Genomic DNA, 57,671 nt, shown 5'->3' on the forward strand with positions numbered 1-57,671 from the left:
GCCGAATATCGGTACCATTGATGCGAATCGTTCCTTCAGGTGGTTCATATGTACGCAGCAACAGCTTAACGAGGGTGCTTTTACCTGAGCCGGTCTTGCCTACAATACCCACCGTTCGCCCGGCACGAATATGGAGTTGAATATGTTTGAGAGCAGGGGATGAACTGCCAGGATAGGAGAAGGTTAGATTCTCCATGGTGATATCTTGTACGGTATGGAGCGCTGTGGCTTCGGGAAGTTCACGCACATCCGCTACTTCGCTGAGCAGGTCATTCACCCGCTCCAAGGATGCGCCTGAGCGCTGAACGGTATTGATGACATTACCGATCTGTTGAAGCGGTCCCATGATAATGCGCAAATATAAGGTTAGGGCGACAAAACTCCCGAGTGTAATGGAATTCTGCATGGTCATCATACCTCCGACAAGCAGAGAAACAACCAGTGAGATGGCTCCCAGCAGCGGGAGCAAGGCTTGAAACAAGGAAGACAGACGAACAAGCCGAAGCTGTTTGCTCTTAATTGCATCGACGGTAGTTCCAAAACGTGCACGAGCACTGTCTTCGATGGCAAACGTCTTGGTTACGCGAATGCCGCCCAGCTGTTCTTCTGCAGATTCCGTCATGGTTGCAAGGGCTTCCTGTACTTCACGAGAGCGCTTGCGAATCCGCGGACCGAAAAATACGACCAAAAATGGAATCGCCAGCAAAGGTACAACGCTGATTAGAATGAGTGTCAACGGAATCCCGCTAAGCAGCATCATCACAATGCAGGACAACAGCAGGAAGGTGGCATTGGTCATGAGTGTCACGCCATTGGATATTGCTTCACGTACGGAAGTAACATCGTTCATGACATAACTGAGCAGTTTTCCGTTCCCTTGTTTGGAGAAATAATGTTCGCTAAGTTCGGAAAACTTACTGAATATACGCTCACGCGTCATGAATTCGAAGCGTCGACCAAGCTTCATAATCATGAACTGTCCGGTACCGAACAGTAGATTATAGCCGATGGCAATAGCTAGAAGGGACAGGCTGTACCTTACGATTGTCTGCATCTGGAGTGTGTTCTGCATCAATTGATCCGTGAAACTGCCGAGTATGCGGGGCAGGGATGCTTGCCCGACATTGGAGGCAATAATCAGAAGAACAGCAAACAGATAGATAGGCCAGTTCGATACGACATAACCGCGAAGTAATCCTTTCTTGGACATAAGCATTGTTCTCCTTTTGTTATAGGTGAAGTCAGTTCAGCGGGTGGAGTCAAGAAAAGGGCCGACACCTGTTATTAGCGCGTCGTGCCCTCTTACTGTATGCGATCCGGTTCGCTGTTTATCCGTCATCCGATGGATTTCTCTATTCTTATTTTTGCGCTAATCCGATGGGATGTCAACGAAGTCAGTTAGCAGCAGGCAGGTGGATCGGATTAGTGACTGCGGAGAAAAGTTCTATGCAGTGTTCCCGTGTTGTATTCACCAGATGTCGAAATTACTGAAACATTTTCTATAGGTACCCCGTCTGTAGGAATGAAGAGGTAAAAAATAGGCTTTACTAATCATATGGAGGTGCCAGGAAATGAAACATAAAAAAGGATTGGCTGCAACGCTTGCACTCTGCGTTTCTTTGACAGCAGGAGGTGCATCCGTATTTGCTTTCTCAGATGTGAAAGATGAGGGTCAGAAGTCGATTGTGGATTCATTGAAAACAAAAGGTGTTATTAACGGAGTAACAGCGGATCTGTTCCGTCCAGATCTTGCATTGTCCGAGCCACAGGGTGTTCAACTGATTGTGAATGCATTTGGTCTGAAAAATGCATACGCGGCGTCTGCCGCTCAGAATAAAATTAGTCCGGACACATGGTATGCGGATGCTGTACAGGCCGCTACCCAAAATGGATTGTCTATTCCGGTAGAAGTAAACCCGCAGGGCAAAATGACACGCGAGCAATTTGTTATTTTGCTTCATGAAGGTATTAACACAACCGGGAATTATCCAGTCATCATGAAGTATAATCTTGTTAAGGACGAAAATAAAATCGGTAAGGACGCCATATCTGCGGTCCAGAACTTGCTGAACATGAACATCATTGAACTGGATAAGGACGGTAATTTCCGTCCAGATCAGTCGCTTACCCGTATGGAGGCTGCAAGCATGATCTTCAATGCACTCGAATTCGTGGATAAACACGGCAATGGCGGCTCAGCAGAGCCGGCTCCAACCAATCCAGGTGAAGGCCAACAAGCGATCGTACCTGAAGTGACTACAACGAAGATTGATGACAAAACAACCAAAGTTAAACTCAGTGCTGAAATGCCACACCCTGGTTATGGATTGAAGATTGATGATGTGAAACTGGAGAAGGATGGACGCGCGATCGTGCTCTATTCCATTATTCAACCTGACCCGGACATGATGTATCCGATGGTTATCACGAATGTGACTGCAGAAACGGATATCCCAACAGGATATACGGCAGAAGCTCAACCTTCAGGCAAGTAAATTCACTGCAAACCCTATAAACTATCCTGGATAAACGAATTGTATCCTGGAAACCACTCTCCATACGTATATGGAGAGTGGTTTTTTTATTTGACTTCAAACGTAAAAAAGTTCTTATATGTTCACTTATATTACATTTAAAGAAAAATAATATTACATTTAAATCAATTGAATGGATAACTGCTTGGGTTATAAGGCCAATTCATGTTATGAAATCGGTGATTTTTAAATAGTATTTTCCCAAATATCTATGGGTCTAAGCGTGCAAACCTTGTGCAAAATCTACACATATGACTTCGGAAACTCAATGTTTATAAGCATTTTTATATCCTGCACGCAAAGATAAAAACAACATATATACGAAAGAGACAGGAGAAATATAGAATAAAAGCAAGCAATGACGGGCTTGTAAAATGCGATAGATGTATGATAGGTAATATTACATAATTTCGCATCGGTAACATCTGTAAACCTCCACATTCTGCATGATGCTTGTAAACATGAACACGGTATCTGATCGTATATGTGGGTTTTGACTTTAATGCCTGTTTTCTAACCTCATTTAAGATCTGACATCTTTCCAGGTTCATGTGACGGAATCCTAAATGACACTTAAGGAGGGAAACCGGTCAAATTCTACATGTTTTACTTCCCCAAAATGACAATGACAAGCTGGCAACATAAGTGTAAACCCCTGTTGTAACAGTATATTCGGTGATTTTATATGGAAAGGTTGAAATGGCATATTTACGGATGGGGAAATGAACCATAAACTCGGTATGTAAGCGTTACCAAAAAAGGAGGAAACAACTGATGCAACCAGATGGGAAGTCCACCTTGTCGCAAAACCTATCGGTATACACCAATCCGAGCAGTAAGAAAAATAAATTAGGGAGAAGGATGATTCGAAACTGGGAGTTGTATCTGTTTATCGCGCCAGCCTTTCTATACTTTCTGATATTCCATTATGGTCCGATGTACGGCATACAAATTGCATTCAAAAATTTTATTCCAACGCTTGGTGTCACGGGAAGCCCATGGGTCGGATTCGATCATTTCATCCGTTTCTTCAATTCTTATTATTTCTGGGATTTGCTATGGAATACACTTAGCATCAGCTTATATGAGTTGGCTATAGGTTTTCCACTGCCGATCATTCTGGCGTTAGCGTTCAATGAAGTGAAGGATTCCTTCTTCAAGCGTACTGTGCAGACCGTCACGTATGCACCGCATTTTATTTCGGTCGTTGTGATGTCGGGCATGATCATTACCTTTTTGTCTCCCTCATCAGGCATGATTGTCAATTTGGTGGAAGCCCTTGGATTTCAGGCACCTCAATTCCTGACGGACCCTGCGTGGTTCAAAACAGTGTACGTACTGTCCGGAGTCTGGCAAAGCGCAGGCTGGGGCACGATCATTTACCTTGCTGCCCTATCTGGCGTAGACCCGCAACTGCATGAAGCGGCTGTGGTGGATGGTGCGAGCCGGTTTAAACGGATTTTACATATTAACATACCAGCCATCATTCCTACGATCACCATCTTGTTAATTCTAAATATGGGCAGTATTTTGGGCGTCGGATTCGAGAAAATCCTGCTGCTGCAAAATCCGCTGAACATGGGCTCGTCCGATGTCATCTCCACCTTCGTCTATCGGTCGGGTCTGGTGGATGCACAGTACAGTTTCTCCACGGCGGTGGGATTGTTCAACTCCGTAGTTAATGCGATTCTGCTTATTACCGTGAATCAGATCGCACGTCGTACCAGTGAAAACAGCCTGTGGTAAAAGGAGGGAATACACATGTCATCCGCAGTGAAAGAAAGCAGAAGCGATAAGGTGTTCTTAGTGTGCAATTACATCTATCTGACAGTGGCGCTCGTGATTGTGTTGTATCCGCTACTATACATCATCAGTGCCTCAATTAGTGATCCCAAATACGTAAGCTCCGGGGAGATGTGGTTACTTCCGAAAGGAATTACATTTGAGGGCTATGCCCGAGTGTTTGAGAACACCAACATCTGGATCGGGTACAAAAATACAATCATCTACACTGTCGTAGGTACCATCGTCAACCTGATTGTCACGTTACCAGCAGCCTATGCGCTCAGCCGCTCGGATTTTGTGGGGCGCGGATTCTTCATGGCGATGTTTATGGTAACGATGTTCTTCGGCGGAGGGCTTGTCCCAAGTTACCTGCTGGTCAAGGATCTTGGTATGGTGAACAGCATGTGGGCACTTATTCTGCCTGGAGCTGCATCCATCTGGAATATTATCGTATGTCGTACGTTCTTCCAATCGACGATTCCCAAGGAGCTGCAGGAAGCGGCGCATATTGATGGGTGTACCAACACCCGGTTGTTCATCAAGATTGTGCTTCCGCTCTCCATGCCAATCATTGCAGTGATGGCACTCTTTTATGGAGTCGGACACTGGAACAGCTATTTCAGCGCCATGATCTATCTAAATGATTCTTCCAAGTATCCGTTGCAGCTCTTTCTGCGGCAGATTCTCGTGCTTCAGGAAATGGCAGCTCAAGGGGGAGGAGCCATTGATACCTCTTCAGCAACGGCGATGAATACCAAAGCGGAGATTGCTGCACTGGTTAAATATGCTGTCATTATTGTTGCGACCCTTCCTGTCATTGCAGTGTATCCATTCCTTCAGCGTTACTTTGTCCAGGGTGTTATGATCGGTTCCGTTAAGGGCTGATCTTAATCCATATACCACATTAAACAAGGGGAGTTGTTGTCATGAAAAAGCTTCGCAAGGCTTCATCCATTACACTCTGTCTCACCTTATTCGCAACATTGCTTGCAGCTTGTGGTTCAACCAATGAAGACGGAAGCACGACCTCCACAATTGAGGGAGTCAAAAAAGAAGGCTTTCCCATTGTAGACAAAACGTTAACCTTGAAGGTCATGTCCCAGGATGCCGGCGTAGCCGACTGGAGCACGATGCCTGTGCTGCAAGAAATGGAGAAACTGTCGGGCATCAAGCTGGAATACCAGCTTTCACCGATCGACAGCTTTGAAACGAAAAAAAATCTGGTATTTGCGAGCGGAGACTTGCCGGATATGTTCTATGCTGCGGACCTCAAGCCAGCCGAGCAGGTGACATATGGCAGCCAGGGCATCCTGATCCCGTTGGAGAAATACATTGACGAAGGTTACGCCCCGAATATCAAAAAGATTCTCGATGAGAACCCGGATGTCCGCAAATCATTTACAACACCTGATGGACATATGTATGCCCTCCCATTCATTGATAAAGCCGCCGTGTGGTATAGAGGCCCAATGTGGTACAACGGGGAATTCCTAAAGGCGCTTAACGTAGAAGAGCCCAAGACCACGGAAGAATTGTATACGTATCTCAAGCGTGTCAAAGAAGAAGATCCGAATGGCAATGGCCAGCAAGATGAAATTCCGCTGACTTCTGTAAAACTGGATGATCTTCGCATGTTTTTCTTCGGCTTCTGGGGAATGTACAACGAAGGCATCTATTCCGATAAGGATGGAAAAGTTCACTACCCTTATCAAGAAGAAGGTTACAAAGGGTATCTGACATTCATGAATCGCTTGTGGAAGGAAGACCTGCTGGATCATGAGACCTTCTCTCAGACAGGCGATCAGAAAAAAGCCAAAGGTGTAAGCAACAGACTTGCACTGTTCAACGATTACCATCCATATTTCACACTTGGCGGCGAACCTAGCACGGATCATCCGCTAATGACACCGGTGAAGAGCGAAGTGGCAGACTCTCCGGTATACGGCAAACACCCGGGTATGTCAGCTCGCGGTACCTTTGCGATTACGAGCAGCAACCCGTCGCCTGAGGCGACGATGCGATGGATCGATTACTTGTACAGCTATGAAGGTGCGACTCTGTTCAATCAAGGTCCGGAAGGTGTGTTATGGCAATTCAAAGACAAGGAAAATCACGTAAAAGAGTGGCTGCCCGTTCCTGGGGGTGGGGATCGTGAGGAATACCGCGGTAAAATCACGCCGAACTTTGGTATCTTGACACCGGGGATTAATGATCCCGAAGTAGCGAAGGGTCTTCGCACCGAATTTGATGAGTGGATTGACCAGCAGAATCAAGAGAAGTTGGTACCTATTGGTAAAGCACCATTTCCTAACGTTTATCTGACAAATGAAGAGCAAAGCGAAGCCACCGCTCTATTGTCTGACCTGGATACGTACGTCAAGCAGATGGAAGCAAAGTTTGTGACGGGTCAGGAACCCCTTGAGAACTGGGATAAGTACATTGCACAGATGAAGAAAATGGGCAGTGACCGTATCATTGAACTGTATCAGGGAGCATACGACCGCTGGAATTCCGGACAATAAAAAAAGTCTGTCGATCCAACATATTTCCCAGGGAGGGAGGAAGATAACCGCAAGCTTCAGTGATTTTCATATTTTTCGTATATCACAATGCTCGGGGGAGGTGTGAACAGATATGCAAAAATGGTTTGAAGAAGCCAAGCTGGGGATATTCATCCACTACGGCATCTATGCGGTAGACGGGGTTGCGGAGTCTTGGTCCTTCTATAACGGCAGGATGTCCTACGATGAATATATGAAGCAACTGAATGGGTTTACGGCTTCGGCATTCAACGCAGAGAAGTGGGCGGACCTGATTGAGAAGTCTGGAGCCCGGTATGCGGTACTGACAACGAAGCATCATGATGGCGTTGCATTATGGGATACGCAATATAGTGATCTGAATGTCGTCAAACAGACACCGGCGAATAGGGACATCGTGAAGGAGTATGCGGAAGCGATCCGTGAGAAAGGGATTCATCTGGGGATGTATTACTCGCTCATTGATTGGTCACACCCGGATTATCCTAGCGTGTATGAAGGGGAAAAGGTGCCGGACGATCTCAGCGATGTCAACCCGTATTCAAGTCCGGTGGACGGCGTTCAGGATCAGGAAAAGTGGCAGAAGTTCCTGCAATTCAATAACCATCAACTGGGAGAGATTTTAACGAATTACGGAAAGGTGGATCTGCTATGGTTTGATGGGGATTGGGAACGGAGTGCACAGCAGTGGAATCTGCCGGAGTTCAAGCATTACCTGCACTCCTTCAACCCGGAAATCATCATCAACTCCCGCCTTCAAGGGTATGGGGATTACAAAACGCCTGAGCAGGGCATTCCGATTACAAGACCGGAGGGACCTTGGGAATTCTGCACCACGATCAACACATCCTGGGGATATGTACCAACTGATTATAAATATAAATCTCTGAATCAGATCATTCGGATGTTCTGTGATTGCATTTCGATGGGCGGTAATATGTTGCTGGATATTGGTCCGCGTGAAGATGGCACCATCGATCAGAGGCAGGAGGATATTCTGCTTGGGCTGGGAGCTTGGATCCGAACCCATGAGGAGGCTGTCTTCGGAACGGGTGAAGGCATTATGTCCCGCTATTATCTGGGGGGCAGCACGGTATCCGGGGACCGAAAGACGTTGTATCTGTTTGTGTATGATGATCCAAAAGAGAATGTGTGCATCAAAGGTCTCTGCAATCCGATCCAAAAGATTACCGTATTGCATTCAGGCAAAGAGCTTCATCATGAGATCCATGGGGGCGTGCCTTGGTTCAATATCCCGGGAACAACGTGGATTAAGATGACCCCGGAGGACACACATGAACAGGTGACCGTTCTTAAGCTTGAATTCGATGAGGAGCTGGAAATGTACGGCGGCGCTGGAGCCGTTGTCACCCATAACTAACCATTACGGGGAGGGCGTGTGCCGATAGATGCATGCCCTCCCTTACGAATTGGAGAGAGTGACATGAACCGAAGTGGAGTGCCAGAGCCCAGGATTGAGTATGCTCCCAAACATTATATATGCAAGCGTGCGCAAGAACCGTTGGTGTTAGACGGCCGTGTGGATAAGGCATTTTGGGAGGCGGCCCCTTGGACGGATGATTTCGTTGATATCGAAGGTGATCTTCGTCCAAAGCCAGAGAAACAGACTCGGGTAAAGATGCTGTGGGATGACGACTATTTCTACTTTGCTGCCGAGCTGATGGAAGATCAGATATGGGCTACCTTGACTGAGCGTGATTCCGTTATTTTCTATGATAATGACTTCGAGATTTTTATCGATCCTGACGGGGATTCCCATCAATATTATGAGTTCGAGATCAATGCGCTCAATACGGTATGGGATCTGTTATTGGTGAAGCCTTATCGGGATGGTGGGCCACCGGTTAACGGTTGGGATATCAGCGGTCTCAAGACGGCCGTATATATCGATGGAGAACTGAACAATCCTGGGGCGGATAACCGGAAATGGAGTGTGGAAGTCGCGATTCCCTGGACCAGTCTAAAGGAATGTGCCGAAGGAAACCGTCCACCTGCACCAGGTGAATTCTGGCGTGTCAACTTCTCACGTGTGGAGTGGCAGACCGAGGTACAGGGCGGTGAGTACCGCAAGGTGCTGAACCCGGATACGGGCAACCCTTATCCGGAGGACAACTGGGTGTGGTCACCTATGGGCATTATTAACATGCACTACCCGGAGTTATGGGGGTATGTTGTATTCTCGAATGACGGAACGGATGAGTCGTTTGCGTTGCCGGAAGACGAACGAATCAAATGGGAGCTTCGCAAGCTCTATTACCGTGAACGCAATTATTATGAAACCCATGGCGAATTTACCCAAGATATGAAGTTGCTTATGGGTGAGGATTCGTGGAGTTGTGAGCCTGTAATTGAAACGACGCGCAGCCTGTTTCAGATTACTGCGCCTTCTTCGAACGGCACGGCCTTGATCTGTATTCGGGAAGACGGAAAGCTGTGGAAGGAGTGAGAACATAATGACCAGTCAAACCTTGATATTTTCCCTTGATGCACAGTCTTTGGCGAGGATCGAGGAGAAGTTCCAAGAGAAGGTGCAGTTTGCAGAGGCCCGCCAATCGGAGTTGTTTGATATTTTTCAGCAGGAGCTAACGCAAGAAGAGGCATGGGCATTGAAATATATCTATGCCTATATGCCGGTAAACGACATGGCTGATTATAACGGGGACTTGTTCTTGAGCCATGTGCGCCACGCTTTGGACACCCGTAAACGTGTGCCTTGGGGAGATCGCGTTCCGGATCATCTGTTCCTTCATTTTGTGCTGCCTTATCGGATAAATACGGAAAATATTGAAGATTTCCGCGGTTTGATCTATGACGAATTAGCCGAGCGGACAGCGAAGTTATCCATGGCAGATGCCATTCTGGAGACCAATTACTGGTGTCATGAGAAAGCGACCTATATTGGCAGTGATCTGCGTACGATATCACCGCTGACGATGATCCGAAATGCTCGTGGTCGCTGCGGCGAAGAATCCACGCTGGCGGTGGCTGCTCTTCGCAGCATCGGCATCCCTGCCCGTCAGGTGTACACACCGCGCTGGGCTCACTGTGACAGTAATCATGCCTGGGTGGAAGCCTGGGCAGATGGCCAATGGTATTACATCGGGGCTTGCGAGCCGGAAGCCCGCCTGAACCAAGGGTGGTTCAGCCCGCCAGCCCGCAGGGCCATGCTGATTAATACGAGGATCTATGCCGACTATCCCGGACCGGAGGATATAACGCTCTCCGATAAGGGATTTACGGAAATTAATTTGCTTGAGAACTATGCACCGACGCGCACCATTCGTGTGAAAGTGAACAATGAGCAGGGAGAACCCGTATCCGGTGCCAGCGTTCGCTTTGAGTTGTACAATGCAGCTGAATTCTATCCGATTGCCGAAGTGAGGACGGACGCACAAGGGGAAGCGACCTTAAAGACAGGCTATGGTGATCTGTTCATTCGTGCGGTCAGCGGCGGCAAGTGGAGTGAGATTCTATGCAATGCTCAGGGGAACGACCATGTAGAGCTTGTGCTGGATTCGTCAGAGCAGCCGGCAGGGAGCGTGGACTTTGATATGGTTCCTCCTCCAGAAGGGGATGGAGAGAACACGGTTGCGTTATCGGAAGAGCAGATTCAGATTCATAATCGTCGTCTGGAGGAAGGAGCACAGACCCGAAGCGAGTATGAGGATACTTTCTTGAGGCAAGAGGAGGCCGTCTCACTGGCTCATTCGGTTGGACTACCCCAGGTGCGGGTGTGGGATATTCTCCAGAAGGCACGAGGCAACAGTCGTGAAATTGCAGCTTTCATAGAGGAATGCTCCAATGTATACGGTGAGTGGCCGCTTCGTCTGCTGGAGTCGATGAATGAAAAAGATTTAATTGATACCTCTCGCCAGACGCTGCACGATCATCTGATTGGTGCGCTCTCGCAGCAAGGATCATGGGCGGAAGATACGTTTGTGAGATACATCCTCTGTCCGCGGATCTCCTATGAGATGCTGGTCCCTTATCGAAGTGTATTCCAGAATGCATTTTCGGCAGATGAGACAGCAGCGTTCAGGGAGAATCCCTCGACACTTGTCCGAATGCTGGAACAGCAATATGAATACTATGACGATCTTCCTAATCTAAAAGGCAAAGGGAATCCGATTGGAACGTTTAGTCTAATGAAGGGAGACGCTCAGTCGCTGGATATACTGTTTGTGGCGGTATGTCGCAGTTTGGGTATTCCGGCCCGATTACATCCGAGCGCTCAGAAACCACAGTATCTATGCGATAGAGGATGGGAGGATGTGGTGTTTAGTCTCACCTTACCTCCAACTCAGGGAAGTACAACCTGGGGAAAGCTCCAACTTTGTAGAGATCCAAAGTCTACGCAGGATACCCCTGCAGCATCTTATTTTGAGAACTTCTCGTTTGCCCGTCTGGAAGATGGTATCTATAAGACACTGATATATCCTTATGGCAGTACGGATGTCTATAGCGAGCCATATGAGGTTGAACCGGGCGCTTATCGCTTAACGACAGGCATTCGTCTAAAAGATGGAACGGTAAACGTACGCTTCGTGTACTTTACCGTGAATGCCGGAGATACAACTGAGGTTGTGTTAACTTATCGCGAGATTGAGGTTGATATTCCTGTACTGGGTAAACTTGCACCAGGAAGTATACTGACCCATCTGAATGGTTCAGAGGTGGAGCTGGAGGAACTTCTGGGATCGGAGGGCGCCATCGCGGCCTGGATTGAACCGGAGCGGGAACCGACGAAACATCTGATCCGTGAACTGTGCGAGCTGGCAGAACCGCTGGATAAGCTGGGCATACCCATCGTGCTTGTGACCGGAATCATGGAATGGAACGCTTCCTTTGACCCTGTTGGTTATCCAAAGCTCCCTGTACGCACGGTTTTTGTACGAGATTCCAGTTATGCTTCCTTGTCCGGTTTCATTTCGAAGTCTGCTGCTTACGAAGCGGGCTATCCACATCTGTTCGTGCTGGATACTCAGTATCAGATTCGCTATTCGGCTTCCGGGTACAAGATCGGTACAGGGAAGGAAGCCCTGCAGGTTGCTGCTGCGATAACACAATCATTGAAGGGGACGGAGTGAAGAGGGTGACGAATTATATTGCTGCAGGTTATGCCGTGGATTCTGTTCTTCCTGACATGACACACGAGGATCTATTGAAGTTAACACATCTGAACGTAGCCTTCGGACATGTTAAGAATGATATGATCACCACCGAGCATTTAAAAAATGGCCATGTGATCCGGAACATGAAGCGGGATCATCCGAATCTTACGGTACTGTTGTCTGTAGGCGGATGGAGTGCGGGCGGTTTTTCCGAAGCCGCCTCAACCCAGTCAGGAAGGGAAAGCATGGCAGCATCGGCGGTTAGGGTGCTGGAGGAATATCCTTTTGACGGGATCGATCTGGATTGGGAGTATCCTTGTTATGGTGAAGCCGGTATTGCATCCAGCCCTGATGATAAACGGAATTTTACCTTACTTCTCAAGACGATGCGGGAGGCACTGAGTGCCAAGGGAGAAGCGGATGGCCGTCATTATCTGCTCACCATTGCGGCAGGGGCTGATCAATACTACGTTGATGGCACAGAGATGGCCGAGGTGCAGCAGTACCTGGATTACGTGCAGTTGATGACCTATGATATGCGCGGCGGTTTTCAGGTTCTGACCGGACACCATACGAATCTGTACACGCCAACAGGAGATCTGTTTCGAATTAGTACGGATGCTTCCGTGGCCCTGTTTGTTCGCGCTGGTGTCCCGAAGGAGAAGATTGTGATCGGAGCTGCGTTCTATTCCCGGATCTGGAATGAGGTTCCTGATCGAAACCACGGGCTTCATCAAATGGCTGGCAGCACAGGCGGCTACGGCCCATCCTTTGCCGAACTGGAAGCGAAGTACATCAACAAGAATGGTTATACCCGTTATTGGGATGAGGAAGCCTGTGCACCGTTTCTGTTCAATGGGTCCAGTCTCATATCGTATGATGATGAAGAATCGATCCAATGCAAATGTGATTACGTAAAGGATCAAGGTCTGGCCGGCATCATGTTCTGGGAGTACGGCTGTGATCCGACCCACCGTTTGCTGGGTGCACTGCATCAAGGACTTCATTATTTTCCGGCTGGAAAATAGGATAAGTAAGTCTGAGCAGGCGGATCAGATTATGTATATGGACTAAAAACATACGAAGGGGCCGTTCCATAAGTCAAGAGCATGACTTATGGAACGGCCCCTTGTTTGCATTATTTTGGTCTAATGAATCACGCACTGCGTCACAGAGGTGATATCTCCATTTATCCAATACACTCCTCGTCATCATCATCTGGGGAATCGGCAGAGCCGTTGGGACGGTGCATTTTACGGTATTGCCCTGGGGTATAACCTGTTTCTTTCTTGAATTTGCGGATGAAGTTTGGTGTGTCCAGATAACCGACGCGGGTGATGATATCCTTTAACGGATCGGTTGTATGCAGCAGTAGCCGAATGACCTCATCCACCCGTTTTTGCCAGATATATTGGGTGAAATTCATGCCGATCTTTTCTTTGAAAGAACGACTGAAATAGGATGAAGAGATTGTAAATTTTGATGAGATCGTACCCAGACTGAGGTCATAATCCGAGTAATTGGCATCAATATAAGCAACGATTTCATCCATCAGGGAGCTTTCTTCCGTCTCACTCTTCGCCTCGACATGAGCGCAGATTTCAGCGGCAAGGCCTGTCAGCTTCTTCTCCAGATCCTCCAATGAGTCATAGGACGTGATCCTTGGAAGTTGATCAACCACATGATGGATTCCAAGCTCCGAGGCGGTTTTGAGCATAGTATTCAGGATATCAAAGCAGATGCAACGCAGTAGCGGTACAGATGGCATTTCAGTTTTCAAATTGTTCAACGCGGTCGAAACCATCTGAACCGCCACATCATAGCTGCCCTGTTTTAAGCTCTGGACCAGCTTCAATAACACATCCTTAGGGACCCAGAAGGAAGAATTCTGCACAGCGGAACCGGAAAGGTTGTTAAAGTATGTACTGCTTCCCTGTCCGTGCAGCATCGATGCTTCCAGAGCGGTCGATGCCTCGATGTAGGACTGATTCAGTTGTTTCGGATAAGTGTATCGATTGCCTATCCCGATTGCGGGCGCGACCCCGGTGTGTTCTGCTACCATCCATTGCAGTTTTTCAACAATAGGCTCCATACGGGCATTGAGACTAGCTTCATGCCCAATTTCGGCATCGAATCCCACGATAAGGGCCAATTGGTCTGCCTGTGGCAACTCCACACCGTAAGCATATGCAGACAACTCCGGCAGCTCCACATCGTTCATCAGCTGCATGACCGTAGGCTGCTCGGGGTCATCCCCAATACGCAAAGCATGCATCTCCCAGCCCATGGTCATGACAAAATAATGGGATCGGTTGAAGTGTATGCCAAGCTTATCCGTAAATTCAGCAGGGAAATCTCCGGTGTGACCGTGCTTCAACAACATGAGTAAAATATGATTGCGCGCATAGGGCTCTTGAAGATCTACGCGCTGACTATAATCATGCAGTGTTTTCTTGATCCATTCCAGCTCGTTGGTGGTTGCAGAAGTATCAGGAGCATTTTTCAACCGAATGAACTCCATTAAGTCTGAAATGGGATGGTATTGTCTTCGGGCCAACATGATGGCAAGGATCGTGCCCATCGTCACCACAAACGAGAATACAAGGATAATAAAGGTGCGAATATGGACAATTCGGCTGAAAAACTGGTTGCTTGGCATAGCGGTGACATAGGTCCAACCCGCATCCGATTTAACGGATACAACCGAATGGGGTTCTTGATTTAAGGAGATGCTGTGCGTACCGGGTTCAAGTGAAAACAGAGCGCTGACTTCCTGTTCGGATATGATTTCTCCTTTGTAATTGGCTGCCAGTACTTGCCCGTAATTATCGAAAATATAAGTCATCCCGTGATAATCACTCAGGATGGAATCAATTAAGCCTGTCAGATTGGACTCGTGAATCAGGTACATGACGGTTCCGTGGGCGGGCATATTGTTAGGTGCAATCGGTACAAGGTAGGCCAGCATGGAATTGGGGATTCGGGTTCCTTGGACGACCTGCTCGGCTGGTCGTATCGTGGGGAACGGGACGTTATTCAAATCCCGGATCATGTCCGTTTGGTTCCAGGTATTAAATTTGTAGCGGGCCGTGAATACATCCAGATTCTCCGAGCCTTGAGAAGAGTAGATGTTATCATCTCCGCGGAAAAACAGGAATAACTCATCGATAATGGAACTGGTGGCTTTGTATTTGACCAATGCGTTAATGGATTCCCGGCTATAGTAGGGATGGTGGGTCCAATACCGCGTTAACTGCTCATCATAGGCGATGCGAAAGGCGATGTCCTGTAATTCCTTCATGCGATCATCAATGACCGTTTTGGCTTGAGTGAGCTGATTAACATTGGTCTGTTCAATCTCTGAACGGAGCGTGTCCACAGCATTGTGATAAATAATGATGGTTAGGATAACAAGAGGAATAAGGAAGATGGAGATATAGGATAGTGTGTACTTAAGCAGAAGCTTGGACTTGAAGTGATTCCATTTCATATCTGCAACCTCCCGTTTTCTTTCGTGCTGCAGCGATAGCGCTCTCATATGGGCAGTGAAGGTATTGCCAAAATGGGAGCTGCTGGGGTGTTCCTTCTAAAAATACTAGGAGAACTTCTCTAATAAAGCAATGGTTCTTTTATATATTTCAGAGCAATCCTCGAGAAAAATATACAGATAGCAAAATCCCCTCAAAGTTTACTCATTTCCTTATGCTACCACATAAGGCTTTGGTAAGAGTATCTACTTTAAGGGGATAACTTTAGCTGATCATATATTATATTTTCTATTACTGAATATAGGAGTTAAAACGATTATTCATCCAGCGGTTCATAGTCAAACCAATCGAAACTTGCAGGTGTACACTCCTCTGATGGAGCATAAGCGTACATGGCTATCATTACACCTGTGAAACCACTCGCCACTTCGGTAGATAACAGATGTGTTTCTCCTAAACCCACTTCAATGGCATCGGATGAACCCTGCTGATAGAGAAACGTAAAGTGATTACGGTCAGCCTTGATTTGTAATACAACTGGCCCTTTGTCACTATCAAGCACCTGTTCGGTTCGCATAGAGCCGACGGTTCGCCGCAATACGATTTTCTTCTGACCGTCAATCCGAGTTACAGCCAAATCATAATGGTATTTATGATTCATAAATACAGTTAATCCGGCTTCCTCACCGTTCATACGCGGCTCATAATATAGCTCGGTCGCCATATTACATAAGAAATGGCTCAATCGACGCCCAATAAAGGCTGGATTTCTACCCTCATCAAGTGAAACCGAATGACCACGCAAGATGAGCCGTCCTGGATTTTCTGTGAGAGTCCAACTACCCGGAGCCGGGTTACGCAAGAAAATCCAGTTCAAGCCTAATGATGCTTCGTCAAAATCATCCCGGATAGGCTCATCCGACCAAAGGTGCTCAGTTAGCAAAGGCCCCGTCATCTCCTGCTCGATATGTCCGTCAACACCGATCATCGGCCAACCGTTATCCGTCCACGTGACGGGTGCCAGGAACGTTTCGCGTCCCAGATGGTGCCGCATGGGGTAACCCGCTGGACGAATGCCAAGAAATACAGCCCACCAGCTTCCATCCTGGATCTGGACAAGGTCTGCATGACCGGTTGCGTGGATGCTGGATTTCATGCTCCGATTGGAGAGAATCGGATTACGAGGACATGGATCATATGGTCCGTATGGCCCTGTGCTTCGAGCAATGGTCTCCATATGGCCATACTCGGTTCCGCCTTCAGCGATCATCAGATAGTAGAGGCCGTTTATTTTATACATGTGGGGAGCTTCGGGGGCTGCTCCTCCGGTTCCGGTCCAGATTAGTCGGCTATCTGACAGTCTCGTTCCGGTCTTAAGGTCTATTTCGCACTGATAGATGCCCTCGCCTTCATCACCGTTGCAAGCAGTTTGAAAATACACTCGTCCATCTTCATCGAAGAGAAAAGAGGGATCGATGCCCCCCTGATCAACAAAAATCGGAGCAGACCATGGTCCTTCGGGTTGGGTACTACGTACATAAAAATTTCCGCCGCCGCTGACATTGGTTGTTGTCATATAGAACCAGCCATCATGGTACCGCAGTGTTGGGGCAAAAATGCCGCCAGAGCTGCCTGCGTTTGCTAAAGGGAGCTGCTCCGTTGTTGTGAGGACATGGCCGATCTGTCGCCAGTTCACAAGGTCTTTGCTATGGAAGATGGGCACGCCAGGGAAATATTCAAAGGTGCTGGTTACCAGATAATAGTCTTCATCTACACGGCAGATACTTGGATCCGGATAAAACCCCGGAATTACAGGATTGGTATATTTCATCATGTTATGCTCCTATTCATGTCGAAAGTGTAATATGGACCTGGGCGTTTGAGCTGTATCCTTGCTACAAGGGGAATTATATCGTCTTCAATCATTTCCAACCTTGATTTTTCGGTCCTCGAATAGCATGATATAGACATTCAACCCAACATGGCTTGCGGAGGGGAATGCTTTTGAGTAATGCATATTTGAGATGGTTTACTTCGGATCAGCAGTTTCCATTTTTCATTCAGTATGGTGGACACGACCAAGACATGGAGCTTCATAATCATGTGGATTTTACGGAACTTGTCATTGTTCTGAGTGGTCATGCAACCCATGTGGTGAACACCGAGGAGTTTTTTATCAAAAAGGGGAACGTATTTGTAATTAATGGCGACACCCATCACGCTTATAAAGACCCTTATGATTTTAGGATCTGTAATATTATGTTCAGTCCCGAGATGCTTGCTTCGGCCGGGCCCGATCTGAGAAAATCAAACGGCTTCCAGGCGCTATTTGTTTTGGAACCGTTTTATCGTAATATTCATTCATTTCCGAGTAAACTTTCGTTATCCATTTCCAGTCTGGAGTATGTGGAATCACTGATATCGTTCATGATTGAGGAGTATCAGAGTAAACAGCAAGGGTATCAGACCATGTTGATCTCACGTCTTACGGAGATGGTTGTTTATTTGTCGAGACAATATGATACGCAGGAGAAAGGGATCGAAGGTAATAATCTCATGCATCTGGCCAATGCCATTTCATTTATTGAAGATCATTATCTTGAGCCGCTGTCGTTGGAGGATATTGCGGGGAAGTCGAATATCTCCATAAGGCATCTGAATCGGATTTTCCGATCCTATTATCAGATGACCCCGATCTCTTATCTGCAGAAGTTACGTCTGGAGAAGGCATGCCATTTGTTGAAAAACGGGAATATGTCCATTACGGAAATTTCGTATGAATGTGGATTTAACGACAGTAATTATTTCACCCGCCAGTTCAAGAAGACCTTTGGTAAGTCTCCCAAAACATACAGGCAGAATCATTAACACCCGAATGAATATGATGTGTGAGCGGGGAGAGGTGAACAGAGAGTCTGGGCCGAGATTCGCCAACGTATAAATGCAAAAAAACAAGCAGGACCATCCTACGAGGAGGTCCTGCTTTCGTATTTTCAAGGCATCTTAATAGTCCAATAGCCGTCCATTGTCATGCCATTGACCGTACATTTTATTTTCCTTCGTGTTGGTTATGAATTTATCCAATCTGCTCTGGAATAAGGCGGGCTGCTGTTTAACACTTTGAATCGTATCGATTCGAACGTTTCGATACAGGGCAGGGAATGCCGCGAAATTCGCATAAACCTGCGGGTTCTCTTTCAACCTTTGTTCGATCACACCATCCATAATGAAAGCATTTGGGTCCATAACAGGTAGTACCTGTCTACCCTCGTCATGCATGAGGCCTAACTTTTCAAGACGGCGGACACGTTCCTTGTTCAATTCAGTCCATGAGCTGCGTTTGCTTCTAGGCGACAATCTCTGTGCTAATTGAGTATCGGATAGTTTCTTTTTGACTCCATCGATCCAGCCAAAGCACAACGCTTCCTCAACCACGTCCAAATACAGCAGAGTATCCGGAGTGGGTTTCAAGCTAACCATGACCCAGCAAGATTTCTGGACTTTTCCATGCTCCTGCAACCAACTTCTCAATTCTTCCCTCGATGTCACGGGGATACAATGTACATTTTCCATCGCATCGTTGTCTATACTTGAGCCGGTTCTTGATACCAGAAGAGAGAATAGTCGTTCATGACGGAAGCATGCCCCAATTGACGGAGCATGGTAGACACATTACCTCGGTGGTAGGTCCCGTGATTTACCAGATGAAATACCATTTCCGATAAGCGGGTTTCGCGGACGCCGGCAAATGGATTATCGAGCAGTACGGTGTGTTCCAGATTGGTTTGGCCTTGGAGCCATTCGCTATATTGTGCCGACAGATCGGCAAACATTTGCATGTACTCATCTATTGAACCATGAATTTCACCATTGAGAGGCATGCATGCCTGGAGTGCCTCGGGCATACCGGTGCCCGTTAACACCAGATACCACATCTTATCCACTGCATAGATATGGCTGAGAGCATGGGCGATGGTTGGAAATGAACTGTTCACTTCCTGACTTAGTACAGAAGAGGGGAGTTCTTTAATTCTGTTCAGGATGGTTTGATTAGCCCATGCGTTGTAGTTATACATTTGTTCCGGATGATTCATGAATGATCGTCTCCTTTAATTTGGCGAGGAATGTGGTTACTTACTAAAATGATTATAAAAAAAGAAGTATGACAACAGCGTGTCATACTTCTTCATAGAGTTTAAGTGCGTCTCGAAGCTGTTCTTTCAGAATACCTCGTAATTCAATCGGTTCAAGCACCTCAGCGCCACTTCCCAAACTAAGCAGAAACGACCATAACCACTTGGCTTGTAACGGTTGATGAACCGAGATGCGCATCGTCATACTGCCATCCTCGTGAAATTGCTTATCTGCCTGTTGAAAATGATCCATGGCTTCTGCTAGCGCTTCCGGGTTCACCCGAAATACCACATCACTTACTTGATCTTGCCAGGATGGATCGGACACAACCTCCGCCTGAGGAAGTTCAAGATGTGGTTGAAAGTGTTCCGATGTCAGGGCCACATTCATCATCCGGGACAGTCGGAACTCGCGATAATCCTGCCGTGTCTGGCAAAATCCATATACATACCAATTACGGTATTTGAACTGGAGTCTTACCGGCTCCAGATGGCGAGGGGTGTGTTCATTTTTCGTATTGATGTAGTCAAAACGTACAACCTGATGCTTCGTAATCCCTGTACGCAGATGAGGAAGGGCATCAGGCTCCGTTCGGCGAGTCTCCAGATCCACAGATAGACTTGAGGTCTGATGCTCCGGTCCAATCGTTTGCAGACGTTCAATTGTGCCCTGTGCACGTGCATCCTCAAAGACCGTGGAGAGACTGCTAAAAACCGTAATCAGAGAATCCACATCATATGAACCAAGCAAGCTTTTATCCATTTTATATCCGTCCATCATGCCGTAGCCGCCCTTGAGTCCCTGATGGGAAATGACGGGGAAGCCGGCTGCACAGATTACATCAATATCCCGATAGATCGTTCTCGGGGACACCTGAAACTCTTCTGCCAAGGTGGAAGCAGACAACACTTCGTGGTTCAGCAGTTTGTATATGATTGAGATTAATCGCTCCAATTTCAAGAAATATCCCCGCCCGTTATTCCATTTTGTCATTACAGGCCTATATTATATCACGACATGATGAACACAATGGATGAATACAAAGGGTTCGTAAAAGTCATATCATCCAGTGGGTTTATTCCAGTTCGGTTGAATAAGTTCTTAGCCGAGATGAAAAAAAGAGTGCTGGATAGCACCCTTTTCGAAGACAGATTGTTGTTGTTGTATGGAACAGTTATTTTAGAAGTTTGGTTGAGCTATTATTCCAACGTTTAGAGTAGAGTGGGCTCTACTCTTCCTGCACGTTATAGAGAACCCGAGCGAGCAGATTCTGTCCGTAGTTACCAAAGTTTTTACCAAAGATCGTTAAGCCCCGTTTGTTCAAAGGTCCGTCCGTAACCGCAATGCGGAAGTGAATATCGCTCTTGTAATCCAACCCAATCTGGTCCAGCGTTACGTCCGAGATGCGGCATCCGTCGATATAGCTGCCCTCTTGCGTAATCCGGATCAGCTTCAGCATGCCGTACTGATTCAAGTGGGGAGGCCACCATTCCGGGTTAAAGGTACCGCGTGTATTGCCGAAATCGCCTGGACTCGTCCAGCAGCCAATCTCAATACCATTGATGTAGAAATAGATATCCGAAGGGTAATTGTCGCAAAAACCAGGTGCCTCCGACCCCAGCTCCATGGATAGCTGAATTTCGCTAAACAACTGATTGGGCTTGAGGTAGTTAGGGATACGATACTCCAAGTAACCTTCAGCCAGCCAGATCATCTCCGCATCAATCCGCAGTGGATCAGCAAAGTAACGCGGATCATCGAACTCTCCAACAATGCTGTCCCGGGTAGCAAGGCCGCATGTAGGTGCAGCTTGATAATCGCTGTAGTGGCCTACCTGAATTTCAACCTCGTATCGATTATTTATTTCCTGTGAACGCAGATCAACCATCAATTTTTCCTCATTGAGATAACATATCTTCTGAATGCCATGTTTGCCCACGGCGGTATTGATCTCGATCAATCCGCTCTCCTCAAGCTTTTTGATATGCATTGTGATAGCGCCATTGCTCAGCCCCAGTTTGGTTGCGAGATCATTGAGATTAAGACTTTGGTTCTTGGCCAGTAGCTCGATGATCTGAATCCGGATTTCTGAACTGAGCGCTTTGAAGATATTCACACCCGACATCAGATCTTTAATATAAATCATAGGTGGATTCCTTTCCCCGTTCTGAACAAAGTCTCTTTTCAATGCAGACATTTGCACATTTATATGTTTTATTTCAGATAATTATAAATCATTCCCTCATGGAAGGGAAGGGCAGAGAAATAGAAGCCAAAACCCTTCTGTATAGCGCAAATATGAAAATGTAATCCACTTTTTGTTCACTATTACGGTTAAAATAAGTGTTAATCAGTTCATGTATATTTGAAATATACCATTGAAATGTAATGTAACCGCTTTTATAATCCTATTATACCTAAATTGATTCAATACATCATGAACCAAATTAACCATTTGAAAGGTGGAGTTAGGTTTGGATAAGTTGAAGACGGTACAAAAGTTCAAAAGGAATCGTTGGGCATTACCCGCATTGCTTGTCTTAGTGTTGCTGCTTGCAGGTCAATCACGGGCTTTTGCAGCATTTTGGAATCTGACCGGAGATATCGCTGTTCATGATCCATCGATTATCAAAGAGGGCAGCTCCTGGTACACCTTCTCAACGGGGCCAGGCATTCAGGTATTGAAATCGGATAATGGATCGTCCTGGTATCGGGTTCCGCAAATCTTCCTGAGTAAGCCATCCTGGTGGGCTTCTGCGGTTCCGGGGCAGAGTGGATTGGATGTATGGGCACCGGACGTAGAGCAGTATAACGGAAAAGTGTGGCTCTATTATTCAATCTCCACCTTTGGTTCTAATCGGTCTGCGATTGGTCTCGCGTCCGCGAACAGTATCGGTGCAGGGCAATGGAAGGACGAAGGGATGGTGCTTCAGACAACGACCGCCAATAATTATAATGCGATTGATCCGAATCTGGTCATTGATGCTTCAGGCAATCCATGGCTGGCATTCGGTTCTTTCTGGAGCGGTTTGAAGATTGTCAAGCTGGACAAAAATACGATGAAACCGACAGGCAGCATAACATCCATTGCTGCGCGCCCGAATAACGGAGGTGCTATTGAAGGACCAAGTGTTGTATACCGTGGCGGCTATTATTACCTGTTTGCCTCCATCGATTCTTGCTGCCAAGGAGTGAACAGTACCTACAAAATGGTCTATGGACGTTCGACCAGCATAACAGGCCCTTATGTGGACAAAAACGGAGTCAATATGTTGAATGGTGGCGGTACGATATTGGATACAGGCAATGTGAAATGGAAAGGTCCAGGTGGTCAGGACGTGTACAACGGTAATGTCATCGCAAGACATGCCTATGATGCAGAGGATAATGGCAATCCGAAATTGCTGATTAATGACTTGCTTTGGGATGCCAGTGGCTGGCCTATGTATTGATTTATTTTATATAAATATAAAATGTTTTATAAAAGTGTTGACTAAAGTGATCTGGATTTGATAAATTTAACAACAGAAATCTTATTTCATCCAATTGAATACGGTTACAAGTCCAGATCAGGAGGGGTTCAGATGGTAAAGAAAAAGAATTGGGTCACATTTATGCTTCTAATGCTAGTAAGTGCACTGGTACTTGCGGGCTGCGGAGGAGGAAGTAGCGCTTCAAATGGGGACAAGGAGTTAACGTTTATGTTCCGCGGTGGTACGGACGAGCAGAAAGCATACCAGGCGGTGGTCAAGAAATTCGAAGAAGATCATCCGGGTGTGAAAGTCAAAATCATTGTAACGGCTGCGGATCAATATGCAACCAAGCTGAGAGCGGCAATTACAGGCAACAGCTTGCCTGATGTATTCTACATCAATCCGGGCGATGTGAAAGCGTATGTGAACAGTAATGTACTGATGAATCTTACACCGTATGTTGAAAATAACCCGGATGTTGATCTGGATAATATCTGGAAATACGGTGTGGACTTGTACCGTTATGATGGCCAAATGTCAGGACAAGGCGACATCTACGGTATGCCGAAGGATCTGGGGCCATTTGCACTGGGATACAACAAAACTTTGTTTGAAAAAGAAGGCATTCCCTTCCCTGACAAGGATAAACCATATACATGGGAAGAGTTCATTAAAGTAAACCAGCAAGCGACCAAGGATACTAATGGGGACGGAAAACCCGATGTGTATGGTACTGGCTTCAACGTACAGTGGGCACTGCAATCCTTTGTATGGAGCAATGGCGGCGATTGGTTGGATGAGACTAAAACAAAAGTAACGATTGATGATCCGAAATTCGCGGAAGCGCTGCAATTCTTCGCGGATATGCAAAACAAATACAAAATCACACCTTCCATTGAGGAAGCGCAAACATTGGATACGTACCAACGCTGGATGAAAGGTGAGATGGCTTTCTTCCCTGTTGGACCATGGGATATGAGTACATTTGAGAAACTGCCTTTCGATTATGATTTGCTGCCATTCCCTGCGGGATCTACTGGCAAATCGGCAACGTGGATTGGATCTCTCGGAATCGGGGTATCCGCGAAAACGAAACATCCGGAAGAAGCTGCTGCATTGGTGAACTACCTTACGGCTTCGAAGGAAGGCATGCAGCAACTGGTGGATGCCAAGGTACAGATTCCAAACTTGCTTGATATGGCAGACGAGTGGGCCAAAGATACATCCACGAAACCAGCCAATAAACAGGAATTCATTGATATCGTTGAGGATTACGGTCGGGCTCTGCCAGGCAATTACACATACAATGCGGAGTGGTATGATCTGTTCTTCACGGACATCCAGCCGGTATTGGATGGCAAGATTACAGCCGCAGACTATGTGAAGCAGCAACAGCCGAAAATGCAGAAGCTGCTCGATAAAGCAGTTGAACAAGAAAAGAAATCACAGAAATAGTAGATAGGTAGAGCGATGCCGGCAGAGTGCAATCATGCTGCTGGCATCATTCGTGTTGGAATTTGTGGAGTTCCATACGGGCATGTGGCATTCGTTGATCGGCAAGGTTCAATCGAAGAATGCCACATGCTGATACTAGAAACAGGGGTGAACGCCGTGATTACGAAATCGAGTTTGTATCGCAAAGAGATGCTGTACGGATATCTGTTTATTTTACCTCCGATTCTTGGATTGCTGATCTTTGTCATGTTCCCGTTCCTCTACTCCCTATATGGTTCCTTTACGGATTGGGACGGACTGGGACAGATGAATTTTATTGGTCTGGCCAACTTCAAGGATTTGCTCACGGATGACCTCTTTTACAAAGCGATGTTTAACACATTTTTCCTGATGCTTGGTATCCCGATTGGTCTGTTGTTGGCGCTATTGCTGGCAATGGGGCTGAATCGTAAAATCCCGGGCACAACGACATTCCGAGTGATCTACTACATTCCGGTTATTTCCTCACTCGCTGCCGTGTCCATCATGTGGAACTGGGCGTACAACGGAGATTACGGTCTGGTGAACCAGTTCCTTGACCTGTTTGGGATTAAAGGCCCTAACTGGCTCGCGAACAAAGATACGGTCAAACCCGCTCTGATTATTATGACGGTGTGGAAAGGCTTGGGATACACGATGTTATTGTACCTGGCAGCACTGCAAAGTGTATCACGTACATATTACGAGGCGGCAGAGCTGGATGGAGCGAATGGATTCCAAATCTTCCGCAATATCACCTGGCCGATGGTGAAGCCGGTTACCTTTTTCCTGATCGTTACGAATATCATTGGCGGTTCCCAGATATTCACCGAGATGAACATTATGACACCTACGGGTGGTCCTGAATATTCTTCGGCATCAATCGTTTTCTACATCTGGCAGAAGGCCTTCAGTAACTTGCAGATGGGTTATGCCTCAGCGATGGCCATGATTCTGGGTATTTTCATTTTTGTCATTACCCTTGTGCAATTCAAAATGAACGAAAAATCAGCCTATGATGGGGATTGATTGTCAAGGAAAGGAGTGAACCGGAGATGTCTTACAGTCAAAAGAGGAAGTTAACGAATTCGATCATTTTTATCGTACTCGCGATTGGTGCAATTGCGATGATTGCACCACTGATCTGGATGTTGTCCACGTCATTGAAGGAGAAGCAGGATGTGTTCGCGCTTCCGCCTGTATGGATACCTGAAGTATTCCAGTTTGGAAAGTATAAAGAAATCTGGGAAGCAGGGCCGCTGCTCAGCGGGATCAAAAACAGCCTCATCGTTGCGGTGAGTGTAACGGTGGTGGGTACGTTTACGTCCAGTATCGCTGCCTTTGCTTTTGCCAAATTAAGATTCCCGCACAAAAATAAATTGTTCCTCGCATTGCTGGCATCCATGATGATTCCTTATCCGACCGTCATGATCCCGCAATTCATCATGTTTGCGAAGCTGGGCTGGGTGGATACGCTGCTTCCACTGATCGTTCCAGGCCTTTTCGGTAACGTCATCATGATTTTCTTCCTGCGCCAATATCTACTTAGTGTGCCTGATGCGATTATTGAGGCAGCCAAAATCGATGGAAGCTCCTATTTCCGGCTGTACTCCAGCATTACGTTTCCACTGATCAAACCGGCGATCGCTGCACAGTTGATTCTCTGGTTCATGGGCATCTGGAATGATTATCTGGCACCAATTATCTATCTGAACTCACCGGAGAAGCAGACGTTACAGCTCGTTATAGCGAATTTCAATGCCACGTATGCGATTCAAACCGATTACCCACTTATTATGGCGGCGTCCATCGTAGCTCTGTTACCAGTGTTGATCATCTTCCTGATCTTCCAAAAACAGATTATTGAATCGGTTGCCATCTCGGGAGTGAAGGGATGAATCAGCGGAAGAACTTCCGAGGGTGGACATTTTCGAAGAGAGGGGTTGTTGCTTCCATGTTGCTGTTGTTGATTACTGGGGCTACGGGATGTGCTGGAGAAGGGGCTGGAGAAACGGTGTCCCGTCCGGTCTTTCCTGAAGCTCCTCAAGATACCCAACTGTATGATACCTCCATATTGGATGACGAGTCCCGTTGGACAGTAAACAATGCACATGATCCGGCCATTATCAAAACAGACCAGGGTTACTACGTCTATTCCACAGACGTTCGTGTAGCGGGAGAACCGAAACCCGGCGTCATGGTACGCAAATCGGATGATCTGATCCACTGGACATGGGTAGGCCAGGCTCTGCCAGGCATTCCGCAAGAAGCGCTGGATTGGACAGGTGCAGTGAACCTGTGGGCGCCGGATGTGATTCAGGCTGGTGACACCTATCGGATGTACTATTCGGCATCCAGTTTCGGTAGTACCCAGTCGGCCATTGGTTTGCAGACAGCTAAGTCCCCGGAAGGCCCATGGACAGATGAAGGGCTGGTTGTGAAAACCCTTGCGAATGAAGAGGATAAACTGAATGCCATTGATGCCAATCCCATTGTGGATGCCGAGGGCAATTCGTGGATGGTATATGGTTCGTTTTTTGATGGCATCTATATTGCCCCACTCGATCCGGATACCGGAAAGTTCAAGGACGAGGGTTATGGTACCCGCATTGCTGCACGGGATCGTGCAACCGAAGAGGGTGCAGTCGAAGGTCCATACATCGTGTATAACCCGGAGTTCAAAAAGTACTATTTGTTCGTCTCCTATGATTCCTTATTCGAGGACTATAACGTGCGGGTTGCGCGTGCCGATTCAATCACAGGACCGTACACGGACATGAATGGCATGAACATGCTGGATACAGAACATCTGCCTCAATATGAGATCGGCACCAAAATTCTGGGGGGTTATCGCTTCACAGAAGGTGAGGGCTGGGTAGCGCCCGGACATAACTCTGTTCTCAAGGACGGAGACGATTATTATATTGTGCATCATGCACGGGGCGAGACGGATAAAAACTGGCCCTATCTGCATGTACGCAAAATGGTATGGACGAAGGACGGCTGGCCTGTGGTTTCACCTGAACGGTACGCCGGTGAGACTGCCCAGGATATTCCGAAATCCATGATTGCCGGGGAGTGGGAAGGCATGGCGCTTGATCCGTCCGTGGACGGGCAGATTCAGGCAGTGCCTTATACCCTAACAAGTAACGGTAAAATTAAAAGCGAAAATGGTTCTGGAACCTGGACATTTGATGGCCAACAAACATTGACACTGACGTGGAAAGAAAGTCCATGGGGCGGAGCTTCCATAGAAGAGCTGAAGCTACTCCCGTCCTGGGACTGGGAGAGAAGCCAGCCTACGCTGGTGCTAACAGGCCTCGATGATCGCGGCGTAGCGGTCTGGGGCAAGCAGATTAGCGCAGCGGAGGAGTAAGGCAGGAAGCAGCGCGTAACCCGCGAGCTCTACGCCGAGGATGCACAAGCAGTGAGGGGGAGGAAGGATCCGCAGGAGCGAGTTTGGTATCCGATTTCAACCGCTAGGAGCGGTGGGAAAAGAAATCGGAGGACAAGAGAGCACCAAGGCCCTACCACCCCTGAACGTCCGCAGTGTATGCCAAAGCTTTCCTCTTAAGGTGCGTTAACGCACAAGACATTGCTGCTAATAAACATTCAAGATGCATTTATACTGGCCAATGTCTGAGGCCGATCAAGTACTTAAATATGGGGAGAGTTGACCAAGCGAAGCGGTCAACCCCATTAGACCGAGCCAATATAAGGCTCGAAGTGAGGTTGTAACCCAGCGAGGGCGGTAAGAGCGAGCTACTGAACCAAAGGTGCACAAGCAGTGAGGGGGAGGAAGGATCCGCAGGAGCGAGTTTGGCATCCGATTTCAACCGCCAGGAGCGGTGGAAAAAGAAATCGGAGGACAAGAGAGCACCAAGGCCCTCCCACCCCTGAACGTCCGCTATGCACCAAAGCTGGCCTATAGCTCTGCGGCCAGCTCTGAATACATGGGGAGAGTTGACCCAGCGAAGCGGTCAACCCCATTATACCGAGCCAATATAAGGCTCGAAGTGAGGTTGTGTAACCCGCGAGCGCGAAAAGAGCGAGCTGCTGAACCAAAGGTGCACAAGCAGTGAGGGGGAGGAAGGAGCCGCAGGAGCGAGTTTGGCATCCGATTTCAACCGCTAGGAGCGGTGGGAAAAGAAATCGGAGGACAAGAGAGCACCAAGGCCCTACCACCCCTGAACGTCCGCTGTGCACCATGTCTTGCCTGTTCTTTTCACGTATGCGTTACATCCTCAACTCCGAGCTATCACACACACATTTGAAAGGGGAGCATTCCCATGACAGATTCCATTACCTTTACTAATCCCATTCTGGAGCAGCGTGCTGATCCGTGGGTGTACCGTCATACAGACGGCTACTATTATTTTTCCGCTTCCGTACCAGCCTTTGACCGGATCGAAATCCGGCGAGCAGAGACGTTGGAAGAGTTAAGAGATGCGGAGCCGGTAACGGCTTGGACCAAGCGTGACACGGGGCCGATGAGTGCCAACATCTGGGCACCGGAGATTCATTTTATCGATGGCAAATGGTACATACATTACGCTGCGGCTCATACCAGTGAGACCAACGAAGGTCTGTTTGATCACAGGATGTATGTGCTGGAGAACGATTCTACGAATCCACTCGAAGGGGAGTGGGTAGAAAAGGGACAGATCTATACACGCTGGGAATCATTTGCGCTGGATGCAACGACCTTTGAACATAAGGGAATCCGCTATCTGGTCTGGGCACAGAAAGATCCCGATATCGTGGGTAACTCGAACCTGTACATTGCCGAAATGGAAAACCCATGGACGCTACGCGGCGAACAGGTCATGATCTCTACGCCGGAGTATGATTGGGAAATCATCGGCTTTAAAGTGAATGAAGGCCCTGCGGTGATGCATCGCAATGGACGGTTATTTATTGGATACTCGGCGAGCGCGACCGACTACAATTATTGTATGGGTTTGCTCACCGCAGATGAAGATGCCAACCTGCTTGATCCGGCGAGTTGGGTGAAGTCACCCAAGCCGGTGTTTCAAACCTGTGAAGCGAACGGACAGTACGGTCCAGGTCATAACAGCTTTACTGTATCACCAGATGGCAAGACGGATATCTTGATCTATCATGCGCGTAATTACAAAGATATCGAGGGCGATCCATTGTATGATCCAAACCGTCACGCCCGTGCTCAAGTGATTCGCTGGCGTGAAGATGGCACACCTGATTTTGGTGTTCCGGTACCGGATGGAAAAGCAGTAGCAGAAACGAAATAAGATATAGTATGTCTTTTTAATACGAGAGCCCTTGGTTAGCGAGTGATGCTGATTTAAGGGCTCTTTTGTATGGAAACGATAGGAAAGAGCGGTATGGGTGTCAATGTGTTGGATATAAAACAAAGCAACCACAACGATGATTTCTGCGTATGAGAAAGATACAGATTACGATGCACAATCTATTAGGAGGATTATATATGGATTCACGCGAAACCTTGGACCAGGAACTGGAACAGATTTTGAAATGGGAAAAACAACAGAAGGACTTGTTTATATGGGATAAAATTGGGCGTTTGCCCTTTGCGATGTTGGATAAAGTGATGCCTAAAGCGTTAAAACAGAAAATTGGAGATTCCCTGAACGACGTTGGGCAGTATGTCCAGCATGGGGGAAAGTTCCTCGTACAGAAGAAAAAAGTAGCTAAGCTGCTGCAAGAGGAAGCCGAGAAGTCCGGTTATTCCATGATAGATACGACCTATCGTTTGGAGCAGGAAGCTGAAACCGAGGGCACAACGAAGATTCATAGTGTGGAAAAGTTGCCGCTTCAAGTGTTGGACCAGGTGGCTGATAACATTACCGAGAGTCGAACCAAATTTGCTGCGGCACAGGGTGCAGCTACAGGTTTTGGTGGCATTGTAACTATTGCAGCAGATATTCCGATGGTGATGGGACTTTCCCTGAAGGTGCTTCAGGAGATGGCGCTATGTTACGGCTATGATCCAGATGAACCGCTGGAGCGCATCTTTATTGTGAAATGTCTGCAATTCTCATCCGCTGATATCGTAGGCAAGAAAGCGATCATTGAAGAACTCGCCGCATACGACGACCCGGACAAGCCGATTGAAGTGGTATCGCAGATGCAGGGCTGGCGAGAAGTTTTTAATTCCTATAGTGAATCCTTTGGCTGGAAGAAGCTGTTCCAGCTCATTCCAATTGCCGGCATGGTGTTTGGATCAGTGAGCAACAAAAATACGATCCGGGATGTAGCGGAGGCAGGCAAAATGCTGTACAAAAAACGTCTGATCCTTCAGCGTTTGAAGTAATATTAGAGAAAACGTACTAAACGTAATATTACAGAAGAATACTATATAGGTTCGATTTAACATTTACACAATAACGGAGAGGACAGAAAGAACCTGAAGAAGCGAAGCTTGCGCCTGTATTCCCGGATTTCCCCCTTTAGAAGAGGGATCAAAAAATCTGGGAATAACAGCGATCGGAAGGTTGTTCTGTCATCGGAGTGTCCGTGTAAATATTCTTTATATGAAGCTATATAGCGTGTCTGACAACTCCAAAGAAGCTGATTTTCCACATTTTCGTTCCATGAAGGAAGTTTTCCAAAGGCGTGCTAGGGCACATAAATGGAAAATGACGCAGCATATCATCCGATAAAAAATACGGTGATGGTATTTCTTGAGTTTGAAGATGTGAAGGAACTGCATACAGCCCGGGTTAACAGCGTTGTGATGTGAGACATGAGTGATATGGTTGAGGATCATTACGAGAAAATCTAAATATAACAAAAAGGGTTCCTGCCGAACTGTAAATACAGAGTTGGCGGAACCCCTTTTGTTGTTATGGTTTAAATCGTTAATTTAGACTTCAAATGTAGTGACTAAAGTGAAATCTAACGAACTCAGCTGACGTTATTTGGCGATATTTCACTAATCCTGATTTCTAGAGAATCTCAGACACGTTATTTACTCATTGCACACGCACATCCCAAAGTTTTCAGCCGTTTTCTCGGGAATAGCGTTGCTCAGATTCTTTAGATTACGAAAACGGCAGTATTCGTTCAAATAAGAACTGTCAGGTTCGTTATCGCAGCATAACATCGTATATGGCGATGCTGCCACTCAAGGATTGGATCTAACATAGAATAAAAAGTGGACACCTGTTGATGTATTGCTTACTCTTCGCTACCGTTTTCTTTGGCCCAGATATTCAGCAATTTATCGGATGGAAGCAGGAATGTGAAGATCCCTAGCAGGGGCAGGAAGCTGCACATTTGCATCACGGGTGATACACCGAAAACATCAATCCAGTTCCCTAGCACGAGTGCACCCAGCCCCCCCATACCAAATGCCAGACCTGTGATCAGACCGGAAACCGTTCCGATTTTGCCTGGAATCAGCATTTGTGCATATACCACCGTAACCGAGAAGCTGGATAACATGATAAAACCAATAATGGTTAAGAGTACACCTGTCCAGAACAGATTCGCATAAGGTAACAACAGAGCAAGTGGAGCAGCTCCGGCCATGGACAGGAAGATCAGATTACGTTTGCCGAACCGATCCGCAAGAGGTCCTCCGAAGAACGTACCGAGTGCTCCTGCAGCCAGGAACAGGAAGATATAGATCTGTGCGTCCTCTGTGGACAATCCAAAGGTATCTTTCAGATTAAACGCGTAGAAGCTGCCAATGGAAGCGATATACCAGGAACGAACAAAGACGAGCAAGATCAATAGCGTAATGGCGGCAGTGATCTTTTTGCACAATGCTGGATTGGGTGCACGCCGGGCAGCAGCTTGTCTACGCAGATATCCACCCGATTGCAGCATGCGTCCATACCAACGGGCGATGTAGATCTGAACGGCGATTCCCATGGCGGCAATGCCTGTAAATCCAATAGCACCGAACAGTCCAAACGGGATAAAGATCCAGCGTGTAAGCAATGGGGCAAGAGACTGCCCCGCGTTACCGCCCACTTGGAAGATGGACTGTGCCAGTCCACGGCGCTGACCGGCAGCCATATGGGATACCCGCGAACCTTCCGGGTGGAAAGCGGCAGAACCCAGACCGACAAAGATAACGGATATCAGGACAGCCATATAACTGTCAGCAAAGGCCAACAGCAACATGCCCGTAAATGTAAAACCCATACCGATGGGTAGAATGGACGGCGTTGGTTTTTTATCAGCAAACCAGCCTACGACAGGCTGCATAATGGATGCGGTAAAGTTGATCGCAAAAGAAATCCATCCGATCTGAGTATACGTGAGATGCATCGAGTCTTTCAGAATCGGGAAAATAGCTGGAATGACCGACTGGATCGAATCATTGAACAGATGAACCAGACTGATCGCAATAAGTATCCGGTAAACGGTGCTTTGTGCATCCAATCCGGGTGGGGCTTTCGAACGCGCTGCGGCGTCCTTGGATAATGAGGTTTGTGTAGACATGTACAATTCTCCTTTGGTCGCGGTCACGAGGGATCAGCGCCTGATGTTGTATTCTATGCGTGTAAGCATATTGTTACATAATAGGATAGATTGATTGGACCGACAAGGGGAACAAGAGAAAACGTACATTTACAAAAGAAATGTGTTACTTTAGACTTCATAATAATAAATTCCATATTTTAGAATGAAAAGGAAAGGGGAGGGATGGCATTGAAATCCTTATCGCCTTATGAATCAGCTCGACGTGAACTGGTAATGACCATTGTATATATGGCTGTAATCACGTTTCAGGCTCTCTATGTTGCACCGAAATCTCTATCTGCTGCTATCGTCATATTTATCATTTTTCAATCGATTGGTGTGCTGATGTTGAGACATTACGTTAAAAAGGTCAAAGAACTGAAGGAAGATCAGTCTACTTGAAATTGACTCCAAACTTAGGATTGAGACACGGAGGTTCTACAGGTTTATACTAAAAAGCCGAACTTCTTCAGATGGAAGAGTTCGGCTTTTGGGCATTCAATGATTCTATTTTATAGAGATTGCATGAACCAGACTACTTTAACGATTATCAATTGTCTCCGGATACATATCATGATTCATCATGCGATGGTCGGCCATCTGCTCGTACTTCGTTCCCGGCTTACCGTAATTTGTGTACGGGTCAATGGAGATACCACCGCGCGGTGTGAATTTGCCCCATACTTCGATGTAGCGCGGGTCCATCAGCTTGATCAGGTCGTTCATGATGATATTCACACAATCCTCGTGGAAGTCACCATGGTTGCGGAAGCTGAACAGGTACAGCTTGAGTGATTTGCTCTCGACCATTTTGATATCAGGAATGTAGCTAATATAGATCGTTGCAAAGTCTGGCTGACCCGTAATCGGGCACAGGCTGGTGAACTCCGGGCAGTTGAATTTAACAAAATAATCACGGTACGGATGTTTGTTATCAAAGCTCTCCAGAATGCCCGGATCGTACTCAAACGTATATTTTACGTTCTGGTTGCCTAGCAACGTCACATCTTGCATCTCATCAGGTTGTCTCATCGGTTATTAAGCGCTCCTTGTTTCCGTCAAAGCCCGAAGCTTCGCGGTATATATGAATAGGCAATCTTCAATCGTGCCTGTTTAATTCTCTTCATTGTCTGAGGACATTTCGTTCTCATCCATGCCGCCCATTCCACCAATACTGCCCATTAGACGCCGCGTTTGTTGCCCCATACCAACGTATGAAGCTGTGGAAGCACACGAACATCATTCAGGTCATCGGATGCACTGACTTGGTCAATCAGCCACTCATAACGAGCAAGCAGTGAGGACGCCAGATCTGGCGTATCGGCGGAAGTCACATCCGGGTTCCCGGTTTGTAAAAATAGATCCGTGCCCGGATATCGTGCATGCACACGGCGGGCATAGCCCAGGTCTGTCTCATCGAAGATCACGATCTTCAGACTATGGCTTCGTTCTGCCGGGCCAGCGGCTAGCCGTCCGATCAGATCATCCAGCACGGACCAATCCGTGTCCATGCCGGAGCTGGGTGGCTTGGGCGAGACGGTGACTTCGTCAATGTCCGCCAGCCAAGGCTGCCAGCGGGAGCCCTGCGTCTCCACCGCGGTGCGGATGCCGTTCTCCCGCAGCAGGGCAACCAACCCGCCCAGCGAAGCGAGCAGGGCGGGATTACCGCCGGAGATGGTGACATGGGAGAAACGCGTGCCGCCAACGCGGCGCAATTCTTCCCATACGCCCTCCGGCGTAATCATCTGGATCTGGTCCTTGCCACTGCCGTCCCAGGTAAAGGCCGAGTCGCACCAGGAGCAGCGATAATCGCAACCCGCGGTGCGAACAAACATCGTTTTTTGCCCGATGACCATGCCTTCGCCTTGAACCGTCGGACCAAAAATCTCCATCACAGGGATGCGAGCCTCTTGGTTACGTTCACGCGACGGCCCATGTTCTACAACACTACTCATCAATCATCCACTCCCGTCTCGCTTCCGCGTAACTGGTTGGTGTCTCGAAGAGCCTTACAAACTCTGTCCGTCCGCCGTCGGTTAGTCCAGCATATGGCTCTGTCTGAAGCGCATGTTCCATCTGTTCGAACAGCCAAACGACCATATTTTCAGCTGTTGTATTCATTAAAGGAAGTGTCTCGTTGAGGTACTGATGATCCAGATAACCCTCAATCTGAGTTTTCCATATATCCTTGATATGTCCAAAATCAACTGTCAGCCCGGTTTCACCCGGATAACCGCTGATGCCAAATATCACTTTATACGTATGACCGTGCAAGTTCTTGCACTTGCCTTCATAACAATGCAGATGATGTGCCGCGTCAAAGGTGAATTCTTTGCTTACAAGCACACGTTTGCGGTGATAGCGCAGCTGGGTGGGTAGGATATCTTCACCTATTCGTTGCAGATGCTCCACAATACGGAATGTTCCCGGCTCTCTCATCGTACATCCACTCCCGCCGATTCAGCAGCAGCACGTTGCTGTACATAACGATCCAGTCCGGCTTTGCGCAATTTGCAAGCAGGGCATTCTCCGCATCCATCGCCAATTACGCCGTTATAACAGGTCAGGGTACGCTCACGAACATATTCGAAGGCACCGAGATCATCTGCCATCTTCCACGTTTGGGCTTTGTCCAGCCACATGAGTGGCGTATGAATGACAAATGGGTAGTCCATCGAGAGATTAAGTGTCACATTCATCGACTTTACAAATGAATCCCGGCAATCCGGGTATCCGCTGAAATCCGTCTCACATACACCTGTAACCAGGTGACGAGCTCCTTTTTGTTTGGCCATAATGGCTGCAAAGCTGAGGAACAGCAGATTCCGTCCATCCACAAATGTACTTGGCAGTTCGCCTTCTTCATGTGTAATTTCAACATCTGTGCGCGTGAGGGCGTTGGGGGCAAGCTGGTTTAACAGGCTCATATCGAGAACCGTTTGCTGCACGCCCAGATCGCGAGCGATCTCGGAAGCACATTCAATCTCCAGCTTGTGGCGCTGACCGTAATCAAACGTAACAACCTCGACTTCGGCAAACTGTTGTTTGGCCCAGAACAGACACGTGGTGCTATCCTGACCGCCGCTGAATACAACGACTGCTTTTTCTTCGTTCAACATAAAAAAACCTCTCTATCTTCTTGAGATCAAACCATGCACGAAGGCATAGAGTGTCGGAAGAACAGAGAAGTTCATGAACTGGCATCCATCAAAAAACACACCTTCTCGATAACCGCTTCAAAAAAAGCAGCCATGAGCAAGTGTCCTTAGTTTTTTACGTACATTACGTTAAGTAACGTGTACGCAAGACTTATACTGACCATCACAAGGTCAAGTCTTATAGAGGGAGTTCGCGAACCTCTCCCATGCCGTAGGGCGTGTCTCAAAACTCGCTGAAGTGCATCTTTTACCGCCTTTTCGCCCCATTCTGCGTCACTTTCCCTTGACGTGCCCCGGCACGCCTGCGGAAAATTTCCTTGCTTGGAACGAAAATTCGGCAAAATCTGCTTCCTTCGGAGTTCTCAGACACGCCCTATGGCACGGATTTTCTTCTTCAATTGTCTGAACCATTATAACATGAAACCGCGTGGTGACCACCCCACTTGAGCACAGTGGCAGTTAATCGGTTGGCTTCATTAACTAACGGTCTATTTGATATGTTTATTTGATCAGTACATTCCCGAAAGGGATCACTTCTTTCAGAATTCGTTTGAACAGACCCTCATCGTTGAGATCCTGTTCCAACCGACGATTCTCACGTCCAGCCTGAAAGAGTACAGATCCATGTCCTGTCATCTTCCAATGATAATTCATATGCTGACTGGCAAGGTTGTTACCATATACCGTGAGTTCCAGATGTGCATTCTCGGGATAGGCAATGATGCTACCGGCATCCACATACAGCGGTGCTGTTGGGTGAAGTTCCTGTTGGCAGACCTGGCCTTGAGTGAGCAATCCGATTTTACCTCTGCCGGAAAATTTCATTTTCACTGCATCACGGGTGATCAGCATGTTTTTGATTTTTTGGATTTTGGTATGCATCGTTACACCATCCGAGTAGAAGAACAGGTGGCGGAAATCATAGAGCAGATCACTGTCCTCCGTGAGCTCCACTTCCTTCATGGTGAATCCGGGAGGCAGGGCAGCCACAAATTGGCAAGGTCCGGTAATTTCAGATTTAATCAGCTTTTTCTTGCGATATATGCCTGTAATATTCATGAATTTATCATTGCGGCTCCCACTTGGACCGCGGAAGGCCACTATTTGCTGTGGATGCAGAATATGAAGGCGGTCATCTTTAATCAGTGAAAATGTGACGACTTGTCCAGTTCCGCCTGCTTCAGCATGGTTCAGGTGTATGTTCATGCAGTTGCTCCTGTCTTTTATACTCGGCCTGAACGGCGACGCATTCCCCAACGCATCACACGAATCAGAACAAAATAACCCAATATAAGAGAAACGACAGTGATGATCATCGTCTGAATTCGTTTGCTGGCAGCCGCTCTGGCATTCTGGTCATCTTGCAATTTGCTTACCATTTCAGTAAGTTTCTGGTTCTGAGCCAGTAGCTGTTCGTTCTGGGTCTTAAATGCTTCGACATTGGCCTGAGCTTGTCCCAGCTGAGCGGATGTTTGATTCAATTGCTCCATGGTTTGTTTGTAACTTTCCTGCAGAGCGTTCACTTCTCCAGGCAATTCGGAGACTCGCTCCCAGCCGCTATATATATCTGTAAAAATATTGGCACTGGCTGCATTTGCTGTCGAAGCGATCGAAACGGTAAATAGAATGCATGTGGTGAATAACACCCGAATGAAATAACCCTGAATGGATTTTGGCATCGTTAACACCTCTTTCTTCGGTTAGATCGAGCAATCGCCGAAATCGTCGTCTATTGTTGAAATACGGCTCTTACATTATACGTCAAAATCGGGACGATGGGTTCAAGATGATATCGTTTTATTACCCGAAATATTTAAAATGATTTAGGAACAGGGCTGTTTAGCATATAAATCTGTGGGGTAATAGAACGATAGGCAAGCACACCGGACCGTTTTAACAGAACTTTCACTTCAGTTCCGGGTGCATGCTATTCACAAATACGCAATTTAATGAACGATACCAATATATCCGATTGAATATAAGATCGCGAACATGAAGGAGTAGAAACATATGTATACGACAGATCAGAACACATCAACCAAAACAATTATGATCACTGTTAACGGAGAGCCAGTAGGGCGTAAGCTGGTCATTGACAGTGTCACCTATGCTCCGGTAACCCAAGCAGATGGTACACAATACTTACACAAAATGGGAATTGATCATCCTACAGTTTAATTTGGGACTTGTCATAGATTAAGGATTGAAAAGCTTGGCATAGTGCCAGGCTTTTTCGTCGTTTATTGTCGTATTCAGGCGGATTTGGGGACGAGAAACTAATATATTGGAAAAATTTAATGGGAACATGTGTTCCGTGACAATATAGTGTCCATTCACCCTGATAACTTAGAAGATAATACACATAAATCGGGGGAGAGACTACCAGTGAACTCAGTCTTTGAAGTATCTTATTCGTGGAATAAAGAGGCCATACCGACAGGGGGAGCCGACCCCGTATATATGATGGTAGAGTGGCGTAACGGTGCCCCTGCCAAAAGACTTAGGAAAATAGCACCCAAAATTGTATCAAGAGATTTGGAACTTTTGCTCAAACCGGAATATGGGGTACAGCTCAAAGGCATCTATGGATGTCGCTCCAAAGAAACAGATATTGGTTGGTTACTCAGGCTTGGTGATGTATACAAAGGGGAGAGCAAACAAATTTTGCTTGAATTCGTCATGGGACCCCATGTATCAGGAAAAGCAGCGGTATGTTCAGCCTACTGGAGCACAAGGAAGTTGAAGCAAAGTCAACGCGTATTGTTACGAAGAGAGCAGTTGTATATTCAGTACACCAGTCATCTCGGCATGCTGAGACAGCCGGAAGATCCGAAGGTGGAAAAGACCATTAAGTTAAGTGAAACTGTACCGTTGATCAAGCAAGCCTTACGTGCCTATGAAAGGGGCCGGGTTCAAGAGGGGAGTCATATGTTGCGTCGTCATGCAGATGCGCTGTTAATTGAAGCCGCACGCAAGCAGGATCTGGATTATTACACAGAAGCCGAGATCGTTGAGAAGCTGCGTTGTCATTATGAAATCACGTTTACAACCGGATATCATGACCGTGAACAAAAGATATTAGGCGAATAGGGTTGATTTCAGATGGTTACGGTATAGAGAGAACGAGTCTACATATGTTTTGAAGGTGAAGTTTAGGAGAAGGTCGAATGTATGTATCAATATCATATTAAACTATGGATGGAGTTGTATCAAATTTATTGAAACAACATCGTGGAGGGTCCGGCAAAATGACAGACCGACTAATCCGATTAATGCGCATTATCACGCTGGTACAAGCCAAGCCAGGCATTCTGGCGCGTGAGCTTGCCCAGCGATGCGAGACGACGGAAAGGACGATATACCGCGACATGGAGGCCCTCAGTGCAATGCATATCCCGATCGCCAATATGGGACACGGACAAGGGTACATGTTTATCAGCCATTTTGCCATGTATCCGCTTAATTGGTCTGATGAAGAAGCCCAAGCTTTCATGCATCTTGCTGAAGTTATGGAGAATATTCGTCCTTTGCTGAAACCTGCTTTTGAGAGCGCGTATGAGAAAGTGGTTGCTTCGAGTCAGAAAAACAAAACAGAACGTGTGGAATGGTCGGAGCAAATAAGTGGATTATTCAAAGTGGGATTGCCCGTATGGCAACATGAAAATAATGATTCACAGAACCAATCCCTGATTACCCTGCTTCAGGCTGGAATCTCACAGAACACTATTGAAGCGGAGTATCTGTCTCAAGGGAAAAAAGGAATTGTACGCATAGATCCTTACTGTCTTATCCCGCAAGAATACAGATTTGAGCTGTTAGGGTATTGTCACCTGTCGGAGAAACTTCGAATATTTCAGGTGAGCCGGCTGCTAAGGATACGGATCTTGCCGCGTACGTTTCGAAAAGAGGACTATCTCATACAATCACACTTCCGCATTCCTTGGGCATATGAGGGAAGTACGGAGTGGACTGCGTTCAAAATTCGATTTGCACCCCATGCTGTGGAGCGTGTAATGCAGGAACAATTCTATATACGCCCCATCTTAACCATAGAACCGGAAGGTAGCCTGTTATTTGAAGCCATTTTAAGTGACGTTGAGGAGTTTCTCGTATGGATATCCAAATATGGACCTGATGCGGAGATCCTCGAACCAGAGATATGCCGCATCAAGATGAAAGAACGCCTGAACTATTGGCAGCAAATGTACAATAGAAGTCGAGATTAGAAGGCTCCTATTCTATCGCAACACACGATTAGGCACCGTGCTGTGTAGAGCTACTCTTTGGATTTGAACAGGTTTGCCAGGTTGCCAAACGGAGATTCTTTCTCCTCATCTTCTGTAGAGCTGGAATAGACAACCTTGGATGCAATGCCTTCATCATCGGCTGCACAGTTATTTTCCAGCGTGAATCGGTCGAATTGATGCATGAATACCTTGGCTGTATTGATGGCATCATCCAATGCGCGGTGCTGGGTACCATCGAATTCAATGCCGCAGATTTCAAGAGCCTGAGCGAGACCGAGTTGACGGAACTTGCCTTCTTTGCGAACGGTGCGCGACCATTGTTGCTGGAGATCGTTATGATTGGTGATCCAGGCCACATCCAGTTGATGGGTGCGACAATGAGAGATCAGTTTGCTGCGGTCATCGGGTCCCCAGGAACACATGTAATAGGGGTCACTTCCCATCCAGGCAATGAATTGAATCAATGCTGCCGGAAAAAGTGGGGCTGCATCAATATCTTTCTGCGTGATGCCTGTAAACTGAATCGTGTCAGTGGACAGAACGGATTTGTTGGAAGGACGAACATACGTATGGAACGTGTCCGTAACGGCCAATCCATCCGCACTTTCCGTAACTTTGACGGCGCCGATATCAATGATTTCAGAAGAATAGCGAGTATTGCGGCTTACCGTGAATTCAAGATCATATATGATATATGGCATAGGACAAGCTCCTTTATCGATTAATACCTGTGGTAGATTTCTATTTCTCTATATTACAGGGAACATGCTTCCATGTCAGCCATCGCCAGAGAATTCATTGTAATCAGGATGAACGAACTGTTGGAATGTTTAATCATCTAACAGATGCATTTCCGGTTTTGGTAAGTCTTTACTTCGCAAAAAGTGGTCGTTATAATGAGTGGAGTTAGGGGCTTTCCTATATATTGGTCTGTATGTATGGCGACATAAAAGTAGAATTATTATCAAAACTTCCTAACACAGTTTGAAATGTTGGGAAGTTTTTTTGTTATTTATGCCTATTCATGCAGGAAAGGAGAGAAATTAGTCGGTTGTTGGTATAGCATAGGAAAACTGCTTCATGAGTTCTATTATTGAATTTACAGTACATATGGAGGTTTGTTTCTTTGATTAGCAGAAAAATGAAAATAACAGCAATTACAGCTAGTGTGTTTGTTGTGTTAATGAGCGCTGCTTATGGTGCATTTTATATTTGGAACAAGAATTATAAATTTAATAATAATTATGTATGGCAGCCACTGGAGAACGTAGAATCTACATTAACCTTGAAAGATTCCTATAACGTGATTGTAGCTGGAACGGACCCTGAAGGTATTACCGCTGCCTTATCAGCTGCTCGTAATGGGATGCGTGTGTTACTGGTGGAAGCCAGAGATCGCAACATGTTGGGCGGATTGTTAACCGAGGGAGGCCTTAATACGCTGGATCTAAATTATTCCCCTGAACAACCGCAGTTATTGAGTAGTTTGCGACAGCCTGATTTTTTGAACAAGGGCATTTTCCAGGAATGGTTTGACCAGATCGAGGGCAGTTCTTTTGATACCCATACAGCAGCTAACGTTTTCTATCGGATGGTTCGTTCTGAACCTAATATTGACCTGTTGATGAACGCGAAGGAATTAGTTCCTCTTACTGAACAATCTACGGGAGATCACACGACAATAACGGGGATGAGCATAACGAAAGAAGACGGAACAACGGTTCAGATATCAACCCGCTCCATTATTGATGCGACGCAAGATGCGGATATTGCAGCCGCTGCAGGAGTTCCATACTCCATCGGTAGACAAGATATTGGAGATGGTAAATCCAAAATGGTCTCTACGCTCGTATTCAAGCTAAGCGGTGTTACAGATGAGGTATGGCAAAAGTTTAGGGAAAGAGAGGGAACCGGGGTTGATAAGATGAGTGCTTGGGGGTACGGTGATGCTCGAAAATATGAATCCTCCAATCCACAACATATTAAGATTCGTAGTCTGAATATTGGAAGACAAAATGATGATACAATCTTGGTTAACACGATGCAGATCTTTGGGGTAGACCCGTTAGATCCCATATCTGTGAAAGAAGGTTTGGAGATCGGGAATAAAGAAGCCCCACGAATTGTTGATTTTCTGAAGAAAAATTATGATGAATTCGCAGGGCTGCAATATGCTGGGACAGCGAATGAGCTTTATGTGAGGGAGTCACGTCACATCTATGGCGAGTATCGATTAACTTTAGCGGATGTCATGGAAAATCGTGATCATTGGGATGCCATTGGATACGGTTCATACGATATTGATATTCAGAGCACGAGTGTTGGAAATGCCGGCACGATTATGTTAAGTCCGATTCAATATGGTGTACCTTTTCGTTCTCTTGTTCCGCTAAAGGTGGATGGTATGCTTGTCGTCGGACGTGCAGCAAGTTATGATACAATCCCACATGGTAGTGCGAGAGTTGTACCGCTGGGAATGGCAGAGGGAGAAGCGGCAGGAGCGGCGGTCAAACTGGCCTACGTCCATAAGGAGTCCTTCCGAGAACTCTCAGCTTCTGAAGAGCGAGCATCTGAATTACGCAAAATGCTGGAAAAACAGGGTATGGATCTAAAGGTACATCATTTCGAACAGCCTAAGTATATGGAACATAAGGATTACAAGGGATTGCTGGCTGCCGCGAGTATGTATATGACTTCAGGCAATTATAATAACGATGGTTGGGAACTGGATAAAGGAATGAATCCGGAACGATTTTTAAGTAAATTGAAAAGAATGCAGTCGATGTTCCCAGAAGCCTACACCGGCAGTGTCGATCAAGCTCTGGCCACTATGGAGAATGCCTCAAGTCTACCTTTAACGTTGGATCAGGCTGCGTATATGTTATGTCTGGCAATGGGATCTGCAGAAGCTGAAACTTCACTTGAAGATGCACTTGCTCAATTGCAAACGCAAAACTTTATAAGTGACGACACACTTGCTGGCATTCATGACAAGAACAATCTTACCAATGGGGATGCGTTTATGCTCATTCGTGATGTAGTGGAGTATTATTCAGGAGTTGTATTTGGTTAAGTTGGTTGACAATTACTTGTAAATGAACTAATGTGGTCAAAAATGATAACAGCGTTATAACGAGGACATGATTGTGCAAGCCAGCTTCAACAGAGAGGGGACAGTATGGTGTAAGGTTCCTGTAGCTGCTTCCTAATTCCTACCTCGCGAGCTGCGGAAGAGAATACTCATTCAGGGTTGCAACATCCGCCGGCAGGGCCCGTTATGCCCCGTAGGACTGCATTTTACAGATCGCATAGGTTGCGAACGGATGAATATGCAGTTAAACAAGGGTGGTACCACGACACATTCGTCCCTTGACGGATGTGTCTTTTTGCTGTTTACACGCCGTATTTTGATAATAAAAAAGAAGATTGGGAGTGGTCCAGATGCGTCAAAGTGAAATGTTTGTTCCAACATTACGTGAAGCGCCAGCGGAGGCAGATGCGGCCGGACATCGCTGGTTACTGCGCTCCGGTATGATTCGCCAACTGGCAGCAGGAATCTACAGTTACCTGCCTCTTGGACGCCGTATATTGTTGAACGTTGAACGGATCGTTCGAGAAGAGATGGATCGTGCCGGTTGTCAGGAAGTATTACTGCCGATTATGCAGCCAGCCGAACTGTGGGAAGAGTCCGGAAGGTACACCCAGTATGGTCCTGAATTAATGCGTCTAAAGGATCGGCATGCAAGGGAGTTTGCTCTTGGACCAACACATGAAGAAGTGGTAACTGCGTTAGCGCGGGATGAGGTGAACTCGTATCGTAAGCTGCCATTCACGCTGTACCAGATCGGAACCAAGTTCCGGGATGAACGCCGTCCTCGATTTGGATTGCTGCGCGGTCGTGAATTTATCATGAAAGATGCGTACTCCTTTGCTTCCGATTGGGAAGAACTTGATCGTACCTATCAGGCGATGAATACAGCTTACAGTCGCATTTTGGAACGTTGTGGTCTGGACTATATCCGTGTCGAGGCGGACGCAGGAACGATTGGCGGTCAGGGGGAAACACACGAGTTCATGGCTCTTGCTGATGTGGGGGAGGACACAATTGTCACCTGCAAACATTGCGGATATGCCGCAAATCTGGAGAAAGCTGATTATCAGACTCTAGAAGATACGGAGAAAAAAGAAGGGAGCTTGGAAGTTCCAGTCGACTCTGCCAGTGCAGACTCCGCTCTTCAAGCGGATGAACATTCAGGAGCGGAAAACGTAGTACGCATCTCGACACCTGGCGTTCGTACGATTGCAGAGTTAAGCGCCTTTGTGGGCGAAGCTGCTAATCATATGATCAAAACACTACTTTATCTGGCAGACGGTCGGCTCGTTGCTGCCCTTGTACGTGGAGATCATGAACTGAATGATATCGCATTAAAGCAGGTGTTGGGTGCAGAGGAACTGATCCTTGCAGACGATGCAGCCATTGCAGCACATCCGAGTCTGAAGGTCGGTTTTCTGGGTCCGATTGGACTGAATCTGCCGATGGTGGTGGACGCTGACGTGGCAGTGATGAAGAGTGCAATCACAGGAGCCAATGAAGTGGATATGCATATTTCCGGTGTACGCCCAGGCATTGATTTTGCATTGGAGCGAGTAGAACGAATCCGTTTTGCTGCTGAAGGGGATGCTTGCCCAACATGTGGCTCACCACTTGGTTTTACCAAAGGCATTGAGGTTGGACACATTTTCAAATTGGGAACGAAATATAGTGATGCCATGGGTGCTTCATTCCTGGATCGTAATGGTCGCCAGTGTGCGCCAGTCATGGGGTGTTACGGCATTGGCGTATCCCGTCTGATGGCTGCGATAGCTGAACAGTATGCAGGAGATGAAGGCATACGTTGGCCTGCGACTGTGGCGCCATATGATGTGCATCTGATTCCGGTAAGCTGGAAGGATGAGCAGCAGCGTCAACTCACGCTGGAACTGGAACAACAATTGGTCGAGGGTGGTTTCACTGTATTAGTCGATGACCGGGATGAACGACCAGGTGTGAAATTCAAGGATGCGGAGCTAATCGGATTGCCTGTACAGATCGTGATTGGCCGAGGAGCAGCAGAAGGACAGGTTGAACTGGGATCACACGCCCTTGCAGCATCAGGTGAATCGAAGCGAATCTCGTTAACGGCCCAGGAAGCCGTGTGTTATGTGAAGGAACAGCTCACTTCCTAGATCTATTTGGCTAATGATATAAGTTCATATAGTAGTACCGAATATCATGCGGTCGATCATTTTGATTGCCAAAATTCCAATTCGAGTATGAAAAAGAGGGCTATAGACATATAAATAGGCGAGATTTTAGTTGTTGTATCAGACGAAATAACTAAATGGGGATCGTTGTATTCAGTATACAAATGGTTTTATGATTAAGGAATTCGAGATCATCATGCTCAGGGCGGATTGATGTGCAAGTATGCAATTTTGAGAAGACAGAGATGTCGAAATCAAATGTATAATAACCGCATGAATACAGTAATTTTGGAGAGTTTTTATATAGTTCGGTATCGAAGGCACGTGATAAACTTGGTCCGTAAAGTCCATGCAGGGATTTATTTTTACTTCAAATGATTGTCAAGATCAGCAGGATATGTCCACGGGAAATGTTCAACATAACTGATATGGGTGGATGTTAAACAACAGATATTAAAAAATGGAATAGAAAAAAAGGGAGTCCCTTAACCAGTAATCTGGCTTTAGGGACTCCCTTTTTGTTATGGCAAGATAGATTCGTGATGTAATTGAACCATATCAGCGATCACGCCTATACGCACTTTGCTGAGCTTAAGAAGCTGCGGGCAATTTCAATTGTTGACCTGGATAAATCCAGTGTGGATTTTTGATATTGTTCAGCTTTTGCAATGCCTGCCAAGTTGTGCCGTATTGTTTGGAGATAGAGTACAGGGAATCTCCAGATTTCACAACATGCAGTTTCGCTGGAGCTGGTTTGCTTGGTGTTGGTTTAACCGGTTTTTCCGGTTTTGGTGTTTCTGGTTGTGGCTTGGTTGGAGCTGGTGTTTCTGTTGCCGGAGTTTCCGGCTCTACTGCAGGTTTTTTCGCTTCACTGATCCGACCATCTGTTTTGATGTTAACTGCGCCAAGCTTCTGCATGTAATTGATCAATGCTTCGTCCAGCGCGCCATACATACCTGTTGTTGGGTATTTGGCAAACATGGTGTATTCGTCACCACCAACAGCTGTGAAATCATTGGTTGCCAGCGTGTATGTGGCTTCCGGATCAAGGGCTTTATCACCAACAGTCACGGAATGTACACGGCTACCTTCAGCAGCGGAAGCGTCGATTTTGAACTTGATTCCAGATACTTGCGGGAATCCACCGCTTGGTTCCGGATAGGAGGCTACACCGACTTCAAGGGCTGCCAGGATATCGGATCCCTTCACTTCAAGAGTTACCACTTGATTACCAAAAGGAAGCACTGTGATGATATCACCTTTGGTTACGACACCTTGCTCAATGGAAGCACGGATACCCCCACCGTTAGTCAGTGCGATATCGGCATTGCTGACATCACGAATGGCATCTGCAAGCAGGTCACCCAGGTTAGTTTCACCTGCACGTACTTGTTCACGTTTACCATCCAGCAGTATAGCTGTATTGGCTACTTCTTCTTTCAAAATCGGTTCTTGTTCTTTTTGAATGGAGTTTACGAGAGTTGCAACTTTCTCATTCGGTTTGATGTCTTTTGCTTCCGTTTCATCAATTAGAGTTGCTTGTTTCTTCGTTACTTTACCACCGTCTACCCACAGATCGATGACACCCACATAATTGGTGTATTCCCCTGCACTTGCAATCAATGTTCCATTATCGGATACAAGACCATCTTGCAGTACAGTGTGGCTGTGACCATCAATGAATACATCGATGCCAGGAACTTCTTTAACGACTTTGAAACTAGTATCCGTGCTGGATGCGTCTTGTCCAAGGTGTCCCAAGACAACAACAACATCTACTTTGCTGCGAATTTCGTTTACCAGAACTTTGGCTTCCGCAGATGGATCTGTAATATCAAGACCTTCTACGTTTTTCGGATTCGTTTTGTACAACGTTTCCGGTGTAGTCAAAGCGATGATACCGATCTTCACGCCATCCACCTCTTTGATGAGGTAAGGATCAAAGAGTCGTGTTCCGTCTTTTTTCTTCACGTTGGCACTCAGCATGGGGAAGTTCATCATGTCTGCCAGTTCAATCAGGCGATCCGAACCATAGTTGAATTCGTGGTTACCCGGTACGATGGCCTGGTATCCCATTTCATTCATGACTTTTACGATGCTTTCACCATTTACGAGAGTGGCAAAAGTTGTACCATGTACAGCATCTCCGGCATCCAGTAGGAGTGTGTTCGGGTTTTCACTGCGATATTTGTCAGCGATTCCAGCTACTTTGGCAAAACCCATGGCAGGTGAAGATTCAACTGCACGGGCATGCGTATCATTCGTATGTAGAATAGTAATGTGTTTGCCTGTGCCCGGAGTGGTGTCCGTTGCAGCCGCGGCAATACCTACACTGCCAAACAGCAAACAGACCGTTAGCAGAAGTGAAACGTAATTCTTCCAGATTTTCATATGAATCCGATACCTCCCCAAATAATAATCTACTAGAGCGTTTACATAGCTCAAATAGTATTTTAACAGACTATTATTAGGAAATCTCGCGAATCACGTAAAAATAAGTAACCTGAAAGTGACATGTTTATATTGGTACTGGTAAAAATAATCTCCGCAAAGAACGTATGTTCTTAAATGGTGTAAAAAAAATGCTGCACTTCACGCGGCAGTCCGGTACGTAAACAAAATTTCTCCAAAGATTCATCCGGTTCAGGCATTATCCCGGAGGTTAGTAACTGAATGGCAAAACGGTTAGCCTGTCTTTCCAGCTTGCCTGGAGCAAAATAGGAATGTTCCTCCAGAAAGAATCGATTAATCCCTTTATGAAGCCGGTCATGGCCAAGCTCATGGGCGCACACGAACCGTTGCCATTCCGGCGGCAAATCATTGTGTATGACGATAAACCTGCGCCGGAGCTTGCGGAAGTACAGCCCCTTGGTGGATTTCCCCAAATTGGTGAAACGAATCTGTATTCCAACCGCGCGGGCAATGCTGAAAGGGCAGTTGGTCCGGTGTTTTCGAATCAGCTTTGTTACGATATCATCCATATGATCTCACCTGCTGCTTCATTAAATTCAGTTCGTCGTGCCTCATGGGCGATTGTCCGATTCGTCTGTCTTTTTGCGTTTGTTCATCTGTTTGGCTTCCCAGAACAGACCTGTCAGTACATCCTTAATTCGTTTCTTGTCATCTTCATCGAGTGGAATGCCGTCAAACATCAGATCATCATCGTCCTCCAGCATCTTTTTGAAATCACGACGGTCTTTGTATGTAGCCCATTCCGGTACTTCCTGAAGTTCGGTGGCACTCCCTGGTTCGATATAACCAGCCTGTTTCATCATCTCTGTATAAGGCACCGAGAGTGCATCTGAAATCTTGCGGATAGTTGCTGGTTTCGGCACACCCCGGACCCCATTTTCAATACGTGAAATCTGTGAGTTACTTATTCCGGCTGCTTCGGCGAGCTGATTGATGCTGTATCCCTGTTGCTCGCGCAGTTGTTTCATATAAGGACCAAAAGCGTGCTCCACCATGTATGCCAACTCCTTCGATTCGTACAAGTGCTTGAAATTAATATTAAGAAGAAAGGTGAATGCGACAACCCTAAAACTCTGCGGGTGCGCCGTTCCGGATTCGGATCGTTCTTTTGATCGCTGTTATCCCCGGATTTCCTGTATCCCTTTCCTAAAGGGTGAAATCCGTTGCTAAAGCCGAACGCTTTGCTTCTTCAGAATCGATTCCGTCTCCTCCACTACGTTGGCTCTTGGTAAGTGCATTAACACATATTTCAAAGGCATCTTCTTAATATTAAAAATCAAATGACTTATACGGAAGTTCATTAATTAAACAGTACTATAACGTATATATACCATTAGGTAAAGGGATATGAAACAATTATGCCAAAAGGCATAGGAAATGAGAGCGAAGGTTTTATTTTATCGTCAAAATGAACCAAAATGAAGGTTTACTCCGATCTCCAGAAAGTGGTATCCTCAAATAGAAATACGAACACCATACGAACAAAATGTAACATTGACACAGGTTGGAGTTTAAGAAACCACCCTTTGAAGAAGGGAATTCCCCGGATTATACCGATTTGGAGTGATTCCAAAAGGCAACAGCGGGAAATTGAAAAAATGTCGTTATTATTTCAGAGATCTGGATAACTCTAATAAAGATGAGAGCATGAGGGTTTAACTTTTATAGAATGAATTTTAAGGTACTCAAGAACGAAGAGGGCAGAAAAAAGCTGGAGAAGCGAAGTGTTCGCCTTTATCACTGGATTTCCACTTTTGAAAATATAATCAAAGAAATCCGGGGATAACAGCGATCGGAAGGTTATTCTGTCATCAGAGTGAATATGCGAAGCTACTAGACTTTCATTCTATACCTAATGTTAAAGGAGGAAGATAAATATGGAATTGATGCTGCCCGAATTGGACCGACGCAAAACGCAAACGGCTGTTGAAGCTGCGCTGGAGAAATATCGAATCTATAAAACGATTGCATTTGAAGAACGAGAGGTTATGGTGACGGCAAGTTATGCGGAGCGTTTCCACGGTGCAACCAATGTGACGGGGGATTCCACGGCACGAACGGCGATCTATAATGTGGATGTGCAGCGAGCGCGTCAGGCATACTGCGATACGATTGATTTTGTGGTGTCCCGCCTGAGTGAAAAGGAACGTGTTCTCGTATGCGAACGATATCTGAAAGACGATGATGTGTTTGATTATAAAGTGTATAACCATGTGTTTGATCCGCCTGTCAGCAAGGACACGTATACGAAGATTCGTACGCGTGCTTTCTACAAAATGGCGCTGGCTCTATCAGATCGAGGACTAATTAATATGGAGCCGTTGTCTGTGTCCCGCAAGGAGCGGCAGAAGCTGGGCTAAGTTATCGATTGAAGAAGTTGATCCTTTAATATCCAAGGTGGATTGGTTACAATAGTTGAACAAACCACAGTTGGCATTAGCCAAAGGAGAGAAGACTGTCATGTCGGAAGAAGTCGGAATGCAGGAAATGGTCACGCTGAAGACAATCGCAGAAACGCTCAATACGTCCAATGATCTGAACCTCATGCTGGATACCGTGGTCGGCAAATTACTGGAGTTGACCGGATTAACAGCAGGCTGGATGTTTCTGATTAATGAACGTGGAGACTATGCCTGTGTTTCGGATTACAATCTGCCCCCGGCATTACTGCGTAAAGATAAAGAGCCCATGCGAACGGGTACTTGTTGGTGTGTGAACCGCTTCAGGGACGGTCGTCTGAATCATGCGGTCAACATCATTAACTGTAAACGGTTGGAGGATGCCGTGGAATTCCAATGGGGAGATACCCACGATATTACCCACCATGCGACCGTTCCGCTGCGGTCAGGTGATAAAATGCTAGGCTTGCTCAACGTGGCTGCGCCAGCCAAGGAACATTTTAGCGATAGTGAACTGGCACTGTTACAGGGCGTCGCGTACCAGATTGGTAGTGCGATGGATCGGATGAGATTGTATCGTGCGGAGCAGCAGCGAGCTGATCTGTATGCCAAGCTAGGGGAGTTCAGCACGGCCTTGGGCCTTGCGGTGAACGAATGCAGCAATTCGGATGCCTTTTCTGTAAAAGTTGTACAGCTGCTTGGACAGCATTATGACTGGCCTTTTGCCGCAATCATTCAGCAGAAAAACGGAATGTTCGTTTTGCAGGCAGTGTATGCAGACAATAAGGTTCGAACATTATCCAGTGCGCTGGTATCCTCGGAAGCGGCAAACCACATGAACCGGGTAATCCATAGTCATCGTGCCACATCTCTGTCTGCAATAGAGGTGGCTGAGATACTTAGTCTATACGAGCCTGACCAGACGATGAATTCCATTGCCTCGGGAATGGTTGTTTCTCTCCCGTATCATACGCCAGGGGAAACGGGAGTTCTGGTGATCGGAATAGGAACAGGAACAGCAGGTCCTGTACAGGCAGACCTTGAAATGCTGGAAGCATTGGCTGAGCATATTGCGGCTGCATGGGAGAGTCTGAAGCTGGCGGAGAATCGCCGAGAACTGGCACGACTGGAAGAGAGAAACCGGTTGGCACGTGATCTTCATGATTCGGTTAATCAGATTCTATTTTCACTATCGTTAACTGCTAAAGGTGCGGAAAGTATGTTGACAGCATCCGAACAGGCCCACCCGGCAGCGGAAGCGATGAAGGATATTCGGACTTTGTCTCAGGAGGCTCTTAAGGAAATGCGCGCATTAATTATGCAGCTACGTCCTGCAGGACTGGAAGCAGGGCTACTCCATGCGTTACAGGAATACGGTACCAGCCAAGGTCTTCAAGTGGTGATGAATCGGACGGGAATGCGGTCTTTACCGCGTAATATAGAAGAAGCATTATGGCGAATTGGGCAGGAAGCGCTGAATAATATACGGAAACACGCGGATGTTCCTTCTGCTGAGGTCAGCCTCAAGTTAAGTGAGCATGAAGTGGTGTTCACCGTTGCAGATCACGGAATAGGCGGTGCGCAAAGGCCAAAGACATCGTCTGGAAATTCACTTGGCCTGTCCATTATGAAGGAACGGGCCGAATCGCTTGGGGGCAGGTTGGAGATCGTTAGTTCTTCCCGCAAGGGAACAACAGTAACGGCAGTCATTCCACTTCCGTTCGAATCCGTATAAAGTCAGGGGGGAGAAGAGATGCCGATTACGATTTTGCTCGCAGATGATCATGCGATGGTGAGACGAGGACTGCACGTTTTTTTGAGCACACAGCAAGACATGGAGGTTGTTGGTGAAGCATCGAACGGACAGGAAGCTCTGACGCAGGCGGAAGCGTTAAAACCCGACGTGGTATTAATGGATCTACATATGCCGGTCATGGACGGAATCGAAACAGCTAGACGGCTGCGTACACTAATGCCAACAACCCGAATCATTGTGCTCACCTCGTTTTCCGATCAGGATCATGTGGTTCCTGCTGTGCGCGCTGGGGTGAAAGGATATCTGCTCAAGGATATTGAACCAGAGGACTTGGCTGTGGCCATTCGTAATGTGCATGCGGGTCAGGTGGAATTACATCCTGCGGCAGCAGGTCAATTGATGCATGTGATGGCTTCATCCGATGGGTCGATGAGCGAACAGTTATCAAAGCAAATACCGACAGATCAGTCGGCGGACACCCTACATCCAGAGCTGAAGCAGGTGGAGAAAACAACGCAAACATCTTCTGGCGGTCCGGATATGCTCACTCGCCGTGAACAAGAGGTCTTAGGATTGATTGCTCAAGGGCTGAGCAACAAGGAAATTGCGGTTCAATTGGTCATTACCGAAAAAACGGTCAAAACCCATGTCAGTCATCTGCTCGACAAACTGGGGTTGGCGGATCGGACACAAGCGGCTCTTCATGCGTTAAGAAATGGCTGGGTCGTCTGACCATTTCCGACATATCTTCATACTTAAGTCGTATAAACTCAACCTAAAGGTTGAGTTTTTTTGGTATTCAAGTTAAGTCTATCTGCTGACGAATTGAATGTGGAAAAAAGGTAAGATAAGGATAGTCAAAGACGGATCGGTTGAAGGAACGTTAGCGTTTGAACCCAAAAAACAAGGAGAGTGACATGAATGAATATTGTTATTTTGGCAGGCAGCAATCGGAATAATGCAACCAGTACACGATTGGGAGAGTATGCGGTGGAGATTATTCGGGGTCAAGGACATCAGGCCAGCCTGTTTGATCTGTATAAGTCACCGCTCCCATTCTACGCACCAGATGAGAAACAAGCGGATCACGAACATCTGGCAGACCTGAACACGCGAATGCTCGCTGCGGACGCAATCATCCTGTCTACACCGGAGTATCACGGCAGTATTAGCGGTGTGCTCAAAAATGCACTGGATCACCTGAGTCAGGCTCATTTCAGCGGCAAACCCGTCTTGTCCATTAGCTCCTCCGGCGGAGCAGTGGGGGTAAGTTCGCTTTTACAACTGCAAGCGATTGTTCGCAATCTGCATGGCATTAATGCACAAGAGTGGATCTCCATTGGGGGTTCACAGCGCAGACGATTCGAAGCGACATTTGACGGATATGAAGAATACGAAGGCAGGCAGGATATAGAGGACCGGGTGCAGCGGGTTATTGGATCGTTTTTGAATCTGGCCCAGACGTTAACGAATGCGCGGAATGCATCCACGAGTTAAGAAAGAATGAAGAAAAGGCGAAAATGGAAAAGAGGTTGAGCATCATGATTACAGGCATATTTGAAACACATCTAAACGTGACGGATCTGGAGAGATCCCATCATTTCTATGAAACGGTCTTGGGTTTACTTCATGCCTATGGGCAGAAAGAACGCGGAAACTCCTTCTACTGGATAGGTGGAAAAGGCAATGCCATGCTGGGATTGTGGCAAAAGGAACCTTCCAAGGTGCAGCGTCAGCACTTTGCTTTTCAAGTATCTCTCGAGGATATGAAACATGCGGTGGCTCACTTGGAGAATAAAGGGATCAAGACACGCAACTTCCTGGATGATGATATCGGTGAACTGTACGTCTTTGGCTGGATGCCTGCGGTATCTGTATATTTTAACGACCCGGATGGTCATTCGCTTGAATTCATCGCCATGCTCCCGGATGAAGCGAAGCCTGAACTTGGCATGGTGCCATGGAGTGAGTGGGAGAAGATGCAGGGGCGAAGCGTATGATCATCGAAGAATTACAGTTATACACAACTCGGCTGGAGGAGCTCAAGCATTTTTATAGTGTTACGTTAGGCATGGAGGTGTCCAACGCGACGGATCAGGCCTTCCACCTTCAGGTTGGATCGACCAGGATGATATTCAAACAGTGTGAGACGGATCATGATCCCTTCTATCATGTGGCCTGGATGATTCCGACGAATCGATTCAAAGAAGCCAAACAGTGGGCTGCATCCCGTGTTGTTTTAAGCAAGGAAGGGGAGCGGGATGAGACGTACTCTACGAATTGGAACTCTCATTCTTTCTATTTCGAAGATCCGGCAAGTAATATTATCGAGCTGATTGCTCATCATCGTATTCAGAACGAGAGAGATCATAACTTCTCTGCGAAAGACATCGTACAGGTATGTGAGGTTGGATTGGTGTCGGATGATGTTCTGTCTACGGTGAATGAGCTTCAGCAGATGGGACTCACGCGCTGGGGGGAGGTTAGTGAAACCTTTGCTCCTGTAGGAGATGTACATGGTTTATTTATTGTGGTGAAGAAGGAGCGGACGTGGTTTTTCTCTACGCAAAAAGCACAGATCTATCCACTGGAAGTATCCATCCGTGACGTGGGCAAGCTTCGAATAGGCTAAACTTTTCATTCCGGGTCAAAACGGGCATATGTGGAGCAATTCCATCATGTTATAGAAGTAAACGCTTTATTTATTAACCAGAATATATAAGTTGAACTACATTTACACGATAACAGAGAGGACAGAAGAAACCTGAAAAAGCGAAGCTGAAAGCTTTCTGAAAGAAAGCCACTTCGTAATACAGATGATGAAGGGTGGTGGCAAGCTTGGATCGACGTTTGTTGGAAGAAGGACTATCGATTATCGTTTCCAGTCGGGAACGTACAGGAGATCTGTGGCACGCCCATTATGGGGCGGGTGCGATTGCAGCATATTTTTGGGTGCGGGAAAATCGTCTCACTGCCCTTGCCGCCGGCAGTGTTACCGCCGAAGCAAAAGCCATGCTTCGCCAGCATGGAATCAGCCCTGGTCAGACCTCTCCAATAGGTGAGATGATGCCCAGGGAAGATGCCGAAGCGTGTATTACGGACGCATTGCATCGAACCATTGGAGAGCTGCACTGGGTGGGACACCAGGCCATCTACGGGGCAATCAGTCTGAAAGCCATTCGCGAACTGGATGGATGGGGCACTGCGGATGAGATTGGTCGGCTGGTTGAACTGATCGATTCATTCGATCGAACCATCCCAGGAAGATCCTGGATGAACACAACGACGAAAGAAATTCGCAGTCTGAAGCCAGAGAAAAGTGATGGTTTCCCCGAGGTCGAAGATCCAGTTCAGTTGTCACGTCTGATTCTGGATGAACTTGGTGCGTTCCAGACGATCTATCACGCGGAAGCGCATCATGACCTGATTGGTCATATGCTGACTTACGGACATGCGCTTAACATATTATATGAACTGGGTTATCCGGCATTATTCCACAAAGGCATCCCGCCATTTCTTACCATGGTGAAGGCATTACGATTAAGCCGAGATGTGGATATTGAACAGGCGATGCCGACATTACAATCACCTGTAGATCTACTGCCACTAGCACGAGCGGAACGGTCGGTGGCGTTGCCCCATGAACTGGAATATTGGCTCACCGATAGACGTTCCCGTGACTGGAACGGAGGTCATGTATTCAAATTCCCGTTCAGCTTCTATCATCATGCCAAGAACGGGGAGCCCGTACCAGAAACATGGGAGAACTTTCGTTATATCATCGCGTGAGATGAAACATACATTTTACAAGGGGTGTCCGTCAGTCAGGAGTTTGACGGAGGACATCCTTTTTGTCATTATTCTGTTCTACTGAATCATCGGCAGGCTGTATCTTTTTAACGAGGCCAAATTTCAAGGATAAACAGGATCAGCATGACTCGGGACACCAACATGTATGGCGATTTTCGTATAGGCTGACGTGCTGCCCATATACCCCAGGAACTCATAAGTGCAATACTCCCCCAGAAAATCCATAAGGAGATGCCTTCGGGTGTAAATAGAAAGGACAGCTGGGGCAGTCCCCTGTTGCCAGCCCCAAGAAGAACAGTGGTCATATAGACGAGGACAAGGAAAAACAACTCGAAGAGCAGGGTTTGCAGCCAGAAATAATAGATGTTGAACACTCGTAGCACGATGACTGTAATCAGGATAAACAGGATACCAACGGATAAGAATGTTGCCGTGGTCCATCCAATGAGAGATGTTGTTATAACATCTGTTTCCTGATATAAGATGTACATCGCCAACGCATACATAGCGGGGCCCGCCATATAACTGGTGACAGCAATCCAAAGATAGAAGAAATACCTTTTCTTCATGGTCATATTCATCCTTTATTGTTCGTAGAATTTGAAAACTGCTTACGTCATATAAACATCAAAAGGATGGGTTTGGTTGGGTTATCGATAGGAATTCCTCACAATAAATCGGCTTCTAACCGCCATAGAGACGACCACATTCACGCGTAATTCATCCCGATTACCATCTGCACGAGTGGGCAAAGGCGGTAAAATGGTATTATCGGATCAGCAGCAAGGCAGACAACACTGACAGCTCATACGCTAAAGTACAGACCGGCCATGGGGCCGGTTTTTTAATTCGGTGATTGTTCCCTTGCCCTGATCGGGTAATAAGACTAAACAGATAACAGGAGGCTACGTGATATGAAAACAGTATTGTATGTTCCACTGGATGATCGTCCAGCGAATCTGGATGATGTGATTGTGCAAGGGAAAGCAGCCGGTATCCATATCGTTACACCGAACCTGAGTGATATTAAGAATCGTCTGGACTCGGAGAAAACCGTAGATGGCACAACGCTGCTCGGTACCTCCACGCCGGTTTATGGAAAACCATCCAAGATTCACGACTTTATTCTGAAACATGCTGCCAAGGTCGACGGATTCATTATCTCATCCGATATGCTCGCCTATGGCGGTCTGATTGGCAGTCGTCAGCTTCGTGAAGATGGGGGAGGCACCTATCCTGAATACGATGGAGAAACCACTCGTTTGCTGGATGTAATCCGCGTGATTAAGCAAAAATATCCACGTAAACCTGTGTTCGTAATGGATACCATCATGCGTCTGGCTACAACCTCTTTTGCAGATGGTTTGGCACTCGATGCATATAATGAGTCCCGTGCGTTGATGCAGCAGCCGCGTCAGACATACACCGAATTTGAAGATATTATTCAAGGTTATAACCTGTCCCCGGATGGAGTGGAATATGGGACAACGACCTATTTTGATAAAGAACAGTATTACAATACAAGACAGCATAAATTCAAAACAAATCTGT

49 protein-coding genes (2 of these 49 only partly in view) are annotated in these 57,671 nt (G+C 46.8%); 30 read left to right on the forward strand and 19 right to left on the reverse strand.

Translation table 11 applies throughout. The annotated features are described in order from the left end of the window. Positions 1-1,210: the 5' portion of an ABC transporter ATP-binding protein gene (locus MKY85_RS06000; RefSeq protein WP_339240161.1), read on the reverse strand. It extends 533 nt beyond the left edge of the window; only the first 1,210 of its 1,743 coding nucleotides appear in the window; its start codon is at positions 1,208-1,210; its stop codon lies off the left edge, out of view. A gap of 361 nt (positions 1,211-1,571) precedes the next feature. On the opposite strand from MKY85_RS06000, the gene MKY85_RS06005 reads away from it, so the two are divergent. From MKY85_RS06005 to MKY85_RS06040, 8 genes are all read left to right on the forward strand, one after another. After that, positions 1,572-2,495 (forward strand): S-layer homology domain-containing protein, encoded by a 924-nt coding sequence (locus MKY85_RS06005; protein WP_342572091.1) that lies wholly within the window; start codon positions 1,572-1,574, stop codon positions 2,493-2,495. 813 nt (positions 2,496-3,308) lie between these two features. Then, the gene (locus tag MKY85_RS06010; protein WP_339240163.1) at positions 3,309-4,280 is read left to right on the forward strand and encodes an ABC transporter permease subunit; all 972 of its coding nucleotides are present in this window, start codon (positions 3,309-3,311) and stop codon (positions 4,278-4,280) included. A gap of 15 nt (positions 4,281-4,295) precedes the next feature. Next, entirely contained in the window at positions 4,296-5,204 is a 909-nt protein-coding gene (locus MKY85_RS06015) for a carbohydrate ABC transporter permease (RefSeq protein WP_105600785.1), read from the forward strand. A gap of 41 nt (positions 5,205-5,245) precedes the next feature. Continuing rightward, positions 5,246-6,841 carry an extracellular solute-binding protein gene (locus tag MKY85_RS06020; RefSeq protein WP_342572092.1) on the forward strand — a complete coding sequence of 532 codons (1,596 nt, stop codon included), beginning with the start codon at positions 5,246-5,248 and terminating at the stop codon, positions 6,839-6,841. A gap of 112 nt (positions 6,842-6,953) precedes the next feature. Then, entirely contained in the window at positions 6,954-8,240 is a 1,287-nt protein-coding gene (locus tag MKY85_RS06025) for an alpha-L-fucosidase (protein WP_342572093.1), read from the forward strand. A gap of 63 nt (positions 8,241-8,303) precedes the next feature. After that, positions 8,304-9,326, forward strand: coding sequence for a carbohydrate-binding family 9-like protein (locus MKY85_RS06030; protein ID WP_342572094.1), 1,023 nt, complete (start codon positions 8,304-8,306; stop codon positions 9,324-9,326). A 7-nt stretch (positions 9,327-9,333) separates the two neighbouring features. Then, positions 9,334-11,967, forward strand: coding sequence for a transglutaminase domain-containing protein (locus MKY85_RS06035; protein ID WP_342572095.1), 2,634 nt, complete (start codon positions 9,334-9,336; stop codon positions 11,965-11,967). Between the two features lie 5 nt (positions 11,968-11,972). Next, entirely contained in the window at positions 11,973-13,019 is a 1,047-nt protein-coding gene (locus MKY85_RS06040; protein ID WP_342572096.1) for a glycoside hydrolase family 18 protein, read from the forward strand. 161 nt (positions 13,020-13,180) lie between these two features. On the opposite strand, the gene MKY85_RS06045 is transcribed toward MKY85_RS06040, so the two are convergent. After that, complete coding sequence (locus MKY85_RS06045; RefSeq protein ID WP_342572097.1) at positions 13,181-15,481, reverse strand: helix-turn-helix domain-containing protein; 2,301 nt, start codon at positions 15,479-15,481, stop codon at positions 13,181-13,183. Between the two features lie 314 nt (positions 15,482-15,795). After that, positions 15,796-17,310 carry a glycoside hydrolase family 43 protein gene (locus MKY85_RS06050; RefSeq protein WP_342573284.1) on the reverse strand — a complete coding sequence of 505 codons (1,515 nt, stop codon included), beginning with the start codon at positions 17,308-17,310 and terminating at the stop codon, positions 15,796-15,798. 173 nt (positions 17,311-17,483) lie between these two features. Here MKY85_RS06050 and MKY85_RS06055 point away from each other — a divergent pair, with 173 nt between their 5' ends. Beyond that, complete coding sequence (locus tag MKY85_RS06055) at positions 17,484-18,347, forward strand: helix-turn-helix domain-containing protein (RefSeq protein ID WP_339259313.1); 864 nt, start codon at positions 17,484-17,486, stop codon at positions 18,345-18,347. Positions 18,348-18,482: 135 nt separating this feature from the next. On the opposite strand, the gene MKY85_RS06060 is transcribed toward MKY85_RS06055, so the two are convergent. From MKY85_RS06060 to MKY85_RS06075, 4 genes are all read right to left on the reverse strand, one after another. Next, entirely contained in the window at positions 18,483-19,052 is a 570-nt protein-coding gene (locus MKY85_RS06060) for a YdeI/OmpD-associated family protein (protein ID WP_342572098.1), read from the reverse strand. Between the two features lie 11 nt (positions 19,053-19,063). Further along, entirely contained in the window at positions 19,064-19,573 is a 510-nt protein-coding gene (locus MKY85_RS06065; RefSeq protein WP_342572099.1) for a DinB family protein, read from the reverse strand. An 82-nt stretch (positions 19,574-19,655) separates the two neighbouring features. Continuing rightward, a complete protein-coding gene (locus MKY85_RS06070) occupies positions 19,656-20,573 on the reverse strand; it encodes a YafY family protein (protein WP_342572100.1) in 918 nt (305 codons plus the stop codon). 268 nt (positions 20,574-20,841) lie between these two features. Next, on the reverse strand, positions 20,842-21,759 hold the full coding sequence (locus MKY85_RS06075) for a winged helix-turn-helix transcriptional regulator (RefSeq protein WP_339240179.1): 918 nt from the start codon (positions 21,757-21,759) through the stop codon (positions 20,842-20,844). Between the two features lie 385 nt (positions 21,760-22,144). Here MKY85_RS06075 and MKY85_RS06080 point away from each other — a divergent pair, with 385 nt between their 5' ends. The 7 genes from MKY85_RS06080 to MKY85_RS06110 all read left to right on the forward strand — a co-directional run bounded on the left by MKY85_RS06080 (position 22,145) and on the right by MKY85_RS06110 (position 30,872). Next, positions 22,145-23,065: a glycoside hydrolase family 43 protein gene (locus MKY85_RS06080; RefSeq protein ID WP_339242941.1), complete on the forward strand. Its 921-nt coding sequence runs from the start codon at positions 22,145-22,147 to the stop codon at positions 23,063-23,065. A gap of 132 nt (positions 23,066-23,197) precedes the next feature. Beyond that, a complete protein-coding gene (locus tag MKY85_RS06085; RefSeq protein ID WP_342572101.1) occupies positions 23,198-24,541 on the forward strand; it encodes a sugar ABC transporter substrate-binding protein in 1,344 nt (447 codons plus the stop codon). A gap of 156 nt (positions 24,542-24,697) precedes the next feature. Further along, positions 24,698-25,588: a sugar ABC transporter permease gene (locus MKY85_RS06090; RefSeq protein ID WP_036611613.1), complete on the forward strand. Its 891-nt coding sequence runs from the start codon at positions 24,698-24,700 to the stop codon at positions 25,586-25,588. A 26-nt stretch (positions 25,589-25,614) separates the two neighbouring features. Next, positions 25,615-26,457, forward strand: a complete 843-nt coding sequence (locus MKY85_RS06095; RefSeq protein WP_036611483.1) for a carbohydrate ABC transporter permease — start codon at positions 25,615-25,617, stop codon at positions 26,455-26,457. Positions 26,458-26,513: 56 nt separating this feature from the next. After that, complete coding sequence (locus MKY85_RS06100) at positions 26,514-27,935, forward strand: arabinan endo-1,5-alpha-L-arabinosidase (RefSeq protein ID WP_342573285.1); 1,422 nt, start codon at positions 26,514-26,516, stop codon at positions 27,933-27,935. Positions 27,936-28,848: 913 nt separating this feature from the next. Then, complete coding sequence (locus tag MKY85_RS06105; protein ID WP_339259325.1) at positions 28,849-29,829, forward strand: family 43 glycosylhydrolase; 981 nt, start codon at positions 28,849-28,851, stop codon at positions 29,827-29,829. A gap of 197 nt (positions 29,830-30,026) precedes the next feature. Further along, a complete protein-coding gene (locus MKY85_RS06110) occupies positions 30,027-30,872 on the forward strand; it encodes an EcsC family protein (protein WP_339240186.1) in 846 nt (281 codons plus the stop codon). 866 nt (positions 30,873-31,738) lie between these two features. Here the strand turns inward: MKY85_RS06110 and MKY85_RS06115 are convergent. Further along, positions 31,739-33,013, reverse strand: coding sequence for an MFS transporter (locus MKY85_RS06115; RefSeq protein ID WP_342572102.1), 1,275 nt, complete (start codon positions 33,011-33,013; stop codon positions 31,739-31,741). Positions 33,014-33,223: 210 nt separating this feature from the next. Between MKY85_RS06115 and MKY85_RS06120 the strand changes: the two genes are divergently transcribed. Next, positions 33,224-33,436, forward strand: coding sequence for a hypothetical protein (locus MKY85_RS06120; RefSeq protein ID WP_339240188.1), 213 nt, complete (start codon positions 33,224-33,226; stop codon positions 33,434-33,436). Positions 33,437-33,574: 138 nt separating this feature from the next. On the opposite strand, the gene queF is transcribed toward MKY85_RS06120, so the two are convergent. The 6 genes from queF to MKY85_RS06150 all read right to left on the reverse strand — a co-directional run bounded on the left by queF (position 33,575) and on the right by MKY85_RS06150 (position 37,871). After that, positions 33,575-34,066 (reverse strand): preQ(1) synthase, encoded by a 492-nt coding sequence (queF, locus tag MKY85_RS06125; protein WP_017690202.1) that lies wholly within the window; start codon positions 34,064-34,066, stop codon positions 33,575-33,577. A gap of 149 nt (positions 34,067-34,215) precedes the next feature. After that, positions 34,216-34,989 carry a 7-carboxy-7-deazaguanine synthase QueE gene (gene queE, locus MKY85_RS06130; protein ID WP_342572103.1) on the reverse strand — a complete coding sequence of 258 codons (774 nt, stop codon included), beginning with the start codon at positions 34,987-34,989 and terminating at the stop codon, positions 34,216-34,218. Continuing rightward, positions 34,982-35,473: a 6-carboxytetrahydropterin synthase QueD gene (queD, locus tag MKY85_RS06135; RefSeq protein WP_036611465.1), complete on the reverse strand. Its 492-nt coding sequence runs from the start codon at positions 35,471-35,473 to the stop codon at positions 34,982-34,984. The genes queE and queD overlap by 8 nt, the downstream gene beginning before the upstream one ends. Then, entirely contained in the window at positions 35,470-36,150 is a 681-nt protein-coding gene (gene queC / locus MKY85_RS06140; protein ID WP_339261333.1) for a 7-cyano-7-deazaguanine synthase QueC, read from the reverse strand. Before queC ends, queD begins: the two co-directional genes overlap by 4 nt. Positions 36,151-36,693: 543 nt before the next feature. Continuing rightward, on the reverse strand, positions 36,694-37,398 hold the full coding sequence (locus MKY85_RS06145; protein ID WP_339240194.1) for an AIM24 family protein: 705 nt from the start codon (positions 37,396-37,398) through the stop codon (positions 36,694-36,696). Positions 37,399-37,415: 17 nt separating this feature from the next. Then, positions 37,416-37,871, reverse strand: a complete 456-nt coding sequence (locus MKY85_RS06150; protein WP_339259339.1) for a hypothetical protein — start codon at positions 37,869-37,871, stop codon at positions 37,416-37,418. A 331-nt stretch (positions 37,872-38,202) separates the two neighbouring features. On the opposite strand from MKY85_RS06150, the gene MKY85_RS06155 reads away from it, so the two are divergent. The 3 genes from MKY85_RS06155 to MKY85_RS06165 all read left to right on the forward strand — a co-directional run bounded on the left by MKY85_RS06155 (position 38,203) and on the right by MKY85_RS06165 (position 40,418). Then, positions 38,203-38,370: a hypothetical protein gene (locus MKY85_RS06155; RefSeq protein ID WP_342572104.1), complete on the forward strand. Its 168-nt coding sequence runs from the start codon at positions 38,203-38,205 to the stop codon at positions 38,368-38,370. 207 nt (positions 38,371-38,577) lie between these two features. Further along, positions 38,578-39,282 carry a hypothetical protein gene (locus tag MKY85_RS06160; RefSeq protein ID WP_342572105.1) on the forward strand — a complete coding sequence of 235 codons (705 nt, stop codon included), beginning with the start codon at positions 38,578-38,580 and terminating at the stop codon, positions 39,280-39,282. Positions 39,283-39,440: 158 nt separating this feature from the next. Beyond that, positions 39,441-40,418 (forward strand): WYL domain-containing protein, encoded by a 978-nt coding sequence (locus MKY85_RS06165; protein WP_342572106.1) that lies wholly within the window; start codon positions 39,441-39,443, stop codon positions 40,416-40,418. A gap of 50 nt (positions 40,419-40,468) precedes the next feature. On the opposite strand, the gene MKY85_RS06170 is transcribed toward MKY85_RS06165, so the two are convergent. Continuing rightward, on the reverse strand, positions 40,469-41,140 hold the full coding sequence (locus MKY85_RS06170) for a 3'-5' exonuclease (protein ID WP_342572107.1): 672 nt from the start codon (positions 41,138-41,140) through the stop codon (positions 40,469-40,471). A gap of 425 nt (positions 41,141-41,565) precedes the next feature. Here MKY85_RS06170 and MKY85_RS06175 point away from each other — a divergent pair, with 425 nt between their 5' ends. Both MKY85_RS06175 and MKY85_RS06180 read left to right on the forward strand, forming a co-directional pair. Continuing rightward, positions 41,566-43,512 carry an FAD-dependent oxidoreductase gene (locus MKY85_RS06175; protein WP_342572108.1) on the forward strand — a complete coding sequence of 649 codons (1,947 nt, stop codon included), beginning with the start codon at positions 41,566-41,568 and terminating at the stop codon, positions 43,510-43,512. 368 nt (positions 43,513-43,880) lie between these two features. Continuing rightward, positions 43,881-45,665: a proline--tRNA ligase gene (locus MKY85_RS06180; protein WP_342572109.1), complete on the forward strand. Its 1,785-nt coding sequence runs from the start codon at positions 43,881-43,883 to the stop codon at positions 45,663-45,665. Between the two features lie 609 nt (positions 45,666-46,274). Here MKY85_RS06180 and MKY85_RS06185 read toward each other — a convergent pair. From MKY85_RS06185 to MKY85_RS06195, 3 genes are all read right to left on the reverse strand, one after another. Beyond that, positions 46,275-48,074 carry a 5'-nucleotidase C-terminal domain-containing protein gene (locus MKY85_RS06185; RefSeq protein ID WP_339259351.1) on the reverse strand — a complete coding sequence of 600 codons (1,800 nt, stop codon included), beginning with the start codon at positions 48,072-48,074 and terminating at the stop codon, positions 46,275-46,277. Between the two features lie 173 nt (positions 48,075-48,247). Continuing rightward, positions 48,248-48,664: an ImmA/IrrE family metallo-endopeptidase gene (locus tag MKY85_RS06190; RefSeq protein WP_342572110.1), complete on the reverse strand. Its 417-nt coding sequence runs from the start codon at positions 48,662-48,664 to the stop codon at positions 48,248-48,250. A gap of 42 nt (positions 48,665-48,706) precedes the next feature. Beyond that, complete coding sequence (locus tag MKY85_RS06195; RefSeq protein ID WP_339240212.1) at positions 48,707-49,150, reverse strand: helix-turn-helix domain-containing protein; 444 nt, start codon at positions 49,148-49,150, stop codon at positions 48,707-48,709. Between the two features lie 882 nt (positions 49,151-50,032). On the opposite strand from MKY85_RS06195, the gene MKY85_RS06200 reads away from it, so the two are divergent. The 7 genes from MKY85_RS06200 (at position 50,033) to MKY85_RS06230 (ending at position 56,099) form a co-directional block, all read left to right on the forward strand. After that, complete coding sequence (locus tag MKY85_RS06200; RefSeq protein WP_017690187.1) at positions 50,033-50,515, forward strand: ArpU family phage packaging/lysis transcriptional regulator; 483 nt, start codon at positions 50,033-50,035, stop codon at positions 50,513-50,515. 55 nt (positions 50,516-50,570) lie between these two features. Next, the gene (locus MKY85_RS06205) at positions 50,571-52,289 is read left to right on the forward strand and encodes a GAF domain-containing sensor histidine kinase (RefSeq protein WP_342572111.1); all 1,719 of its coding nucleotides are present in this window, start codon (positions 50,571-50,573) and stop codon (positions 52,287-52,289) included. 18 nt (positions 52,290-52,307) lie between these two features. Beyond that, positions 52,308-53,042 (forward strand): response regulator transcription factor, encoded by a 735-nt coding sequence (locus MKY85_RS06210; protein WP_342572112.1) that lies wholly within the window; start codon positions 52,308-52,310, stop codon positions 53,040-53,042. Between the two features lie 189 nt (positions 53,043-53,231). Beyond that, complete coding sequence (locus MKY85_RS06215) at positions 53,232-53,807, forward strand: NADPH-dependent FMN reductase (protein WP_342572113.1); 576 nt, start codon at positions 53,232-53,234, stop codon at positions 53,805-53,807. Positions 53,808-53,851: 44 nt separating this feature from the next. Beyond that, on the forward strand, positions 53,852-54,310 hold the full coding sequence (locus MKY85_RS06220; RefSeq protein WP_339240217.1) for a VOC family protein: 459 nt from the start codon (positions 53,852-53,854) through the stop codon (positions 54,308-54,310). After that, complete coding sequence (locus MKY85_RS06225) at positions 54,307-54,942, forward strand: ring-cleaving dioxygenase (RefSeq protein ID WP_342572114.1); 636 nt, start codon at positions 54,307-54,309, stop codon at positions 54,940-54,942. Before MKY85_RS06220 ends, MKY85_RS06225 begins: the two co-directional genes overlap by 4 nt. 206 nt (positions 54,943-55,148) lie before the next feature. Beyond that, a complete protein-coding gene (locus MKY85_RS06230; protein ID WP_342572115.1) occupies positions 55,149-56,099 on the forward strand; it encodes a hypothetical protein in 951 nt (316 codons plus the stop codon). Between the two features lie 107 nt (positions 56,100-56,206). Here MKY85_RS06230 and MKY85_RS06235 read toward each other — a convergent pair whose 3' ends face one another. Beyond that, positions 56,207-56,689, reverse strand: coding sequence for a hypothetical protein (locus tag MKY85_RS06235; RefSeq protein WP_342572116.1), 483 nt, complete (start codon positions 56,687-56,689; stop codon positions 56,207-56,209). A gap of 345 nt (positions 56,690-57,034) precedes the next feature. Between MKY85_RS06235 and MKY85_RS06240 the strand changes: the two genes are divergently transcribed. Beyond that, on the forward strand, positions 57,035-57,671 hold the beginning of the coding sequence (locus MKY85_RS06240; protein ID WP_342572117.1) for a DUF4127 family protein. 1,214 nt of this gene lie beyond the right edge of the window; only the first 637 of its 1,851 coding nucleotides appear in the window; it begins with the start codon at positions 57,035-57,037; the stop codon falls past the right edge of the window.

It is taken from the genome of Paenibacillus sp. FSL R5-0749 (assembly GCF_038595085.1).
GTDB lineage: Bacteria > Bacillota > Bacilli > Paenibacillales > Paenibacillaceae > Paenibacillus.

Excerpts from the sequence above, each read along its gene's own strand:
- MKY85_RS06105 (WP_339259325.1), top strand. The coding sequence starts at position 28,849 with ATGACAGATTCCATTACCTTTACTAATCCCATTCTGGAGCAGCGTGCT.
- MKY85_RS06170 (WP_342572107.1), bottom strand. The coding sequence starts at position 41,140 with ATGCCATATATCATATATGATCTTGAATTCACGGTAAGCCGCAATACT.
- MKY85_RS06225 (WP_342572114.1), top strand. The coding sequence starts at position 54,307 with ATGATCATCGAAGAATTACAGTTATACACAACTCGGCTGGAGGAGCTC.
- MKY85_RS06025 (WP_342572093.1), top strand. The coding sequence starts at position 6,954 with ATGCAAAAATGGTTTGAAGAAGCCAAGCTGGGGATATTCATCCACTAC.
- MKY85_RS06235 (WP_342572116.1), bottom strand. The coding sequence starts at position 56,689 with ATGAAGAAAAGGTATTTCTTCTATCTTTGGATTGCTGTCACCAGTTAT.
- MKY85_RS06185 (WP_339259351.1), bottom strand. The coding sequence starts at position 48,074 with ATGAAAATCTGGAAGAATTACGTTTCACTTCTGCTAACGGTCTGTTTG.
- MKY85_RS06075 (WP_339240179.1), bottom strand. The coding sequence starts at position 21,759 with ATGATTTATATTAAAGATCTGATGTCGGGTGTGAATATCTTCAAAGCG.
- MKY85_RS06015 (WP_105600785.1), top strand. The coding sequence starts at position 4,296 with ATGTCATCCGCAGTGAAAGAAAGCAGAAGCGATAAGGTGTTCTTAGTG.
- MKY85_RS06020 (WP_342572092.1), top strand. The coding sequence starts at position 5,246 with ATGAAAAAGCTTCGCAAGGCTTCATCCATTACACTCTGTCTCACCTTA.
- queE (WP_342572103.1), bottom strand. The coding sequence starts at position 34,989 with ATGAGTAGTGTTGTAGAACATGGGCCGTCGCGTGAACGTAACCAAGAG.
- MKY85_RS06150 (WP_339259339.1), bottom strand. The coding sequence starts at position 37,871 with ATGCCAAAATCCATTCAGGGTTATTTCATTCGGGTGTTATTCACCACA.
- MKY85_RS06095 (WP_036611483.1), top strand. The coding sequence starts at position 25,615 with ATGTCTTACAGTCAAAAGAGGAAGTTAACGAATTCGATCATTTTTATC.
- MKY85_RS06220 (WP_339240217.1), top strand. The coding sequence starts at position 53,852 with ATGATTACAGGCATATTTGAAACACATCTAAACGTGACGGATCTGGAG.
- MKY85_RS06165 (WP_342572106.1), top strand. The coding sequence starts at position 39,441 with ATGACAGACCGACTAATCCGATTAATGCGCATTATCACGCTGGTACAA.
- MKY85_RS06035 (WP_342572095.1), top strand. The coding sequence starts at position 9,334 with ATGACCAGTCAAACCTTGATATTTTCCCTTGATGCACAGTCTTTGGCG.
- MKY85_RS06005 (WP_342572091.1), top strand. The coding sequence starts at position 1,572 with ATGAAACATAAAAAAGGATTGGCTGCAACGCTTGCACTCTGCGTTTCT.
- MKY85_RS06050 (WP_342573284.1), bottom strand. The coding sequence starts at position 17,310 with ATGAAATATACCAATCCTGTAATTCCGGGGTTTTATCCGGATCCAAGT.
- MKY85_RS06215 (WP_342572113.1), top strand. The coding sequence starts at position 53,232 with ATGAATATTGTTATTTTGGCAGGCAGCAATCGGAATAATGCAACCAGT.
- MKY85_RS06195 (WP_339240212.1), bottom strand. The coding sequence starts at position 49,150 with ATGGTGGAGCACGCTTTTGGTCCTTATATGAAACAACTGCGCGAGCAA.
- MKY85_RS06145 (WP_339240194.1), bottom strand. The coding sequence starts at position 37,398 with ATGAACATACACCTGAACCATGCTGAAGCAGGCGGAACTGGACAAGTC.
- MKY85_RS06210 (WP_342572112.1), top strand. The coding sequence starts at position 52,308 with ATGCCGATTACGATTTTGCTCGCAGATGATCATGCGATGGTGAGACGA.
- MKY85_RS06190 (WP_342572110.1), bottom strand. The coding sequence starts at position 48,664 with ATGGATGATATCGTAACAAAGCTGATTCGAAAACACCGGACCAACTGC.
- MKY85_RS06155 (WP_342572104.1), top strand. The coding sequence starts at position 38,203 with ATGTATACGACAGATCAGAACACATCAACCAAAACAATTATGATCACT.
- MKY85_RS06065 (WP_342572099.1), bottom strand. The coding sequence starts at position 19,573 with ATGAATCATCCGGAACAAATGTATAACTACAACGCATGGGCTAATCAA.
- MKY85_RS06030 (WP_342572094.1), top strand. The coding sequence starts at position 8,304 with ATGAACCGAAGTGGAGTGCCAGAGCCCAGGATTGAGTATGCTCCCAAA.
- MKY85_RS06045 (WP_342572097.1), bottom strand. The coding sequence starts at position 15,481 with ATGAAATGGAATCACTTCAAGTCCAAGCTTCTGCTTAAGTACACACTA.
- MKY85_RS06180 (WP_342572109.1), top strand. The coding sequence starts at position 43,881 with ATGCGTCAAAGTGAAATGTTTGTTCCAACATTACGTGAAGCGCCAGCG.
- queD (WP_036611465.1), bottom strand. The coding sequence starts at position 35,473 with ATGAGAGAGCCGGGAACATTCCGTATTGTGGAGCATCTGCAACGAATA.
- MKY85_RS06200 (WP_017690187.1), top strand. The coding sequence starts at position 50,033 with ATGGAATTGATGCTGCCCGAATTGGACCGACGCAAAACGCAAACGGCT.
- MKY85_RS06010 (WP_339240163.1), top strand. The coding sequence starts at position 3,309 with ATGCAACCAGATGGGAAGTCCACCTTGTCGCAAAACCTATCGGTATAC.
- MKY85_RS06085 (WP_342572101.1), top strand. The coding sequence starts at position 23,198 with ATGGTAAAGAAAAAGAATTGGGTCACATTTATGCTTCTAATGCTAGTA.
- MKY85_RS06060 (WP_342572098.1), bottom strand. The coding sequence starts at position 19,052 with ATGGAAAATGTACATTGTATCCCCGTGACATCGAGGGAAGAATTGAGA.
- MKY85_RS06115 (WP_342572102.1), bottom strand. The coding sequence starts at position 33,013 with ATGTCTACACAAACCTCATTATCCAAGGACGCCGCAGCGCGTTCGAAA.
- MKY85_RS06110 (WP_339240186.1), top strand. The coding sequence starts at position 30,027 with ATGGATTCACGCGAAACCTTGGACCAGGAACTGGAACAGATTTTGAAA.
- queF (WP_017690202.1), bottom strand. The coding sequence starts at position 34,066 with ATGAGACAACCTGATGAGATGCAAGATGTGACGTTGCTAGGCAACCAG.
- MKY85_RS06100 (WP_342573285.1), top strand. The coding sequence starts at position 26,514 with ATGTTGCTGTTGTTGATTACTGGGGCTACGGGATGTGCTGGAGAAGGG.